We start from the raw sequence: 57,671 nt of genomic DNA on the forward strand, positions 1-57,671 counted from the left end.
TCTCCATCCCAAGTACGCCTTCACGCCGATCGATTTCATATTCTGGTGACTGCTCGAGCCATGCAAATATGGCATCATATACTTGCCACATATGGGCCTCATTACCGTAGACACGGGCACTCACACAAAGCCCACCGCGTACCTCTAAAGCCTCAATACCGTCCGGTACATTCCCAAATTCACGAACCGCCAATCCAACCCAAAGAGTATCGACGCTCTTGTTCCATTGCTCCTGCGGAATGAACACGTACGCTGTCGGCCCCTCCGTAAGTCGCGAATCGTCAAGCGTGACATGCGCTGTAAGCTTGCTCCACGCCACCCGCGTCCCACTCTTGTCAGGAGTCATCCCCGTTCTTACTGCCAACGCTTTGAACGGCACTGTTTCTACCAAATCAATTACTATTGTTTCCGGCAAAATACCCACTCCTCATCACAAGATTCATGATTAAACAAGATGTTTTCAATATTTAATTAAACAAATTCAATTATTTCCATAAAATCCCTTCAAGAAGCAAACCTACGTTTGAACTCTCCTGCCGTTATTTATGCAGTATCCCCCACACCTACCAAGGACGCTTCCCGCCACCAAGCTTCGTCAAAATGCCGTCGTTGGCAGCGTCATACGCTTGAAAGATCTTAGCCGCAATCGGAGAAGCCCCATAACGCCCAAATCCGCCTTCTGGCACGACGACCGCGACCGCAAGTTTCGGATTCTCGACGGGTGCAAATGCGATGAATACCGCATTTTCAACCGAACCTCCTGCTACGTTTTGTGTAGAAGTTCCTGTTTTTCGCGCCACATTAAACGGTAACGCTTCAATCCCCTCGGCGCCGCTTTTCATCCCGTGGATAATCGTGTTCCAGTCCTCTTTGGCAAACTCTTGGGAGAAGTCTTCTAGTATTTCAGGCTCGATTTTTCTAACTAACTGGCCCTGGTAGTCGCGAATTTCATCTACGAACACAGGCTTCATCCGCTTCCCGCGACTAGCCAATGTAGCTGTATACTGAGCAAGCTGCAAGGTGGTCGTTTTCTCATTTTGTCCCCATGAGGCAAAGACCATCGCTGACTGATAACTGTCATTTACAGCATTTTTGATAAAATCATTAGATCCTGCAAGCTCACCTGGCAGGCCGCTTCCTGTCTTAATGCCCATTCCGAATTTCGCCATGTATTCTGCCCATTTGGCAGTCACGGCAGCATTCTCTCTGCCATATTTGGCCCAGAAAGGAATACCGACTTTTTCAGACATAAACGTGTTAGAGGAATGTTCAATGGCCCCCGCAGCATCCATATCCCCGTAAGCGGTTTTCCCGGAATTCGTGATGGTGCTATTACCACCTCTACCAAAGCTAAAGGACCCCGTGTCGTAATAAACCTTGCCAGACCCGCTGAAAAATTTCTCTTTAAGACCAATCAATACAGACATTGGCTTGATCGTGGAGCCCATGAATACAATCGATGATGGATGCTTCGCATTTTCTTTTTCATCTGGATACTTAGCTTTAGCCGTTCGAATACTTCCGTTGGGAATAAATGGTTCAATTTCTTTATACACACTAGGTGACATACCACCCGTCCAAGCGTTAGCATCGTAATCTGGAAAGTTCGCCATGGTAACAACACGGCCTGTATCCACCTCCATAGCAACTGCGAACCCAGAAGCCGCCTTCATCCCAACACTCAAATACATATCATTAACGTGAGATGGGCTGCGCAAGTAGCTAATATGCTCCTCCAGCATTCGCTCTGTCGCTTTCTGAATATCTTTTTGAATGGTCAGATACAAATTGTTTCCTTTAATTGGAGCCACGACTTCGGCTCTTCCAATGATTTTGTTAACGGCGTCCACGGGGTATGTCTTATTGCCGTTTCTGCCTCGCAGTTCATCCTGATACATACGCTCGATGCCATCGAATCCCACATTTTCCGAGCTTAAATATTCCTGAATCATAGGGTTATCTTTATAGATTTCTTTGGCTGTCGGTGAAGTAAAAGAATTCGTATATCCCACTAAATGCGTAGCCATTGTCGTATGTCCGTCATCATCCATTTCGTAGGTACGAATGCTTTCTTCTGTTACGTCTAACCATTTAAATTCATCTCGATGCTCCAAAATATAGGCGATCTCGTCATTGGACAAATCCGCCTTTATTCTTCGGGGAACCCAGTAATAGCTTGGCTTTTTGATTTCATTCTTGTGATAGTCGTAGCCAATATCCATGGCTAAAATAATTTCTTCTGCAGTTGGGCTTTTCGAATTTGGTTTGGCATATTTGTCAAAAACATTAGCTTTAAGCCGATCGGCTATAGCAATTAACTCATCTAACTTTTGAACGCTGGGATCAATTCGAAAAAATAAAGATTGCATGGGAATGGTATAAGCAAGCGGAGATTTCGTGGAGTCATAGATGTTGCCGCGGATGGGAGCAATTTGGATCGTTTGTGTGCCATTTCTATTCTCTGCGGCTTTATGCATTTTCGTTTGAACAAACTGCAGCATAGCCAACCGCACAATGAGTACGGAAAATAATACAAAGGTTATAAAGAAAAATAGATTGATTCGCAGTGAAAAATGCCTCTTTTTAGCAATCTCTTTTTTCTTCGGATCATCCATAATCGGCGATTTCATTGCTTTATAGCCCCCTCTGTTTAAGCATGTATCCTGAAACAGACGAAGGAAAACTTAAATCGGTTCACTAAAATATGGAAAATTTGGAATGAGCATAGGTCTGTCATTTGTTGCATCCACTCCCCATCCGTTTAGTCTTCCTATTACCACCGATGTTGTAACTAGATATTTCAATTGTATGAAAATAAAAACGCCAATATCCAACTCCAAGGCTGGTTAATGGCGTTATTACAATTTAAATAACTTCTTTTCTTTTATATAAATACACGTATAAAATAAATCCGGTTATTGCGCATAATGCTGCACATAATCCAATGAAGCCGTAGCCAGCCTGAAGTCCACGAAGCAGACTTGTAGGCGAATCTTCACCAACCATGTGTTTGACGAGCTCAGTGACTCCACCGATGAGATAATTGCCGATCACACTGCCTAATCCCATTACCGTTACCGTGAACGTGATAGCTGTATCACTGTCATTCGGATACCGCTTCGCGATAAAAGCCATTACAGTCGGATAAATTAGCGCAATACCTATACCTGAAGCAGCAAACAGGAACGAGACACTTTCACCACCTACTATTGCAGTAAATGTACATATTGCCGAAAACCCTGAGAAGATAATGAGAGATAATACAAAGCCTATCCGATCTGTTAGCGGACCAAGTAAGAGCCGCGCCAATGCAAAGCATAAGAAGAAAATGGATAGCATTCCGGAAGCATTAACGCTATTCCAGTTATAAGCTTTCTCCAAAAAATTGACGAGCCAGCCACCAACGGCCAATTCAGATACAACACCAAACGTAAGAACTAGAACAATTAACCATAATACGCGGTCTTTGAGCAAGACCTTTATAGGAATCCGGTCTTCATGTGAAATGTGCTCACCTGGGAATGTACTGCACGAAGCAATCACAATCGGGATAACGGACAATAGCAGCATCACCAGATACATCCCTCGCCAATCAAGCGTGTGACCAGCAATGGTTACCTTCATCAAGCCAGTTGCAATAAGCGGAGCAATTGTTGAGCTTAAGCCATAGAAGCCATGCGTCATGTTCATCATCATTCCCGTGTTTTTCACGAAAATTCGAGCGCTTAGAATGGCAAGCCCAATCTCTAGCATGCCATTGCCGATATACATTAGGAAATAAGAAGCCGAAAACATCATGTAATAATTGGAAAAGTAAATTAAAATACCGGATACAGCCATAGAAGCGAATGCTGTTACAGTTACCCATTTGATTCCCCAGATTTTGGTCAAATACGCTGTAAAGGAACAGGCTATTAAGTAACCCAGCGCATTCAAGGATAACAAAGTACCAAGTTGAGACTCACTGAGCATAAACTCAAATTGAATACGTGGTATTGCCGGTCCTTTAATATTTTCCGAGAACCCAAAGATAATGAATCCAATAAATATGGTTGCCAGTTGCATAACGTATATTTTGTTGACCTTACCTATACTTTTTTCCACTTTTATGTACTCCTCATTTTTTATCTAACGGAAGTCGGTGATTTGTCCTCTTTGGCCGACGGAAAATAGCTCATCTCGACGGGAGAGACGGGCTTTAGTTTCGTTTCTCCCCTTACTTTCTCTGAATCGTCACCCTGGCTTTCATCCGAGCAGTGTCGGCGGTATCTACCTTCTTCCAGCTTCATATCGATAAAATCGACGATCTGTTCAAGCGAAGTGATTTGGCTGACGATATGTTCCCTGTGGTTCCTTAAGAGCTTCACCAGCTCAGGATATTCAGCAGGATCGGCATCGACGGAGACTGTCAAAAACGGCCGCATTTCCTCTAGTGGCATTCCTGTTTTTTTCAGGCAATATATGAGATGGATTGTATCGATGTCTTCCTGCCGGTATATGCGATGACCGTTATCCTTCCGCTCCGCTCGAGGAAGCAACGCGATCTTTTCGTAATAACGTATCGTATCCTCGGAAATTCCAGTTTTATCGGCGGTTTGTTTTATCGTAAAAGTTAGCTCTGTCTTCATCCCGTTCCCTCCCAGAGATTATTTTGTACATTATACCTCTTGGAGCTGACGCTAAGTCAAGTCTTCAATCCTTGAGTCAAACCTCTGTATTGCCGCGTCTTGACTTGGAGCCGACTCCAAGTTTTAGAATGTGAGCTATCAGGGGAAAGATCCCCATATCAGGAGGAGAGGTACAATGAACATGAACAAACGCGAAAAAATCGGACTGGTTACGGGTGCAAGTGCCGGGATCGGGTTGGAATTAACCCGGAAATTGCTATCGGAGGACTGGCAGGTGGTTGCATTGAACCGTTCCGACTTTCCAGCAGATGATACGAGAATCCAAAAAGCTGTTAAGGACGGATCGCTGCGTATTTATAAAACGGCAGATCTCACTGATTATGCTAGCTTGAGAAGGACTTTGGAAGAGATCAAAGGGAAAGAGCAGCGGATCGATATTTTGTTTAACAACGCTGGCGGGTCCTTTCCTGAACTAAACCATTCGAAACAAGGACGCGAAAAGCATTATGAGCTATTGACTGTCGTTCCGTATATCATTCTTATGGAATTGAAGGAACTCATACTACACGGCAGCTTAAAGACGGTGATCAACACCTCATCTTCAGCACTAAATTATGTGAAAGAGTTTACTATCGAAATCCTGGAACATCCTAAAACCTTCCGTAAACTGCTAGGACCTTATGCTACTTCCAAGTTAGCTCTTTCGCTGTGGACTCAGGCTTCTGCACCGCAGCTTGCCAAAGAAGGTATTAAGATTCGCAGCGTTGATCCAGGCGGCAATAATACACTAAGAAAAGGGGAAAAATCTGGGCTGCCCCTAGTGGTAAAATGGCTAATGAAGCTATTTTTCTCTCCGCCTACCCACGGTGCGAACCAGTTGTACGAGGGGGCCCTTGGGAAACACTGCAATGAGACCGGCGTGTTTTTATTGAAAGGTCGGACTGCGGTATTAAAATTTAACGATCAATCCCGAAACGTTTTGGAAAGAATTGATGAAATTTACAAACGTGAATTTCTTGTTGAGCGCTCCTAAGGTATTTGTAAAAGAAAGTATTGACAATTAAAGCTATTGCCTATAAAATTCTTAAAAGAAAACGATATTGATAATCATTATCACTATTTCAAAGCGGGGGAAAAAAATGAAGAAAAGTATGAGTACTATTATCTCTTTCGGATTAATTGTGGGTATAATGACAGGTTGTGGAAGTACACCCACAGCATCAGAAAACAAGGCTGCAGCATCGCCTACAACGGCGACTTCAACAGCACCTTCAACGGCATCAGCTTCCCAAAGCGTGTGGCCGAGAACGGTCACGGATGATTTTGGACATACCGTTACTTTTGCCAAGGCCCCTACAAAAATAATTCCGACTTATTTCGGACACATTGAAACACTTATAGCACTTGATGTGCCGCCGATTGCAGCACCAACTGCCAAATCGTTTGTTATGACTAGAGAAGCGCTCAAACCAATGGCAGATAAATTGAAAATCGTAGAATTGGGTAACTCCAAAGCCTATGAGCAAATGATGGGCCTCTCTCCAGAAGTAATTGTAGTAACAGCTAATGATAAAGATGATTATGCAGCATACAATAAGGTTGCACCCACACTGGTATTTGACTCACCAACTTGGCAAGAGGTTTTAAACGACTATGCTAAGATCCTAGGCAAAGAAAAAGAAGCTACGAAAATCATCACCGATCTAGAAAGCTTGATCGCGAAATCCCGTGAAAAGTTGGCTCCATACAAGGACAAAACTACAGTTGTTATGGGCGACCTGGGTAATAAAACCTTTGGCCTTACTGGCTCCGGTCCTACTAACAGAACCGCATATTTTGATAAGACTGCAGGGTTTGGCTTGACCCCACCGAAAGGTTACCCTGAGAAATATACCCAGATATCACTAGAAGGATTGGCAGAATTGGATCCGGATTACATCTTCTTAGATAATATCGATGGTGCGGAGAAAGACAATTATACGCCAACTTGGCTTAGACCTGGTACAGAGGACACTACGATATGGAAGAATTTGAAGGCTGTAAAAGCGAATAACGTTTTCAAACTTCCTCCTGGCTCTATGTCAGGTGCCCCATTAAGTCAGAAACTTGCTATTGAAAAAGTGGTAGCAAGCATTGTTAAATAGCGAATCAAACCGCATAAGGAATCGGGCGACTCTACCAGTCTCCCGATTTCTTATGTTATTTTCAATAGAATGAGGGCGTTCCGTATGGTTTCTAAATCCGTTGCTACATCTTCCGTCATTCATAATAAAAACGGAATAACAGCTTTACTTATTATGCTTGGCGGGAGTATTGCCCTGTTAATTTTGATGGCTTATTCTATTACACTAGGAGCCAAAAATATCCCCCTTTCAACTGTCTGGGAAGCTATCTTCAACCTTGACCGTAACAATATGTCACATATGATCATTGTAGACCTACGTATCCCCCGTGTGCTTGCTAGCGCTCTGGTCGGTTCTGCTTTTGCAGTATCAGGCGCAGTCATGCAAGGCATAACGCGCAATCCCATGGCTGATTCCGGCCTTTTGGGTCTTAATGCCGGCGCAAGCTTGGCTGTGGCCGTTTGTATCGCTTATTTTCCGCAAATTGGATACAGTAGTATCATTGTTTTTTCCTTTATCGGTGCAACAATCGCCTATTTGATGGTCAATGGAATCGCCATGTTTCGCCGTAGTACTGCAACGCCCATGCGTATCGTGCTGGCAGGCGCAGCTGTCGGTGCTTTGTTTACAGCGCTAAGCCAGGGTATTGCGCTTTATAACAAAGTTGCGCAAAACATCATGTTTTGGATGGCTGGCGGTGTTGCTGGCTCCACGTGGGAACAGATTATTCTCATGTCTCCCTGGGTATGCCTAGCATTGATTGGTGCTTTTGTCCTTGCTCGTTATATAACGATCCTCAATATGGGAGAAGATGTTGCAAAGGGCTTGGGCTTAAATACAAGGCTTATTAACCTGCTATGCTCACTATCCGTGCTGGTTCTAGCCGGAACTTCGGTATCCGTTGTAGGCGCAGTAGGTTTCGTGGGTTTGGTCGTACCACACGTAACAAGATTTCTGGTAGGCGTTGATTACCGCTCGATTATACCTGTATCGGCGGTATTAGGAGCAATCCTGATGGTGGGCGCGGATTTGGGTGCGCGTATGTTAAACCCACCGTTTGAAACACCTCTTGGTGTGTTAACTGCGTTGATTGGCATTCCTTTCTTCCTTTATTTGTCTCGCAAGCAAAGGAGGGCCGTGTAATGAGTGAACTGATCAAGAAGCATGAAGCGTACAAGAAAAAGGTGGCGTTTCGAAATACAACGATCGTTCTCATCTTTGTGTGCGCGCTTATAGCTTCCTTCATTATTAGTATGAATACTGGTTATACCAAGCTCTCCGCGTTTGATACCCTGCGCACTTTATTCGGGGGAGGAACGGAGAAGGAAAATGTCATCTTATTTGATTTCCGGTTACCGCGAATAACCTTATCCATACTTGTAGGTGCTGGTCTCGCTTTATCTGGATGTATAATTCAGGGAGTAACCAAAAACGCGTTGGCAGATCCTGGACTGCTTGGTATTTCGGCAGGCGCAGGACTTATGGTTATTCTATTTACCATGTTTGTTGGCACGGGAACTTTCTTGTCGGTATTTACGCTGCCTTTTTTAGCCTTAATAGGTGCCGGGTTGACGGCTCTTTTAATAAATGTCCTTGCTTACAAGAAAATAGATGGCATTGCGCCTATGCGATTGATACTAACAGGGATTGCCATGCAGGCGGGAATTTCTGCCCTAACCACTGTTCTTGTCATCAAGCTAGACGAGGAACAATACGACTTTGTAGCCGTGTGGCGAGCAGGCAATATATGGGGTGGGGATTGGCGCTTTGTGCTGGCCCTGCTTCCGTGGCTTCTCATCTTGATCCCCTACTTAATTTATAACTCGAGAAAATTAGATGTACTAAGCATGAGTGATGACACCGCAGTCAGCTTAGGTGTTTCTGTTATGAAACAGCACAGAAAAATGTTATTGGTTTCTGTAGCTTTGGCTGCGTCCTGTGTGTCTGTCAGCGGGAGTATAAGCTTCGTGGGGCTGATTGCGCCTCACCTCGCCAGACGGTTAGTAGGTTCCAGACATATTATCCTGATACCCGTGTGTGCGCTGGTTGGGGCTTTGCTAGTGTCTGCTGCGGATACTGTATCCAGGATTATTCTGCAGCCTGCCGGTATCCCCACAGGAATCATTGTTGCCATTGTTGGGGCACCCTATTTTCTATATCTCTTAGCTACTGATAATCAGCGTTCGCGCAGGGGGTGACCCTGGCGCAGGCGCTGGGCGCGCCGTCCTCATAAACGCGAAAGGGCGCAACCGTGCTTACGGCAATAATATTATTAAAGAAAAATACTAACGCACATGCGTTAGTATTTCCTTGTTTTTTCTCAGCAAATTTGTCCCCCAATATTTGATATTCTAACATCGGGGATTATCAATTATTTCATTGTGAATCTCTCGTAAAGTAAGATTTTGCGATACATCCGCTTATCAGAAAGGGCATTAAAAATGTATTTATCTGGCCGCGTATTGACCTCTATGATCCATGGCTTCATCTCTTTATCAATGCCTATATCTACCCCATACGACCTAAAATTCGGGAAAATTCTACTCATATGTTTACTGGTCCTAACGCCTAGTTCCTTAAGTAATTGAACATAGGAAACCTGCTCCTTTTTAGGTATAAAAGGGGAAAGCAGCTTCCCCGCCGGCATTGGTCTACCCCCGCTATGGTAGTTAGTCACGATCTTATTAGGCATGGCTAATCGTCCTACGATACCGGTAACCTCCCATTTACGCGTGCGGTTTCTCTGCACCATAATACGCAAATCGAACGGAAGTCCCTGATATTGGAGTAAGGGGATGCCCTTCTGAACCAAGTAGGTTTTCTTCCTTTTTGCTTTCTGGAAAGCGACGTATGTTCCCTTAAAGGTTGAGAATGAGCGAGACCGCGTGCCGTTCTCCAACCGATATCCAGCACTAGTGCGAGACAACTTAAATATGCCATGCCCTCCGGTGCCATGACTGGGTTTAAGATAGACGACATGATATTTTTCTAACATCCCCTCCACAGTTGCTTCAGTTGCAAGGTTTGTTGGTGGTAGATTAAGTGCTAGTTCCTCATTAGTTAATAACGCCTTGTACTTGCCTAACTTGTTATTCCAATAAACCATATCTTCACCCCAATTTGTAGATACCCATTCTACTAATTCGGTACAACCCGATATACGTTTTTCTTCCCTGCATTTTGCAAAATACGGGTTGGTACTTTTGATATTTTCAACACGTCCGTTGTACCTTTTGCATTTTTCGTTACTTTTAACATTAAGATTGTTCCTCGCAGTCTAGCAGTATGCTGGGGAAGTTCGGTCGATACGAAATTTCCCAGAGAAGATGCCGCTACCCGATTTCTAATGAGTCCGTCGATATCCTTCACCTTAAACATTCTTATCGGATGCAGTACATGGGGATGCGCTCCCAGCACGACATTAACACCTTGTTTGAACAGCAGCTGCATGAGCTTGATTTGGTTGCGGTCGGGATATGTTCGAAATTCTTTCCCGAAATGTAGGCAAGCGATGATAAAATCTGTATGACTCTTCAAACTGCGTACGTCCGCTATTATTTTTTGATGGTTTAGCCGGTTGACTAACCATGGCTCTGGCACTGAGATCCCGTTCGTGCCTTTCGTATAAGCCAATATTCCGATGTTGATTCCCTTTACATTCACAATTAGTTTCTGGTGGGCTTCCTGTGCAGAGCGGTACGTTCCCGTATGTCGCAGTCCATGTCGATCGAGGACGTCTAATGTTCTTCTCAAACCGGATCGTTTCCCGTCCATACAATGGTTATTGGCTGTGCCTACCCATCAAAGCCCAAATTCCGGAGTGTAGCAGCGAATTCGTCAGGGGTACTAAACAATAGTTTTCCAGGTTCTTCGCGAAAATCGTTGCCGGAGAATGTCGTCTCCAGATTGCCTATCGTTAAGTCAGCTTTCCGCAGATAAGGTTTTACTTTGGAAAAAATAGGATCAAATCCGCCTTCTCGTGCGGCTGAGGTGATCATCTTCTTTTTCATCAACAAATCCCCGACTGCAGCGATTGTGATTGTCGTCAATCCACCCACTCCTTCCATGATTACACCTTATGCGTTAGAAAAGCGAAATGCTTGAAAGTTGGGCGCCAATGGTGCGACCAAAAGAAAAAAGCTCAAGTCAGGTTCAACTTGGCTTTCGCATTAAATCATATCATCGTTGTATCTTTGCAAAAATAAATGTATCCCTCCATTCACTTCCATCAGCCGATAAATCCTCGTTTTTGATAGTACCCTCAAGTTCAAAGTGTAATCGCTCAGGTATTAACTTACTTCTAGTATTTTTAGTATCACAACGTATTTCCAACCTCCGGGCCTTCAACTGACTACATGCAAAATCACAAATAGCTTTAACGGCTTCAGTCATATACCCATTACAATTAAAATGTGTATTTATCCAATAGCCAATTTCAAATTTCCGTACATCCCAATCTATGTTATGTAAACTTGTGGTAGCAACGAATTGTCCCGTTTCTTTCAAAAAGACTAGAAATCTTAAACTTTCACGACTTAAAAATTGGACATGTGCCTCTCTAACTGCAAGTTCCATATCATATTCGGTTAATTCATTTTGTACAAACTTTAACCAGGGTTTCAACTCATCCATCGAAGCATTAACGGCTTCAAAAACAACCTTACCATCCCCTGGTTTTGCCATTCTAATTACTAATCGTTCCGTATGAAACTCATCTGGAAAATCAATCATAATTGGTTTCATAAATTCCCCCCCTTTAGCAGCCATTAATAATAAAAAACCGCGATTACGCGGTAATTAATCTGATTCGTATTCTTCTCACCCGACAAATGTGTAATGAACCCCTGTCAGCGTCTCCGAAATCTGCCATAACTTCTCTGATACACCCTTATCAAACATCTTGTGATTGGACGTATCGATTGCCGGATATCCCTTCTTCGCCCCTCGACCATCGGGACCAATGTATTCCCCTCCGATTAACGAAGGTTCTGTGGCGGCGTATAAGGTTGGAAGCGCACCCATCGCTGCTGTTTGGAACAACGCGTTCATTAATGTGGTTAAGAACTTCATGTCGCGCCCCGAACCCCGGGAAGTAATATTGGTTGCTGCAATGCCAGGATGACACGCGATGCTTATTGTAGTCATCTTGGCTGCACGAAGCCGTAGGTTAAGCTCCTTTGCGAACAACAGGTTAGCTAACTTACTCTGCCTATAAAAAGGGAATCCGCGATATCCTTTGGAACCATCCAGATTATCGAAAAATATGTGCCCTTTCAATGCAGCTAAGCTACTAAGCGTCACCACGCGAGAGTTCGGTGTGTTGAGCAACTTGGGCAGCAGCAACCCGGTTAATGCAAAATGACCCAAATGGTTTGTACCGAACTGGAGTTCGAACCCGTCCTTTGTCTTCTCGTAGGGCGGCATCATGACGCCCGCATTATTGATCAAGATGTCCAAACTTGCATATTGCTTTTTAAAATCTACCGCAAAATTGTTAATGTCGTTAAGATCACCCAAATTAAGCTTCATTACCTTTACATTTGCCTTTGAGTGACGCTTATTCACTTGCTTGGCCGCTTCAATTCCTTTCTGTTCATTTCGAACAGCAAGAATCACTTCTGCACCTTTGCTGGCGAGTGCTGTCGCAGTTTCCAATCCAAGTCCACTGCTAGAACCCGTAATGATGATTGTTTTTCCCGATTGATCGGGTATACACGTTCCATCCCATTTATTCACCATAAGATCTCCTGCTCCCTTGATTGTTACCATGTTTCTTAATCATTCAAGTAAATGCATGAAAATCCTTCCAGGTTTTAATAATAAATTACTTGTTATTTTGTTAAAATAGTCTCTAATTCTTTACTAAAGTTCATTAACGAAAACAGGCCGTTTCAAAAGTCTAGATCGACTTTTGAGACAGCCTCCACTTGTATGAACCCTATTGCCCCTTACAACTTCTTCCGCAGTTCACTCACAGCCACCCGGCGTGCACCTGAATTTCGCTGCAGCGGCGCACTCTGAATGACAGGCGTGGCCTCCCCGGCCTCCTGCATCCGGCGAATCAAGCGCTCACGCAGCTCGGCCGCCGCCGTGCCGAACGACTGCACGCCGACTAGATTGTGCAATTCATGCGGATCCGCTTGCAGATCGTAGAGGAATTCCTCTACGTAGACATCCGATCCTGCGTCTCGGTTCGGATTCTGCTCCGGCGCGGAGACGCTGTACTTCCAGCGCTGCGTCCGAATGGCGCGGCCAACTTGCGATTCGCTGATTTGCACGAAGACTTCCTCCGGCCAGCCTTCCCGCTCCCCGCGCAGCAGCGGAAGTAGGGAGCGCCCTTGCATGGAAGCCGGAACCGGAATCCCCGCAGCGTCAAGCAGCGTTGGAGGTAAATCCACTAGCGACACCATCTCCTGCAGTCGCCCGCCTGACTTGAAGCGGCCTCCTGTAAAGGCGGTCGGCACACGAATGGAACTGTCATGGCACGACCGTTTATACTCACTGTTCCTGGTTTTGAAATGGCAGCCATGGTCCGAAGTAAACATCACAATCGTGTCGTCTTCTAACCCGAGGCTGATCAAAGCGTCGAACAAGCGGCCGAGCGCTTCGTCGAGCCTTTTGACCATGCCATAATAGCCGCCGAGATGGGCATGTGCCGTGCCGCCCAGCGACGCCAAGTCGCCAGGCACGAAGGAGCTGCCGCTGTAGCGCCCTTCATAGCCACGTGGTGCTGGGTAATTGTCGCTGTGATTCTGATGGTGCGGCTCCAGATACGAGAGGAACAAGAAGAACGGTTCCTCCTGATGCTTGTCGATATATCGGATTGCCGCATCCGTTTGCGCATCAACCCGATAGCCCGGCAGCTTCACGGGTTCATTATCCCCGTTATACATGACCGTATCGTAGGCATCGGAGGAGAACTCGAGCACATTAGCTCCGAGCCACTCTTGATAACCGCCGCGCTGCGCCTCTGGGACAGGCTCTTGACCAGCCAAATGCCATTTGCCGATATAGCCTGTGTGATAGCCCGCTTCACGGAAGTGATGAGCTAGCGTCAGCTCATCACTCCGCAGTGGAATGCCATTGACATAGCACCCGGTTTCCGTGGCATATTTCCCTGTTTGCAGGGAAGAACGTGCCGGGCCGCACACGGGCTGACAGGTGTACGAGTTATACACATGCGTCCCTTCCATCGCCATGCGGTCAAAGTTCGGCGTAAGCCCGAGGGGATTCCCATGAACTCCCGTCGTGTCAAAACGCTGCTGATCCGTAAAAAAAACAATGACGTTCGGCTGTTTTCTCATCTTTTTCCCCATCACCTTCATCTTTATTTACTTACTAGCTTTCTTCCACTCATCGTTGGCCTGCTGCTCGATCTTCTGTCCGCCTTGCTGGTAGTATTTCTGTACAAACTCATCAAACTTGTCGACGGACCACACACCTGTCACAATCTTCACGAAGTACTCTGTCCACAGCTTCTTCTCCAGATCTGGATAGTCCAGCTCGGCCGGAACTGTCTTCCAAAGCTGATTCTTAACAATGTCCTTTGAAGCGATTTCCAACGCCGCCCGCACTTTATCGTCTGTCCAACGACGGTCTGTTACTTGCACAAAGCGAACAGGGTTAGAGAAACCTTTTTTGTATAGATCGGAATAACTGGATGTTTGGGCAATTAAATTTTTACTCTTGTCAAAAGTGTAATCCACGTTATTTTCGCCATAGGTAAGCAGATCCACCCCGCCGTTCGGGTCATCACTGACCGACCAATCCAGCATTTGAATGAGTCTTTCTGGTTCTTGCGCCTTCGCACTTATCGCACGCAGCGCTCCTCCCGAATAAGGATTAACCTGCGGCCAGCCCAGCTTGCCGTCGGGGCCTTTCACCCGATTAATCATAGCAATATTCGCTGATGGCACCACTTTCAGCAGCGAAGTGTAATAGCCGCCGCCAGTCGCATTGACTGCAAAAGCATCGCCTTCAAAAACGCCGACCTTAGAATTCACGATCCTAGCCTCTGACTGCTTTAATTCCATGACAGGGAACTCCGGGTCAATCAGACCTTCTTTATACCATTGCTGTAGAACGGCTAAAGCTTTCTTCGCCTCAGGCGTCACAAAGCTTTTGACAATCTTTCCATCTTTCTCTGTCCAGAAGACGGGGCCGTTTAGTGCGATGCCAAAAGCGCCAAAAACCGTATTAAACAGCGAGGATTTGTTGCCGCCAAACCCATACGTATCATTTTGACCATTCTTATCCGGATCCTTGAACGTGAACGCCTTGAGAACTTCATGCAGTTCATCTAAAGTAGTCGGTTGCTTCATGCCGAGTGCATCCAGCCAGTCCTGTCTAATCAACAAGCCCGCCGTATTCGGGGAGTTGAATGACTCCTGCCTAACCCCTTGCGGAATCGCGTAAATTTTGCCATCAAATTTGACGCCGTCCCAACGCTCTTTCGGAATGTACTTCATCAAGTGCGGCGCTTTTGCCAGCAAATCATCCAACGGCTTCAATAGCCCTTGATTCACATACTGCGCAAGCTGTGTCGTATCCACACTGAAGTAATCCGGTATCTCACCAGAGGATACCAAGAGATTCAGTTTCGTTTTGTATTCATCGCCGGAAATCATGCTAATTTTGTAATCTATACCCGGTATTCCTGCCTTCTCCATCAATGAAATAATTTTCGGCTTCGCTTCTCCACCGGTGTCCGGATATTCCGGGATCCCGTAATTAAAGAACATATTGAAAGTAACCGGCTTCGTGGAAACTGGGCTGGAAGATGACGCGCTTTTTCCTTGCTCATTGGAGCCGCAACCAGCAGCTACTAATCCTGCAAGACAAGTGACACACAATACGGAACCCATTTTACTCATTTTTTTCATAAGAACACCCCTTTTATGATCTTCAAATTATGATTTCACAGAGCCTAACATGGTGCCCTTCATAAAGTACTTCTGCAAAAACGGATACACAGCAAGAATAGGTACGATTGAAATAATGACGGTAGCCGCTATCGCGGACTCGGCAGCAAACGTCGTAAACTGACCGGTATCGGTCGCCAATTGCTGGCCAGCAATAATTTCTTTTAATAACAACGGTAGGGTAAATAGCCTTTTATCATTCAAATAAATCAACGCTTGCATAAAATTGTTCCACAGGCCGACGCACTCCCAGAGTGCTATCGTCGCAATAACCGGCTTACACAGCGGTATAATAATGGTGAAGAACGTCCGCAGCGGATTCGCTCCGTCCATGGCAGCCGATTCCTCAACCTCTTCCGGAATGGTCCGCATAAAACTTTGCATAACAATGACGTTAAAAGCAGAGATCATACCCGGCAGCATGAGCGCCCATAGGGTATTCGTTAATCCTAAGCTTTTCACAAGTAAATAGGTAGGAATCATCCCACCGCTGAAAATCATCGTAAAAATAACCAGAAGCGTGATGACCTTAGCGCCAGGCAAGCTTCTTTTATTTAACGCATAAGCCGTTGTCGCTGTAAACAGGACATGCAGGAACGTCCCTATGACGGCCACTAGAATACTATTTCGATACGCCAGCCAAATAAAGCTGGAAGCCAGTACACTCTTATAAGCATCCAGCGTAAAGCCTCGCGGAAAGAAGAACAACCCGCCTTGCATGGCGCCAGCCGCCGAGCTTAATGATATGGATATTTCATGCCATAAAGGATAAAACGTCACGATACTCAGCATAGCCAGAAACAGCACATTCCCTACTTCAAAACTGCGTTCACCCCAACTTATACGCATTCCCATCCACCTCCTTACCACAATCCTCGTTCGCCCATACGACGTACAAGCCAGTTCGTAAACAGCAGCAAGCATAAGCCTACAACCGATTGGAAGAGCCCTGCAGCCGTAGCAAACGAGAATCTGCCCATCGTAAGCCCCACACGGTACACATACGTATCCAGCGTGTCCGCTACATTATAGACGAGCGGGTTATATAAAATGTAAATCTGATCGAAGCCGACATTCAGAATTTGTCCCGTCCGCAAAATCAGCAGCACGACAATCGTCGATGCAATGCTCGGCAGGGTCACATGACGGACCAGCTGAAAGCGATTCGCACCATCAATTCTAGCTGCTTCATACAGCTCCGGGTTCACGCCGGCAATGGCGGCTAAATAAATGACTGTTCCCCAGCCAACTTCCTTCCACATTTCCGAACCGACCAAAAAGCCCCGGAATACCTCTGGATTCATGAGCGGCGACGCGGACATGCCCAGCAGCTTCGCTACCCCCGTATCTACCGAAAATACGGAGAACAGAATACTTCCAAGCACAACCCAAGAAACAAAGTGCGGAAAATAGATAATCGTCTGCACGATGCGCTTGAATACGCCGTTGAACAGCTCATTGAGTAGAAGCGCAAGCACAATCGGTGCCGGAAAGTTAAACAGCAGCTTATAAAAGCTGATAATCAACGTATTCCGAAGCGCCACCCAAAAGTCTGGCGAGTCGAACAGAATGCGGAACCATTTTAACCCTACCCAAGGACTACCGAATACACTTCCCGCAATCTTGAAATCTTGGAAAGCGATTGCAATGCCGCCCATCGGAATGTACTTAAAGAGAAGAAAATAAATGACACCAGGCAGTAGTAAAACATAATAGTACTTGTGTTTATGGAACGACTTCCTAAAGGCGGATGATCTTGCACGAGGTCTTGCATTTACAACCGCGCCATGCGATACCTTCATGGGATGACTCATCCCATCCCCTCCTCTCGACCGTGTGTTACACATGCTGTTGTGTACGCTTTCATCGTAGCGGGGAGAGGCTATAAAAAAAATCCTCAGTTTGCAATAAACATGAGGATTTCATGATATAGGTCCAGCCAATGTTAGAAATTTAATATAACTATCCGTTTTTCTAGATGCTTTTACGGTATTCGCCGGGCGTCATGCCTTCATACTTTTTGAAAAACCGAATAAAGCTCTGCACATCATGGTAGCCAACGGCCTGACCAATTTCTTGCAGGGAATCATTTCTCGTGCTCAGGAGCTCTTTACTTTTCTTAATCCGGAATTCCGTTAAGTATTCCAACATGGATTTCCCTATTTCAGCTTTGAATGTACGGCTCAAGTGGCCGCTGCTGACCCCAATGCGCTCTGCGATCTCCGTAATGGACAGCGGGTTTGCATAATGCTCTTCCATATATGTAATCGTTTTGGCTACATAGGAATTGGTGACCTGCTTGTCCTGCAGCGTTTCTAGGAACGCAATGATTTTATGAATATGGGTGATCATAAACTGATGCAGCTCATCATTATTTTGGCATTCGTTCAGCTTAAAAATATCGGCTTCCTCATGTAAACTTCCAATGTCATAGCCTTCCTTGAGCAATTCAGTCAGCACTGAACTCATGAGGACAACAATCATGCCCTGCAGCTTTTCGAGCGGATATTTCGATTTATAGATATACTGTTCAAAAAGTTCACCAATGCACTGATTCGCCTTCTCGCGGTTCATCGTTGTGACGGCGTGAATCAACTGCTTTTGCAGCGACAGCGGGTAAACAAACTTCAATTCACTTTTATGATCCTGTAAAAAGACGATGTCATTGCGGTTGATAACTGCTTTGTAGTTCAACATTCTGCGTATCTGCTCGTAAGCAAGATGCAGACGTTCAGGTGCATCCGCGTCGCTTACAATCAGTTGAAGCGATACGTTCAGTTCTCCCTGCCCCACCGCGTTCATTTCTGCGTAAGATTGATGAATAAGCTCTCGTACACCTGGGTCCATGCCTTTTTGCGGTAAATTAACGATAAAGCCCAGCTTGCTCCGTTCCAATATCGTCCCCTCCACGGGCAAATACGCCTTCAACGTTTCCAAAACCATACTATAGATAAAAAGATTGCGTTGCGGGTCCTCCGCATCCTCCGATTGCATATCATCAAACACAACGACGATGACGGCATAGTTAGCTTCCGTAAACATGAGACCAACTTGTTCCAACCGCGCTGAAATCGTTTGTTTGTCTGAAATTTTATTACGTAAAATATCCGAAATGAGGTGATCCTTCATCACCGGCTCATTTTGTTTGATCGTCGCCATCATGGAGCTGATGGCCCCACTGACGAGCATGTACTCATCGGAAGATGATTTATTACCTCCTACGCCAGAGAGTACTTCCATCATTTTCTTCCATGGATTGTACATCTTAACCGCAAACGCATAAGCAATAACCAAGCCGATCAAGAACACGAACAAGACAATTGTAAGGAGCTTGGACAGCTTTTCAACCAGCTTCGCCTTGTAGCTGGCATAAGGGATCAAGTTGACAAGGGTCCAACCGTTCCCTTTCATCGTGGCGATATGAGCAAAATACGTCGTATGATCCAGAACGATTTTCTGCATCGTGCCTGACGATGGTGCTGCATCGCCATCTGCGATAACCTGGTGAATCGCCTCGTTCTCCACTTGCGGATGCGACGATATGACAAAACCACTTGGATCCACGATGAAAGTGCGCTCTTCATCCCCGATGTTTAAGTTGTACATCGTATTTAGAAACATCTTCTTTTGCATATTAATGACCAGCGTGCCTAGCGGCTTACTCTCAGTGACGGGAATATCTTTATAGAAAGTGACATAGTCTTCCCGAACCTGATACCAAAAATGGGGCCGGCCTTCTTTGCGAATCTGGGTTAAGACTTGCTGATCGTAAAATTCATCTGCATCAAATAGCCCTTCATTTGAAGTCATAAAACGTTCATTCAAAGCACTGTAAATATACACCGAGTAAAACAAATCATTGGAGTTAATCTGACTGCGCAGCTGCTCCTTCAAACTATAGTAGTCATACATCGTAAAGGCGTTAGGATTTTTTAACATGTTGTTCATATCCGGCAAGAAGGAGAGTTGGAGGGCAAAATAATTAATCTGGTCAATTAAATTATCCAAATTTTTGGAAGTTCGCTGGATGCTGGCATTCGAAGTCTGCTCAATTTGGGAAGATAAATCTTCATTAATCGTATACGCATATACGGAAACAATCATCGAAATTGGAATGAGAACGGTAATGAAGTAGGAGAGCAGCTGTTTTCGAAATAAGGAGCGATTGAAAAACAGTTTGTTTGTAAACCCTTTCAATAATTTCCCTCCCAACATGTAGATTACAGCATATCTTAGACAACTGCCTCCCCTTTGTCAATGTTCAAAAACAAGCATGGATTCCGAATTTGTGATATCAAGATCACCGCTATCGGATGAATTTTCACTAAAATGGAAAGCTAGCTTGACATCATTTAGGTTGCACGATATACTACAACCATGGAAAGCTAGCTTTCCGTTAGGAGGATAAACGCAGTGAAGAACCGTTTAGAAGATATCCGCAAGCAACGCGGAATTAAGCAAGAAGAATTGGCTTTGGCTCTTGAAGTGTCCAGGCAAACGATCGGTTCACTGGAAAACGGACGTTATAACCCATCGATCCTCTTAGCGTTCAAAATTGCTCGTTATTTCGGTATGAGTATCGAAGAGATCTTTATTTATGAGGAGGATGAAACTGTATGACAAAAACGACTTCATCTTATATTCTTGCCGTCGTAGGCTTAGCACTACTAGTAGTTGGTCTGTACTTCATCAAAACAATGGAAGATCCACAAGGTATTTTGCGAGCGTTGCCCTATATCTGTTTCGGGCTTGGCAGTAGTATTTTCGGTCACAGTATGGGAGAAATCCTCGTCCTACACGCTATGAGGAATAATTCCGCCGCTGCCAAGCAGCTAGAGATTGAAATGAAAGATGAACGTAATTTGGCCATCGCTCAGCGGGCAAAAGCGAAAGCATATGACATGATGGTCTTTATGTTTGGAGCCTTGCTTACTCCACTTGCCTTGATGGGTATAGATTTAATCGTGTTACTGTTATTTGTTTTTGCCTACATGTTTATCATTGGATATTGTACTTATTACCGTTACAAGTACTATAAAGAGATGTAAATTCAGGTACTAATGGGAATTGCAAAATCATATTTGACCCATAGTAATGATAAGGAATGATGAGGATGACGAAATTATTTTATAGTGGATTAAAATACGGAGAAAACGATGTTGTTATAAAAATATTTGTAGATATACAAAATGATTGGATTGAGATAACGCATACCAAGGAAGTGTCTCAAGTAATGAATAAATCAACAGGTGAATATATCATCGTAAATCGAAGTACCTTGAAATTTGAGGCTGTTTCCTAGTAAGGCTTAGCTTATAAATGCGAAAAAGATACCCAACCATAGCCTTCTGATTCCTAGCTCAAATGTATAGAAATTATTTATATAAGGTTTCCCGTAAAAATAAATAGCCTGCCCAGCAGTCTTTATCAGACATACGGGGCAGACCATGAAGTTAACGATGTTTTAGTTGCATAACAATATATCCGTATAATAATAGCACGGTCCTGGTTGCTCTGTTTTATGTATGGCAACTGGCAATACGTATACCGATAGAGGTGCGTTCTCTCTATGTGCAACAATTTCAAGCTCATGGCTTCCGGCAGGTAAGGTTATTTCTATCCGCTGGCTCTCCGGGGCTCTGTGATATGCAGGCATAAATTCTTCTATCTTACTACAATGAATGACCGTGTTACCGTTAAGCTTTGCAGAAACAAGCCCATTGGAAGCCACGATGAGCTTGACCTTACGCTCTGATGGATTACAAAGCAATGTTTGAGCACGATATACGCCGTTATTCTCCGTATTCAAGATCGTTTCCCATTCGATACGATTTCCTTGGCATATCGCATGGACGCCTTTTTCGTCATTAGGGCCCCATATTGTCCATTCTGTAGCAGAAACTAAGTGTATCGTTTCTTTCCACTGAGACCAAATTGCATTGTCATGTATTCTTGTAACCACTGCTGCCAGTTCGTAAGTAGAAGTGGCCATGCTAGTGGAACATACGTCAAAGGTAAAACTGGAGGAATTACCCCCTGTGATTCTAAACGATTGTTCTTTCGTACCCTCCCAGCCGTTAGGTAGTTCTAGGGCCAAGATTCCTTGCCACGTTTCTGTCGAGCGGTTGGTGATCGTTAGGTTAAGTTGCTTACGCTGATTCCGACCTATGGAAGGCCCGTTCTCGCCATAATCTACTTCTAGGACAAGACTAAGTGCTTCAATTGTATTGTTCGGCAGCAACCTGCGATCGATTAACACATTCCTATTCACTAATTCGTTAAGGGACTCGTTCAAGTTCATTCCTAATGTCTTATCTCCGAAATCAGTATGATGCCCCGGAAGTACAACGATATTCGTATCCCAGACGGCCAGAACCTGCTTCCCTATACGGATTGTTCGGTTCGTCAGCTCATCCAGATTAGTTGGAGCCGGAAATCCTTTGATAGGTGGGCTAACAACGACACGATCACCTACTGGCTTCACCCACTTCTCAGGTAATCCTTCCGGTCCGACGATCATACCGAGTATGGCACCCAGGGTAGCCGCCGTACAATCCGTATCGTATCCACAATTAACTGCTTTTAAGATTGCATCTTCGAAGCTGTTGCCATATAACCAACCCAAGATCGTAAATGCGATGTTCTGAGGGGCATCGGTGAAGTTATCGTGACCATGATGTTTCAAGATCAGTTCGCGCGCCTCCAACCAATCTTTCCCCTCACGATGCCATTTTAGTAGATCAACCAATGCTTTCGCAGTTCGGCAAGACGGAGGGATATAGGCCATACCGATGGCAATCAGTTTGTCTCTGTCTTTCTCCATGAAGATTGCGCTTTCAATCGCAGCGAAAAACATTTCCCCGTAGACCCCTTCTCCTCCCGCATGATCTACAACAGCATCTTGGTAGGCAAAATGAGCAGCAACGTGAGGAGCACCTGGCGAGACCATCGCCCAGATTTCAGATCGAATAGGAGACCCCATGCAATCGATAAATGGGTTGTTGAACACTCCGGCAACAGGTGGCACGAGACCTCGTCTCAAATTCGTTAATGCATACCCATACTCGTCAAAGGGAAAGAAAACGTGCTCTACCCATTCTTGACCTAGTTCCTTACAGGTGAGCTTCGGTCCGTATTGTTCAAGTGCATGTAGCCATACGAGCTGTAAATCCAAATCATCGTTCTCAAGTGGACCATCTGGAAGTACAGGATAGAAATCTAGATGTAATAGCTCTTTTTTTCCTTCTACTGGAGCTCCTAATGTACCTCCAATATTTTTACCCAGCCAACCCCCATACACGGTTCTATAATAATCATTTTCGTTTAAGATATTGATGCTCATAGGTTTGTCTCCTCCAATTTGCTATAATGACGGTAAACTGCTCGATCGGAATTCAACGTAATTATAATATCGTGTGCAAGCCGATACCATGGAGGATATTGATATGTCGCAGAGAAAAAAAGAGGCAGTTGACATGTATTATTCGTTATCAAGGCTCTCCGCACTTGATGTGAAATGGGCTGATTTATTCGATGCGAATTCAGCATCCTTCCAAAGAACGCATGAAAATCCATTTTATCAGCTGATTGTTGCCGTTGAAGGACCGATTAGGATTGAGGCCAATCATCAACGGTACACCTTGCAATCAGGAGAATCGCTTCTTCTACTCCCTTGGGAAAAACATACGGGATGGGACCGAGGAGAGCGACAGGGTTTGTTTTTTTGGACGCAATTCTCATCGGATCCTGAGCTCAGCCCATTTAACAATACTAGCGTACCTGACCTTAATATTGTCCATAGGGAAAAAACGGAGTTGCGGACAACCGCTAACAGTCATGAGGATCTTCTTGTTATTCCTAAGCTCCATCTATCTAAGCGCAGGTTTCATTTGCTTGAGCTCTTTGAAAAACTTGTGAGCGAATCGAATTCGCCAAAAGGCTATTTTCGATTTCACCAAACGCTGTTACTTGGGGAAATCCTACGTTCAATCGGAAATGACTTCCTAGAGCAAAGCCACCACGACACCACCTTTCCAGTGTCCTATATTACTTATCGAAAACTAGTCAACCAATTGAATAATTACTTTGATAAAGATATAAATAGAGGAAATTTAGAATCGAGCTTGGACCGAAAATATGAATATTTATGCCAAGTATTCAAGAAGTATTCCGGAACCACAATCGTCCATTATGTACATCAATTACAAGTGCAAAGAGCCAAGCATTTGCTGCTTAGCTCTGACAAGACAATTGGAGAAATTGGGGAAGAAGTAGGGATTCAAGACAGTTTTTATTTCAGTCGGATATTTAAAAAGTTTGAGGGGTTATCTCCGCAGCATTTCCGAAATCAGTCGCAGCTACCCAACACTTAAAACTTTTTCATTATATTCATCTGCAAGGGTTTAGCGTTCTTGCGTAACCCCCAATTCAAAAACACCACACTGGAAATGACACTCCCCGCTCCTATTCCCATCGCAAAGGTGAGTTCTTCGTTCATGAACAGTGCACCTACAAACATCGCGATGACAGGTGAAACAAACGTGAATGTGGTAGGAAAGACGGTATTCGTGACACGAAGTAACCAATAAAAAATAGAATAGCCTACGACGGAACCAAAAATGGTCAAGTACGCGAGTGCCCCGAAAGCTGCTGGGGAATACTTACTTGGAGTCACATGCTCTACGCAGAGCGAGAGCAACAGTAAAAACAAACCACCCACTACCATCTGCAAACCATTACTGGTCATGGAAGGTATAGAGCGTGTATGTTTTTGAAACCGAGTCAGCGCAAGTGCATAGATAAACTTCACGAACAAAACCAATGCGATCCCTACATAGGCCAGTTTCAGTTCTCCATTTGATGTCTCATGGCTAGTACCTGTTGCGACCAAGTACGTACCCAAAAAGCCAAGTGCAATTCCGATCATAGGATGTACACTTCTTTTTTGTTGACCTGTCGACATGGCCAGCAAGGCAGTAAAAATAGGACTAGTACCCGCAAGTATCGCTACTGTTCCAGAGGACAGATACTGTTCTGCCCAATACACTGCCCCAAACTGAATCCCTGTTAATCCCAACCCTCCCAGGGTGATTTCTTTCACTTGTTGCCTGGTCAGTTGCTTAAGTGATTTCGCTCCCCCAAGTAAGAACAAAATGATTAGCCCTGCGAGGAAAAAACGGGCGCCCGCAAAGAAAAAAGGAGGCATTCCTCCTTCGATTCCAATCTTGATCGACAGAAAAGTCGTCCCGAAAATTAAACACATAGCCATGTACGCGATCATCATCTGTAGTTGCTCCCATCCTGTTGGTCTTAGATTCACCTTTATCAAATCATATACTCGCTAGAACAGTAAACGACATGATATAACAGTTAGCAGGAAGGAGTGAGGGATGGCGATGAATATTTCGTTAGATCGTAAATCACGCGTTCCACTGGCTGAACAAATTCAATTGGCCTTGGCAGAGCGCATCCGTTCAGGCTTATATCAAGCAGGCGATCCTCTTCCATCCGTGCGACAATTGAGCCGTGAAATTGGCGTTAGCTTGATGACTGCCGTCCATGCTTACGAGAAGTTAGCAACCAATGGGTATGCACAACGACATCACGGTAAGGGCACGTTCGTTCGAATTCCAAGTTCGGAAAAAGACGAGATTTTAGAGGAAACTACCCCAAAACCTTCTTATGAATGGCAATTGGCCATTCCCGACTATCTAGGAAGGTCGATGTTCCGGCATGTAGGGGCTGTAAATCGCAAAGATGTGAAATACCCCCTACATCGGATTAAACTGCATACGGAGGAGCTCTTGCCCCTCCAACACTTTCAACGGGCACTTCAACATGCTTCCTCTGATCGAGCGGCGATTGGAGATTATGCACCTGCCGCAGGAGACGAAGCATTGCGTATCCAGCTTGCATCTTTTCTCCAGCATAAGAGTTCTTCGCTCACAGCATCCGAACTGTTGATTACAACGGGAACCCAGCAAGCCATTGATCTCGTCGCTCGAACGTTCCTTGGACCTGGGGATCTTGTCGCAGTTGAATCTCCTACATACCCCGGTGCTTTGGATGCATTTCGCTCACGTGGAGCTACCCTAATTCCCATTCCTACCGACCATACAGGCATGAGGCTCGATATTCTTCAGCAGTTGTGCGACATTCATCCCCCTAAGATGATCTACACACTGCCCACTGGCCAAAACCCCACAGGTAACGTCATGTCTATTCAAAAACGCATGACTTTGTTGGAGATCGCCCAGAGCTACAACACGTTGATTGTGGAAGATGATCCCTGGGAGGAGCTTTACTTCGAGGATGTGCCACCGCGTTCTCTTTTTAGCTTGGATCGCACCGGACACGTGATCTATATGAAGGGATTTAGCAAATCATTTGCACCAGGTCTCCGTCTATCCGTAATCGCGACAAGAGGTTCTGTGTACCAACGCTTACTTCATGCAAAAGCAGTGACCGATTTAGCAACCCCTTTATATAACCAGCGCATTTTGCTTCACTTGCTGGAACAGAACATGCATGACCATTTTTACAAGGTTCGTGGTCAACTAATAAAAAGACGTGACGAGATACATCAACTTTTGAAGCGGCATGCCCCCTCCGTTTGGACTTGGACACCACCGGCTGCCGGCCCCTTTTTTTGGCTGACATCGACAGTGGACGTGAACACGGATGCCTTGTTTGTCGAGGCCGAACGCCAAGGCGTTTTATTTTTCCCCGGCTCCTTTTTTTATCCAGGAAATCCCGAGAGAAATAGTCTACGAATCGGCTTTGCAACTCTGCCAGAAGCGCAAATTCACGAGGCGATTCTGACGCTCTGCCAGCTTTTGCATCATGTAGATCCAACTGGCACGGAAATAGGCTGCCGCAATTAATTTCTGCGGCAGCCTATTTTAGTCACTTAATAACTCAATCATTCTTCACTAGCTCAATCCAAACGTTACTCCATGCCAGGATAGCGTCCACCGTACGCTTTTGGACTAACCGCATCAATTTGGGCTAAATCCTCGGAAGTAAGTTGAATATTGACGGCCCCAATATTTTCTTCTAGGTATTGGCGACGTTTGGTGCCCGGAATTGGCAATGCACCTTTTGCTATAGTCCAAGCTAATGCCAATTGTACAACCGTGCAGTTCTTTTCTTTCGCAATTTCGCCTAACTTGTCCACGATGTCAACATTTCTTTGGAAGTTTTCACCTTGGAAACGCGGCAAATTTCTGCGAATATCGTCAGCCTTTAAATCCTCGAAATTGCGAAGTTCATTGGTAATGAAACCTCTGCTTAATGGGCTGTACGCCACAAATGTAATTCCCAGCTCGTTGACGGTAGGAATAATCTCTTCTTCCACGTCACGGCTCCACAGTGAGTATTCTGTTTGAAGGGCCGTTATGGGATGCACGGCATGCGCACGGCGAATGTTGGATGCATCAGCTTCGGAGAGTCCCAAATAACGCACCTTCCCAGCCTTGACGAGGTCAGCCATTGCTCCGACTGTCTCTTCAATTGGCACATTCGGATCTACACGGTGCTGATAATATAAATCAATATAGTCAAGATTAAGACGACGTAAGCTCTCATCAATTGCGGTCTTTACGTAATCCGGATGCCCTCCAATGAAAGACCAATTCGGTCCAAAAGTGAACTTCGAAGCAACAATAGCTTGTTCTCTGCGGCCTTTGAGCGCTTTACCGAGAAGTTCTTCATTATGACCATTTCCATACGTATCGGCTGTATCCAGCAACGTTACACCAAGATCAAGTGCACGATGAATCGTTTGAATAGACTCGTCATCATTAATTGTGCCATAAATGCCAGGCGACATTCCCATCAAACCCAAACCGATTGTAGAAACGTCAACGCCAGTATGACCAAGCTTTCTTATATGCATAGTAGATAACCTCACTTTTCATTAGATAACCTTCGCTGATTATCATATCACACTAAACTTACAAAATAAACAAAAAGTACGTTTTTTGTCTACTTTGTAATTTGTGTATAATAATTAACACATAAAAGGTATAATGGTTGCGAGGGGGTAATGATTTGAGTACAGATAAAAAACACGAGGTCCGCGCTAAGCTAGTTATGAAGTTGATTCCCTATTTGCGAAAGAATGGCATCCAATCCATTCGCATGGAGGAAATCGCCAAAGTAATGGAGGTTAGCAGAGCGACTTTATACAAGTATTTCTCAACGAAAGAAGAAATAATCGGTTTCATCGTTGCCGGTTTTATAACATATATAAATGAGCTCACTAGCTCCCATTATGATTCGGATCAGAGTTTCGGTTCCCGGTTTCAGCTCATATTCGAACAATCTGTTTCCCTTGTTGAATATTTCACAGAAACCTTTATTAAGGAACTCGAAACTAGCTATCCCGAATGGTATGTTCTATTTACGGAAGCTATGAAGCAGAGAGAACAGTTTTTATTGGCTTTTTATACAGACGGCATTCAAAAAGGGATATTCAATGATGTTAGTGGCAGGTTACTTATCGCACAGGATGAGATTCTTCGTGATATGTTCAACGTGAAATACCTTATGACGAATCAATTAACCGTTGAGCAGATCTTGACGGATTATTATCAATTAAAGAAAATACAGTTGTTTAAGCCTGAACGGCTTTCGGCCATTGACGATGCGGTCATGAAACGGAGGATTGAATATTTAACGCAAAAGATTACCAAAAATCTCTATTAATAATACAAAGCACTGGATATTTGGAAGATATTAAAAAAATAATTTATAAGAGGCTGTTCCCATGAGGAGCAGCCTCTATTATTTTCTTTTCAAGGTAACCTTTCCGTCAGACTCTGTTTTTCGAAAATGAATCCAATGTAATCACAGTCGGCCCGGATACAGGCGAACAGCAAGCCTCACTTGTTGATTCAACTGGGGCACAGCAGAGTGATATGTCACGTGATTCACCAGCACTTTCAAATACCGAGTCTTCTTTCGTATAAAATATTTCCCACGCATTTCCATCTGGGTCATAAACCCAGACTTTATCCTGAACGGCATAGCAGCAGGTCGTGTTCATCTCATCAATTAAAAGGAGCCCAGCATGGCGGAGACGCTCACCTATTGCCAGCACCTCTCCGGTGTCATTCACCTGGAACCCCATATGATTAAGCACGCCATTTTTCTCGAATGGACGAACGTTTATTGAAAAGTGAAGTGCTGGGTCTACAAGCTCGAATTTAGCGTAATTGTCTTTCACCTTGGTTGGCTCTTCTCCAAAAAAGGCTTTATAAAAATCGAGTGATTTTTCGAGGTTGCTACAGTTTACCGCTACGTGCATTCTTTTAATCAAATTATTTACCTTCTTTCACAAACCGCTCCATGCGGTTTTTAATGGAATCTCTGACCTCTCGAAATGTAGCCATGATTTCAATTTCTGTACCGCATGCTTTTGCTGGATCATCAAATCCCCAGTGCCAACGCTCGGCTTTATCATTGTGTACGACCGGACAATTATCGTTGGCATGACCGCAAAGTGTGATGATGTAATCAGCTTTCTGTAAGATCTCTGGATCGATTACATCAGAAGTATGATGGGAAATGTTTATACCAGCCTCTTTCATTACAGTCACAGCGCGGGAGTTAAGTCCGTGTGCTTCCAAGCCAGCACTTTTGACATCATATTTATCACCACCTAATGCTTTTAAAAATCCATCTGCCATTTGGCTTCTGCAAGAATTTCCTGTACAAAGAAAGTACACAAGCTTCTTATCCATTTTCTGTATCTCCTTTTTCATGTAAAAGTTTGTATGTTATTGCCATGAGTCCAACTGTACCGCCTATTGCAATCCCGGCAAAGCTTTTAACGGCTTTACCGTGTACAGCAGATCCTAAAATGACCATCATTAAGATAAACGTTAAAATAAACTCAAGAACAAATGATTGACTCTCGGTTGAAAGCGGAATCGTGGCTCCTAAATTTGCAACATTCCCAAATAGCAAAAGCAGGGTGTAACTGGCTGCAGCCGCTGCAGCAAACTGTATGACGATATAGTATAGGCCGTCTCTTGGAGTCATATCGCCCCTCACGCAAAAACCGATGGTAACCGCGGGATTAAAATGAGCACCGGACATATGCCCGAACGAATAGATAAGAGCCATAACGACAAGTCCGAAGGTGAGGGCGACGCCCACATGCGTAATACTCTTGGTGATGTCGTCAATTACCATCGCTCCTGGGCCAGCAAAGACCAAAAAATAAGTGCCAATAAATTCAGCAATCAACCTCTTCTTCATTGTTTCTCCCTGAGCATTAATCAAATAAAATTGATTTATAAATCAAAAAAATTTAGCAACAATCACTGCCGTCATTCCGAGCAGGTTTAAAAATACAGCACAATTGCTCAGAAAGGATTCGACTTACTTCAGTTTGATTTATTTCGTAGTAACTCCAAGTACCGCGTGTCTCCTTTGTAATCATCCCCGCATCCAACAAAATTTTCAAATGATAAGATAGTTTAGATTGAGGCATATCTACAATTTCAGTAAGATCACACACACAGGTGTTACCACGCTGAGTAAGTTCATACATGATTTGTAATCGCTTCTCATCGGCAAGTGCTTTGAATTTTGATTCATACTCTTTTAAAGATAGAATTGGCTCATTCACTGATGCAATCGGTATTTCTTTAATCATTGTCTACACCTTCTTTAGCATTAATAGTACAATTAATCAATTTTTTTTGATTTAATTTATAGTATCAATTTACCATCTTTTTCATAAGAGGTCAATTACTTAATCAAAAAATATTGATTTACCCTGGGCCCACGTGTGGTTCTGTTCAACCTGTGCACAAATGCCCATTCCATCGCATATGGTGAAAACAATGTATGATCCGATCACTCGGAGGAGTATCGTCCGAACTTTAATTTCAAAGGAGATAATCATATGTGGAATAGCTTCCCCTCATATCCCGATAACAGACGAGGGATTTCAAACATTTTTCAATGTATGAATAAATGGGTGACCATTCAGTTAGATGATGGGACCAATTTGCAAGTAAACGTGACCTCTGCCGATTTCTCCTATGCAACAGGATTTTTAACCCGCCAATCCTATCATTCATTCGTTTGCAACGGGACTGCCATTCAAAATTCACTACAAGCAGAGGCTTGCAAGGGTCAATGGGGCCAGCTTATTCTTCCCAATCATATTTCGCTCTCCTTTTATTTGACTCATTATGATGATCAAATGATTGGGGGTAGCTTACAATCGACTCAGCTTCTCGGACTATCCAACCGTGTCATTTCAGTTCAATGTTGAATAAACGTATAATCCCACTCGCCAAGTGTTAAATGTCCTTCTTTAAATAATAATGAGTATGTCCACCAACATTTTCTAAAGTTCCAAACTCATTTGATATATAGATTTCCATAAGATTCACTCCTGTTCATGAGATTAAGATATCATACATTCATTTAACAGGCTGCCCGGTTGTAATCCAGGCAGCCTATTTATCTACTCAATCAGCAAACCGAATTGATATTCCCCGAACGAAGCTTCTTCCATGTCGGCTTCTTTCGCATATCTAACACGGGATAGCAACACATTTTCCTTCAAAACATGCTCAAAACGCAGTAACGCTGCATTCAGCTTCTCCTCCACATCGAGAACGAGATGAACATGTTTTTCGATAGGGAGCCCTAGCTTTTTACGATAGTCTTGAACGGCACGTATGACTTCCCTTACGATACCTTCCTGTTCCAGTTCTTCGGTCAATGTCGTATTTAACGCGACTGTCATTTGGTAACCGGTTGCTGATGCAAAGCCATCATTCGCTAGTTTTTCCACAAGCAAATCTTCAAGCTGGATATGCAGCTTTTCACCATCAATCGTAACATCCAGGTGGCCATTGTCGATGGCCTCTTTGGTTTGTTCAGCGGAAAGCCGCTTCAAATAATTCTGCACAGGACCAACGAATTTGCCGTACTTTTTACCTGCAGACTTCAAGTTTAATTTGAAATTGTAGTGCACGAAGCCCGCATCACTCTGTACAACTCGGATTTCTTTGACGTTGATCTCATCTTTAATGATGTCTTCGAATTGACTCAAATTACCGTCACCATCCAATGAAATGAGCAACTCGGACAGTGGCATCCGGGTCTTGATTCCTGTTTCATTCCGGATATTGCGAGCCAATTCTACGATTCGTCGCACAGCTTCCATATCATTTTCAAGTAATACATCACGTACAGTCTCGTTCATTGTTGGATAATCGGTGAGATGAACACTTTCCATCCCTCCCAAATTAGCATACAAATCATCTGCGATGAGCGGTGCATACGGTGCTATCATTCGTGCAAGCGTCACTAGAACGTCACGTAACGTTTGGTACGCTGCTAATTTATCAGCGGTTAATCCGCTCCCCCAAAAACGATCCCGCGAACGCCTTATATACCAGTTGCTTAGTTCATCTACAAAGGATTCAATTTGCTTCGCTGGATTTAAGAAATCATAGACCTCCAACCCTTTTACAACATGCTGCAAGGTGCTATTCAATCTCGATAGTATCCAACGGTCCAATACATGTGTAGAAACCTGCCGCGGATGCTCATCGGGTTTATATCCATCAATCGTCGCATACAACGCATAGAAAGCATGTGTATTATTGATCGTATCGATGACTTTGGATTTTGCTTCAGCCACGATTTGTTTGGAGAAACGTTTGCTATTCCATGGTGCGCTATCGGATAACAACGCCCACCGGAAGGCGTCCGCTCCATATTCGTTAATGATCTCCCAAGGATCAATACCATTGCCCTTGCTTTTGGACATTTTTTGACCATTTTCATCGAGTACATGACCTGTTGATAAAACAGCCTTATAGGGAGCTTTCCCATTATAGAGGGTGGAGACGGCCAGTAAGCTGAAAAACCAACCCCTCGTTTGATCGATCCCCTCGCAAATCATATCAGCAGGATACTGTTCCTGGAATTGCTCTGTGTGTTCAAAAGGCTGATGATACTGGGCAAATGGCATGGACCCGCTATCAAACCAGACGTCAATCACCTCTGAAGTTCTTTCCATAACACCACCACATGAGCACCGAAGCTTTACTTTATCCACATAAGGTCTATGCAATTCAAGACTTTCCTCGATTGGATCGATTGACCGCTCACGAAGATCCTTATGGCTGTCTGGTGCATATTCCATTGAACAGTCTTGGCATACCCATACATTGAGAGGAGTCCCCCAATAGCGATTCCGACTGATATTCCAATCCACGAGATCTTCCAGAAATTTTCCAAATCGACCTTCACGAAGATGCGCAGGATACCAGGTGACTTTACTATTGTTCTCGATCAACTGTTCTTTGATGGCGGTCGTTTTGATGAACCAACTCTCCGTCGCATAATAGAGAAGTGGTGATTTACAGCGCCAGCAGAATGGATAGCTATGCTCATAACGTTCTTTCGAAAACAATAAATGACGCTCAGACAAGTTTTTAACTATATCGATATCGCAATCTTTCACAAACCGTCCTGCAAAATCAGTGATCTCATCGGTATAACGACCAGCCGCGTTTACAACATTCACGAAATCCAATTCGTGCTGGCGAACCGTGCGATAGTCATCTTCTCCGTGAGCTGGAGCAATATGCACGATGCCAGTACCGCTGGTGTCGCTGACATAGTCTGCGTCTACAACGATATGTCCTTTGCTCACTTGCAAATAGCCAAATGGTGCTAAATAGGAAGTGCCTACAAATTCAGAACCCTTATGCGTGGAAAGGATCTCATAGTTCTCTTTCATGACCTTTTCAACGAGTTGGCTTGCGACGATATACACTTCACCATTTTGCTTCACTTTGGCATAATCCAAATCTTTGTTCACAGCTAAAGCAACGTTAGCAGGCAGCGTCCACGGCGTTGTCGTCCATGCTAGAAAATGTTCCTGACCATTGCTACTTGTGAATTTTACGGTGGCACTCAGATCTTTAACATCTTCATACCCTTGCGCAACTTCGTGAGAACTAAGCGTTGTCTGGCAATCAGGACAATACGGGCTGACGCGATGCCCTTTATACAGCAGCCCTTTTCGATGAATGGTGGATAAAATATGCCATACACTCTCGATATAATCATTCGTCAGTGTAACATACGGGTTCTCCATATCCGTCCAGTAGCCGATCGCTTCGGTCATTTCACGCCACTGTTTCTCATATTCAAAAACACTACTTTTGCACTTCTCCACGAATTCGGCGATACCGTAAGTCTCGATTTCCTGTTTCCCGGAGATACCTAATCTTTTTTCCACACCTAGCTCCACTGGAAGACCGTGTGTATCCCAACCCGCTTTACGAACGACGCGGTAACCAGACATCGTTTTGTAACGGCCGATAAAGTCTTTAATGACACGACCAAGTACATGCCCAATATGAGGCTCCCCATTCGCTGTTGGTGGACCTTCGTAGAAGACAAAATTCGGTTTATTTTCCCGGTTTTCAATCGATTTGCGGAATGTATCGTTTCGTTTCCACTGCTCAAGAACACGGAGCTCACGGTTCCTTGCCATCTCTTTTACATCCACTTTTCTCATACTTCTCATCCTTCCTCTAGATACAACTTGATGTTCTTTTCATTGACGGCACCGTGGAAAAACGCAGAAAAATCCCGCCCCATAAGGGACGAGATTTCATCTCGCGATACCACCCTAGTTCCGTAATGATCATGCAACCCATGATCTTACGACACCTCTCACTACGTACCATCATACGCGTCCATTGTAACGGCTGGATCCCGGGTCAGCTTACTGAACTACTTCAGCTTTCCTTCTCGGAGAGGATTTTCGGCTAAGTCTTGAACGTTGGCTTTCAGCATGTGCCAACTCTCTGTGGAACAAGGGGATTAGCTTACTCTTTCTCGTCAATGAATTTTATTCGAACATTCAGTTAATTCATTTTTGCATCAAAATCACTAAATGTCAACATCAGTTGCTTGTGCTAAAATACGAATCCACCAACAAATGCTCCGAGTCATGCTTGGTACTAATTGGCGTATAGTACAGGTAAACCTGTGTTACAGGCCCTTTATTAAAATGAACTGTCCCTTGCCAAGCCGTCCTAAATCGACTTTCTGTATCACGAGGTTGGTTCGTTTCATATGGGTAGGATTGACTCGTATTCTCGATGGGGTACACATTCCCGTTTTGATCTTTTACGATATAGTTATGATACCCAGCACTTTCTGAAGGCCAGTACCGAACTATGAACGATTTGAAATCTTGGTTAACCACATTAAATACTAACTTCTGATTTTCTTGCAACCCTTTTCCTGGGTTATCTGACCTAAGCCAAAACATTTTATCATAATAGTTGTAAACTACCAGAGGGTTCTCTGCTTTGACTAGAAAGTTAAGAATGGAATTAGGAACACTCGATGTTGGCAGCTTCGAGAATTCCGTGTCACTACTGGAAGGTTCATTCGATTTCGGTGGAACAGCTGGTGTAGGTTGCGCGTTGGGATTGGTGCCAGGTTGGTATGAGGAAGAATCTTTATAGGGTATACCGGCGGTGGAAGACGTACGCTTCGTATCAATGACAATCGTATTCGTTTCGGATTCCCAGTCAATACTCATGCCAGTTGCATTTGCCAGCGCGTGGCGAAGGTTAGCGTGACACCACCAATAATCGCCATAGAAACTATCATTTTTTCACTTTGTTACCCCCTATTTACTTACATATTATTCCAACTAGCAATATTCGACATGATTCGCGATAATCCTTGTGGTTCACGCGACGTTTGTACTATACGCAAATGATGCTTGACATAATGACAATGATCCTTTACATTTTGTAATATATAAGTTGCATTTTCGAACTCCATTTCCATGATATACAGAGAGGCGGCTGTCTCGTGAAGAACCGCGTAAAAGAATTGCGTGCCCGCTTCGATTGGACACAGGAGGATTTAGCCAAACGAACCGGCATCACCCGCCAGACGGTCGGAATGATCGAGAAGAGCGATTACTCGCCTTCCACCTTGCTGGCTTTGAAAATAGCTCGAGTGTTCAAGGTGTCGGTTGAAGATGTGTTCTACCTGGAAGCACATGAGGAGCCTGAAGGAGGGATCATGGAATGAAGCTGGAACGATTGCTCCGTTCTCCGCTATTAGGCGCGTTTATTTTTCTTCTCGTCGGTGTCGCTATGCTGGTCCTTCATTACCGGGAATTCTCACCAGAGTGGCTGCGTTATACGATGACCACCTGTACGGTCAGTTTGGTTGTAATTTGGACGGCTCTGGTTCTCTTTCATAACAAACGTTATCCAAAGCGCCGCATTCGACTCGCGACTTTCATCCCGCCAGAGTTTCGTGAAGAAGATGAAGGCCAGCAATGGATCAATTACAAAGTTACCCGCCGGGTATATATGCTGTACTACTCAGCAATTCCACTGCTAATCGGGTTGGTCGTGTTGATACCAGACGGCAAGGCTGCCGCGATTGGGGGATTAACTCTTTTAGGAGCTCTTCAGCAAATTTTGTATTGGAAAGGGCTGCGAGATTGGGATCGTAGTTGACTCATTGTCACCATCTAGATAGGAGGAGGAAGTAAATGAATATTGAGGAGTATTTACAAGAATGGTCTTACTTGGCCGTGTTCGTCTTGTCAGCCTTGCCTTGGGTCGAATCGTCCGCGATTGTGGTGATAGCCATTGCGTTTGGGTTGAACTCCGTACTCTCCACGATTCTGGCGTTTGCTGGTAACTGGATGACTGTACTGCTCGTCGTGTTCTTGTTTGACCGCTGGCAGCAATGGAAAGAACGGAAGCGTGCCGCCAGAGGACAAGATAATGATCTATCTCAGGATAGCAAAAAAAGCAAACGCGCCCATAGTCTTTTCGTCAAATACGGGCTACCCGGTCTCTCCATTATTGGCCCCCTCCTCATCGGGACGGAGATCGCCGCCGCCTTCGGCATGCTTTTTAAAGCCCCGCGCCGCAAAGTTCTGATCTGGATGACCGTCAGCCTAGCTTTCTGGACGGTGTTATTCGCGGTCGGCGCGCATTTTGGACTTACTTTTATGACCTAGGCAATAAAATATATTTGAAAAAAAGGCAGCCAATCATTATGATGGCTGCCTTTTTTTTGTATTTATAGTCTTAATGTTCTATGAATGAAAGATGAAAAATCATTCGGCTTACGACCTAATATCCACGTTAAAACATTGGAATTACCGATAGATCCATGTTCATTGTAATGTTGAAACATCTTTAATGTTGTATTTATTTGATAGTCACCTGATCCACGCTTTTTTAATTGTGCTGCGAACATTTCGTCTTGAGGCGTTTCAACTTTGATTTCATGGCCAAAATGCTGTTCCATTGCTGCTATCATATCAGACAATGATAAATTTTGAGGTCCAGAAAGTTCATATGAAGCCCATGTATGTCCCGGACGAGTAAGAATGATTGCAGCTGCCTCGGCTAAGTCTTCTAAGTCAATCATGCATATGCGAGTTTCTTGAGTCGTAAAATACTTTTGTTGAAAGATACCTTTTTCACTAAGCATCTTCCAAGACTCGAGTATGTTCTGCATAAATATACCTGGCTGAATAATCGTATAGGGGATATCTGAATTCACCAGGAGCTCCTCAACCATGAGTTTTTTCTGATGATGCGGCATTTCTTGAATGACGGGATGTATGACGGAATGGAATACAAAATGTTCAACTTCAGCCAAGCGAGCTGCTTGTATGATTATTTGTCCGATTTGAACTTCATCGGGATTCATAGCTGAACAAATGTGGTATACAGCCCTAATTCCGACCAATGCCTCATCTACAGCCTTTTGATCCAGCATATCTCCTGTAACGACTTCCATCTCACCTAATGATTTAATGTCCTCGATTTGTTCCGTTCTACGAACCAAAGCTCTTATCCGCTCTCCTTTAGAAAGCAAAGCTTTCATTACTGCACGACCAGTTTTCCCGTTTGCTCCAGTTATAAGGATCATTTTCATTTCTCCTTTTTTTATAAAATACCGTATGACCAAGCTCGCCTTATAGTCATAGCTTTAACATGATCGAGCTCGTTTAATCTGAACTGGTTCCCCAGACTGGATACCGTCAATAGGCTTCCGGTGCGCTTACCGGAATTTAATAATGCCATCATACTGGATTTCATTTATTTATTCCAACGCATTTCATGCTATATCCTTATTGATTAGAAGGAATGAGTGAGATTCGAATTGAATGAAAATAGGGAGCAACTGTCGCGGCAGTTTGCTCCCTGTTATTGTGCTATCGTTGGCCGTTAGGTTAATCAACTATGCGTAATACCCGCCCTTAGAAAGATACTCTTGATGTTCAAGATAATGCTTATAAATCTTTCCGAATACCCTGTTTGCCATGGATTGTACTTGTTTGTCGTTCTTTAGTTTAACTACTTCATCCATCGGAGTGTCCATAGAAGTTTCGCCACTAATCAACTTATGGAGATCAACTTCAAATACTCCATCTAACTCCTTTAAGCAATTACCAAATCTATACGCTGCAACCGTACCTCTGATTTCCACTAATTCAAATTCCAAACAAATTGCCATTTTATTAGCCCCACTTCTCTTTTTTAACAACACCATCTACACGTGTGATTGAAGTAACGTTTCCAGTTAGCGTAATAGGGGATTTTCTTTGTTTGCATCTGGATAAGACTCAGCAATTCACTAAAACTTCTACAGTTATTTTTTCACTCGCGCGAGCATCAACACTTAGTACAAATTGCCATCCGCCTTCTCAAGAATCTCCTTTCGATACTCCGGCTGGCTAAGATGAGTTAAAATAATTATTATGCTGTCATTTCTAATAAATAGAAGCTCCCTTGTATCAGTTATGTGTGACCTCATGCCATTTACTAATCACCGACTATTTAAAAACTAGCATGTACAAGACAATAAAGTGGAACAGCTGTCAGTCACGACGGTCCGTTCCACTCTTTTTTATCAATAAATTCAATTAGGCGGTTGATTCGTGATTTCTATTCGATACTTTTCATTTGTACTTAGTTCCGCTTCTCGTTGCATTTTAACAGTAGCTGTTAATATCGCTCCTGGTGCTACGGTTACTTCATAACCTTGGCGTGCCGTATGATAATATAGTTGTGCGTAATTACCTGTTCGACCAGTATTAGATCCAATTCCAACAAATAATTGCAAACGCGAATGTGTATCACCAATCTCATTTAAATAAATATATACTTTTTTATCTTCATTGCTATTGTTTATCCATTTATAGTAATCAGTATCAATTGAGTCTCTAATTGATCCTATGAAACTATCATTATCACTTACAAAAACATTAGGCTTTTTATAGTCATCATCATATTCTTGCGCGATTTTAGTATCTTTCATCTTAAAATTTAGTATGTTTTCTATTACAACTGAGACCTGTGCACGAGTAGCTGTACCTCTTGGTCTAAATGTATTGTCCTCAAATCCTGAAATGAATTTTAACTCCGCGGCAGCATCTACCCATTTTTGCTGTTCTTTCGGGACCTCTTTAAGATCTTTAAACTGATCTAATGTTGATTTTGCCTCAAGATGCAGTGCTTTTGCTGCTAAAATAGCCATATCCAGCCTTGATATGTATTCATCCGGCTTAAAGTAGCCATTATTTAAATCTACAATACCAAGTTCATATGCTTTCTGAATGTATGGGTTTGACCAACGCGTTTTTGAAACATCCTTAAAAATTCCTTGTGTTGCACTTGTACTCTCATACAAAGCTTTAATGAGCATTGTTACATATTGTTCACGTGTTACTAACGAATTCGGTTGAAGAGAACCGTCTTCATACCCAGTAAGTATTTTCTCATTTATCAGGCGCCTCATAGAATTATCAGCCCAATGACCGAGAGAATCAAAATAACGTAAATGTAATTTTATTAACTCTGTTTTTTTCAAATCTCCATTGTTATCCCGAACGTAAAGGTAGATCTCCCCATAATGAAATGAGATAATACTAATTCGTACTTGTTGAGGATCTATATGACAAGTTGTCTCTAAGTATTTTGCTAATGAATTACTATAAATACTCGGATTATCAAAATTCAGTATTCCCTGTGATTGGAGCGAATCATCAAAAACCACACTTTCATTACCTAGCTTATACAAGAAGGAGTCTTCATTCTTAGAAAGATTGTCACCAAATTGACTTTCTAAATATGAGCCAGGATTATTAATGCTTTTGTTTTTACCTATGTAAAAATATCCTTTCCAGTTTAACGAACTTGTATATGGCATCTTTATTACGGATTCCTCACCATTACTGCTATTAATACGATAAAATGGCTCATTCTCAGAACCACTATAGATATCTATTCCATCCGTAAAAAAGTATGGGGAAAATGAATTCCAATCTAAAGCCCTTTTCCAAACTAGCCCACCATTCGAATTGAAAAGAGCGTTAAATTTCTGTGAGTTATTGGTGTTATTAGTTCTCCACGCAAGAAACACGTTTTGATTATTTAATATTTGAATAGAATCTACGAGGCCTGTTACCGGTGATAATACACGGAAAATTTCTTTACCTTCATCATCATATGCAACTAGCGTTGAAGTTCTATCCTCACTTAACTCATGACTTACCAATAACCCATTACGATATGTGTAATCAGATGAGCGAATAGACTTCTGATGACCACGCTCTCTTATTATTTCACCTGTTTCTGAACTTAGCGTTACAATATCAGAATCCGAATAAAGCAAGAGATCGGAATTACCGTTTATCCAAAATCCTGTTGAGCCGGGAAGCAACAAAGATTTGCTCCACCGTATCTGACCATTTGTGTCTAAGGAGTTTACAAGATACACATCATCTTCATTGGTTTGAGTCAAAAAAAACAAATTACCTTCCAAGTCCATTTTTATGTGTCTTCCCATCCAAATTCCATTTGTTGGTGGACAGTAGTACCAATTTCTATCACCCTTTTGATTTAAAGCAATTATGCAGTTTGTAGCATTATCCGTAAACGCATGACCGACGATATAGGTCTGCCCCGTCTTGGTTGTGAGAGGTATACTAAATTGGCCAAGATTTTCTTGATAGAAACCTTGATACTGATAATCAAGCTTTACACCTAGCTCTGAAGCTGTTAATCTCCAATCGAGTTCAAAATCATCGCTCTGAAATAATACAGGTTGAGCTTTGTTTTCTTCTGCAGTAATTACTTGGCATCCAATGGAAAGATAAACGCTGATGCTAATCATAGCTAAGAGAAAATAATGCTTAATTCTTAAATGTTTCATTTGATACTCCTCTTCTTAATTATATTGGATTTTCATGTTTAGTAGCTGCGTAGGTGATAAAACTAACTGAGCTCGTTGTTGCAACCCCCCAAGTAAAACACCAAATCTTCTATTGAAATCAATCAATACAATTAAACGCCTCCCGGAGATTATTCTTCGTTTTACCTATACGACAAAAACAATGGATTTACCTTCCATAAATCGACATTAAATATACCGCTGACTTGTTCTGATGTCGGCTCATTACCCAGAGGGTAAGCCAAATAAGGATAAATCCAAAGAGCTGGCCGATGGTTAGTTTTTGCCCGAATACAAGCCAGTTCATGCAGACACCTACCGCCGGGAAGGCCAACTCCGCCAGTATTGTAAACAACGCTTTGGTCGAAGATACCCCCTTATAATAGAGCAGCATGGAGAGTAGCCCCGCGAAAATTTGGCATTACCAAGCTCTACTGCCCAATAGCTTAATGGACAAGAAGTAGCTGCCGGCCGCTTCAACTACTCCCTGGTTCAACAACCGTTTTTTCGTTAGCGTAACGACTTACTTTATCGCGGCCTTTAAAAGACAAAATGGTGCCGATAGCCATAGCCCCAAGGCCGCAACGAAATAACGAGCCTAATCCGACAGTGCTCGCATGATGTTGGATTTCGCCTCTGCCGCAATCGCCTCATTCCCGTCATCGACCGCTTGTATTAAATTGCGTATTTGGCCCCAACAATGTACCGAGTAACGTGGTTACTGCCATTACAAACAGAGCTGAAGGCCAGTTCTCTCTCAGACTCCTCCTTGCCATTTCTTTAAAAACTAATGAATCCTTGTCGTAATAATTATCATGGTTCACATTCATGTTGACGCACGTCCTCGCTTAATCAGGTATATTTTACATACTATCCATAATAAGGAATGAAAAACACTCCGTAAAGTACCAAATGTATTAGTCATTCAGAAAGCTGCCAATTCACATTGGCAGCCGAGATCTCAAAATAACTAAGGATCAAAATGACTATTTCATTTACCGTCATTTATACTATACTTACAACTGAGCAGTATAAATTTTAATAATATTAAGTGTAATTACACGGGCAATCTTAGACCTACTGGAGGAAACATGTCAATAAAAGTGAAGCTTACGTTCTGGATTTCTATATTAGTTGCTTTAATTCTCCTTCTTAATATGTCTATTTATTACATCAGCTCGAAGGAGGGCTTGAAGAAAGCCGCTGAACAGCAAATGATTACAATGGCGGAACAGATTAGCACAACGGTTGAAGTGTCACAGCAGGCACGTCAACATATCGAGGATACGATTGGTGAAAGGCTCCGTTCTGTTGCTATTGCCGCTCAACAAGAGTTGGATCCCGACATTGAAAACGTAACGAATGAGCAACTCGCCAAGCTTAGCGCCAAACTTGGCGTTGATCATATCACTCTTTGGAAAAGATTAGATAATGACATTATAGCCTTGCGTTCAAGCGATCCGAAAGAAATTAATCTTAGTTCCAAAACATGGGACTACTGGTATGTGGCATTTAATCAGCTTTTTGATTACCACCAGGTCACTATCCCACAAGGCCAAAAACTCAATAATTACTGGTCTGGCCCTATTAATTATGCGACATCCGATCCTTCTATCGTTAATAAGTGGGGCAATTACTACGATGGTACAACGAACTATATGATAAATCCTTATGTCAATGCAGAAAACATCCTCGAATTCCAGAAAACTACGGGGACAGATGCCGTCATTACTAAGATGCTATTGAAAAACAACAATATCCTAGAAGTTACTGGGATTGATCCTCAGTTTTTTGGGAAGAAGCCGATTATAAAAATAAAAAAAGGGCAGCCAATATTTAATTTGGATGTACGGGATATTATTTTTGGAACCTATAATTATGCAGACGAATTGAACGAAGTCCCCCATATTCAAGATGTGCTTGAAACTAGAAAGACGATAACGACTGACATTCGGATCATGAATGAGTCTGCCATACAGAGTCTTATACCCGTTATGAACACGGCTAAGCCTTATGTCATTCGCATAATTTTCAAAGCTACAACGCTCGAAGACATGCTACGAAAACAGCTTATTGAACTCGTTATCATCTCACTGAGTCTCTTAATATTCACAATGTTTAGCAGTTATCTTTTGTCTAGTTTGCTGATCCGGCCCATTCAACAAATCCTTTCTGTCGTTAACCAAGTTGCACAAGGCAAGTTTGAAGGAATCATAAATTACAAAGGCAAAGATGAGCTCGGTCACCTTGCCTTCCAAGTGAATTTGATGACAAGCAACTTAAACAACTACACAAGGCAGCTTCATGATGTTGCCGATGAACTTCGTCATACCAAAGGCTATCTGGAGTCTTTTGTCAATCACACCTCTGATGCTATTCATGTAACAGATCTGGCAGGTAATGTTACGCAGTTAAATCAGGCGTACGAGCGTATCTTTGGTTGGGCGCCTGAGGAACTGCTTGGTAAAAAGCTATCTAACATTCCACCAGAATGCCTTAGTGAATACGAAGAATTGATTGCGCGTATACTTCGAAACGAACCGGTAGCGGATTATGAAACCATTCGCTATACGAAAGATGGCCGTATTATCGATGTCAGTATTACGATTTCCACCATTTGGGACGAAAATGGGCAGATTGTCGCGATTGCTTCAATCACGAGAAACATTACGGCACGCAAAGAAGCAGAGGATGTACTTCGAAGATCGGAGAAGTTATCTGTCATCGGACAGCTGGCTGCGGGTGTCGCTCATGAAATACGAAACCCACTGACTACAATAAAAGGCTTTGTTCAACTACAAAAGTCAAAAGTTGCAATTAAGGAAAGCCAACTAGACCTTATGCTCTCTGAATTAGATCGGATTAATTTTATTGTCAGCGAATTTTTAGTGCTAGCCAAGCCGCAGGCCGTGCAATATCAACAGGCAGACATTCGTGATATTTTGATTCATGTAGGCAAACTCCTTGAGTCACAAGCGAGTATGGATAATGTAGAAATTGTAATGCATCTTGATTCAGTTCAGGATCCCTACATCCGATGTGATCTTAATCAGTTGAAGCAAGTATTTATTAATGTAATTAAAAATGCGATGGAAGCCATGCCTGGCGGCGGAAAAATTAAAGTAGAACTAGACAGCTCGAGTCCGAGCTTCGTCCTCATTCATGTCATTGACGAAGGTTGTGGTCTATCGGAAGAGGAGCTGAGTCACGTGGGTGAGCCTTTCTATACGAACAAAGAAAACGGAAACGGTTTAGGCTTGATGGTCACACGCAGGATCATCAATAATCATAAAGGGACATTATCGATTCAAAGTAAACTCGGCGAAGGAACTTGTATAGATATAATGTTGCCTAAATAAGAAGCAGTAATAGGTAAAGGTTGGGCAGATATAACTCCTCTGCTCAACCTTTATTATTTTATATTAGGTAAATAGTCATCACCAACATGTTGAAAAATGATGTTGCCAAAGGCTAATTATGGTAATCTGGTTAATGAATATATGTCGAAAGGCGCGTGAATTTATGATAAGGCGGTTTGTTTCTTTATTCCTTTTATTCTGTATGGTGGTCGGTATGCTACCGGGTTATGCTTCTGCAGCTAACCCATCGGTTCCATTTTTCAAAGACAATTGGGGGAAAGGATCTGTTCTTTTTACTGGTATTGGATATACAGGAGGATCCTCAACTCTTTCGGACGTGGCTTATGGCAACGGGTTGTATGTGGCGGTGGGTTCGGGTCTTATTGCGACATCAACTGACGCTCAGCGTTGGTATCCACAAGATTTTCCAAAAGCAAATGGGATTAGTGTTACTACTTATAATGGTATTGCATACGGCAACGGCAAGTTTGTGATGGTAGGTTGGGGCGGATATATCTCCACCTCTAGCGACGGAGCCAACTGGACGATTAGCCGGGATAAGACTGGGCTAGATCTGTATAACATTGCTTATGGCAATGGCATGTTTGTTGCGGTGGGACAGAACGGATCGATCGTCACCTCAAATGATGGGGACAACTGGACAAGTCAAACGTCAGATGATCCTTCAACTCTACATGGCATCGCATATGGCGGCGGTATGTTTGTGGCAGTAGGGGTAAATGGGATGACTCTAACCTCGCTTGATGGTGTAAAGTGGACGAAACAAGTATCGGGGACGACGAAGGATCTCTATTGTGTAACGTATGGTAACGGCATATTTATCATAGGCGGCCGACTCGAATTGATCCGCTCTTCCATGGAGGGAGACAGCTGGGTCAGTCGTTCCGTATCATCTCGACTTACTCCACTGGATGTGACCTATAACAACAATATGTTTTATGCGGTTGGGTATAGCGGATCGCTCTCAACCTCCGCAGATGGGATAGTCTGGGATGACCGAAACATCGCTGGAGTTACCGGTGAAGTTAGGGGAATTGTTTTCAATAATGACACCGCTGTGTTTGTGGAAGCTACTTCCCGTATTTTGTGGAAAAAGATACCGAGCATCTACAGATTTGCCTACGACGGAAATGGCAACACGTCAGGATTAGTGCCCGCGCCACCTGAGTGGTACGCGCAAAATGACCTTTTATGGATCAGTGGAAATAATAGCAACTTGAGAAGAGATGGCTATACATTTGATGGCTGGAACACTGCAGCCGATGGAAGCGGAAAGTCCTACTCAGGTTATTGGAAGTTTAACGATGACTTCGTTATTGGCACTGAGAATGTAACATTGTACGCAAAGTGGAAAGCAAATTCGCCCTTGTACAGAGTGATCTATGACGGCAATGGCAGTACGGAAGGGACCGTGCCTGCTGTTAGCAAATATGTTCAAAGTGAATCGGTTACCGTCATGGGTAATAAGGGGAACTTGATGCAAAAAGGCAGTACGTTCGCGGGTTGGAACACGGCGGCAGACGGAAGCGGTACGAGTTATGCTCCGAATGCTACGTTCGCTATGAGTAATACGCATGTAACTCTTTATGCTCAGTGGGAAGTGGGCAGTAATGCTGATCTGAGCGGGCTTGATTTATCGAGCGGCACCTTAAGTCCATCATTTGATGCTGGCCAAACAAGTTACACCGTCCAAGTAGACAACAACTTGAGCAGTCTAACGATTACACCTAAGGCAGCTGACAACAGTGCAATCGTGAAGGTGAACGACTCCGAGGTAACGAGCGGTTCTGCATCCAATGCGATCAATGTGAGCGAGGACGGCCAAACGATCAGTGTGTCGGTGACAGCTCGGAATGGTACCATGAAGATGTACACCTTGACGGTGAAACGAGCGGATGAGGCTCAGCAAGAGGAGAAACCACAAGATAATTCCATTAAGCTGTACGTGAACGGGACTCAACTCGAATCTCCGACTATTATTGACGGCAGTGCTATGGTGCCCGCACGTATGGTTGCCGAACAGCAAGGTGCAACGGTCGAATGGGATCCTAACACGCAAATCGTCCAAATCGTACTTGGCGGCAAATACATATCTATGACGATAGGTAGTCATGTTGCTATTGTGAACGGTGAGGAAATACAGTTGCCAATTAGCCCGATGATTAATGAGAGCGGTGTTACGCTGGTGCCATTCCGTTTCATATTTGAGGCATTAGGCGCGTCAGTAGAGTATAACGAAGAAACGAGAACAATTAACGTCATTAAATAACACAGATTGCGAGAAACCCACTTCATTCATTTTATGAAAATGGGTTTTTCTTTTTTTTATTTAATTCCACCATTATTTATTATCCAATGTTTGAAGTCGTAGTTCAAAAAAATACTGTACAATTGGATGCTTTAACTGCATCTTCTCGGACATGTTCAAAATCCGCTTTTTTCCAACGCGTCTGTCAACCAAAGCAAGAATATTCAACAAGATATCGTTACTCTCTAGGCTTTCCTCTATAGAAATAGATAAAAACTTGTTAGCTATGACGACAAAGTTTGATTTACTCAATGATGACTGTGCTGACAAAAGTTCTTTGGCATATTCCGATATTTTTCTGCTTCTTGCTATTACTTGTAAACGATCCTCGGGAACATTCCCTTTGGTATCTTTTCTGACGGCTTCAATCTCTTCATTGTTGATAGGAATATGAATCGTTGAATCATTCTTAATTTCTAACTCCGTCTGATACCATCTGACTAAGGAGTCACTCATATTCAGTACCTTCTTTTTATCTACCGCAATATAACAAAGCCCCGTTTTATCCGGTAAATAACGGTAGCTGGCTGAAAGATATTCGACCCTTCCATCTAGCGCAGGACTAAGAAAACTCTCCAGTTGTTGTTTCAATTTGCTCCAGGCCATTTCTTCCTCCTATGTTCATATGATAAAACACCTATTGAGGCGCTAGTTCTATTATCCATCTTACAATAACCAACACATCGATCAAAAACAACCTTAATGGATTCATGAGATTTAATTATAGATTTTAACAATCCCCCGCACTTGAATCAACAAAAAAGAGGAGCTGCAACGATGCAGTCTCCTCCCTATTTACCGATCATTACCATGAAATGTGAATCGTTCCCGTTATGCCGTCAAGTCGCAGCCGGTTTCCAGTCTGCATGCCATGCCAATCCACAATGCTGCCATTACCTTGTTTAATTTCTATAGCTCCCAACGCTAACATCTCCAATGGCGGATAAATAGTCACATCTGCGTTTAGCAAATTACTGATGCTCAAAGTTCGAACCATTCGCTTCACCTTAGACGGAGTTGGCGAAATCTCGCGGCACGATACCCGGCTCCGCTCTTGCTGGTTCACGAAAACACGGCACTCGTCCCGGAACGTTCGATCGAGCGAATACAGCTCCGCTTCGCCCTCGCCAAGAACAATCGATTGGCCTGGGAATAGCGGTACGCCATCTGGGAATCGCAGCTTCAACTGCACCGATGAATCCTGCTTGCAGCCTGTCATGATGAAACCATTCCTGTGTCGGGAAACGAAGGTAAGGACAGATTGTGAATCTGGATCTTGCTTTACTTGCTTCATCAAAATGCCGAAATCTTGAAGCATATACCTCAACAAAATCGACGTATCCATCCATTCGTTCTCCTGCCGAACCGGCAGATGGGTGACACCTTTCTTGGCGAAAGGCAGCGAGCCGCGCACCCAACCGATTCGACCGCCGTTCCATTCTGCCAGTGTACGTGAAAGTGCGAATATTCGTTCTTCACCGTCCTGTATAGCGACGGCACCGACCCGCGTCCCTGCATCTGCCTTATTCCGCAGAACAACACCCAGCGAACCATCGCCGATGTCCGCGCGATGCCGTAACTTACGCTCACCCTTATCTCCGTAAATTTCGTCCTCGTCGAACGATAGCGCGAGGTCAAAATCCCCCTCCAGCCCCACACCGTCGGTTGGTTGTAAATTCAGCAGCTCTAGCAGCGCCGGCTGTCTGACATCGCCGTACACTAGGACCTTGCCACCATCGCGGATCATGTCTGCTAACTCAGTAATACTGGCGTCGTCTAGCCACATCGCATTTACAAAAAGTATCGTGCTCTCGAGCTTTCGCCGGGCTTCAGATGACATCGTACGGAACGTGTCCGTGCCGAGTACGGTGTTGAGCGGAAAACCATGATTAATGGCGCAACGCACGAACCAATCATGGAAAAACACGCGGCCAGAAGCCTCGTTATCCCCTTGGACTGCCTCATGCAGCTCACGGAACGGATAAAGCCAAGTGAGGAGACCTGGTTCATCTGGCGCTTCACGGAACGCTTTTTGTATATAGGGAATCACTTCCGCAGGTCCGTCTGCCCATAACTCGCCCTTCTCTGTATCAATGGTCAAGATTTCCACGATGCCAGGCATTTCAAGGGCTCCAGCCGCATTCATGCGTGCGACCGACAACGGCCCGTAAATGTCGTGAGGTTCGTGGTCATAGTAGTCCCACCAAGGATTTTGCCAAAACCACGGATCATTGACATAAAAACGGTACGGATACGTTTCTCCTGGCAGCTCTGCGATTCTGGACATGTACCCCGTCAGCTCCAGCCCAAAATCGTAGTTAAGCGCTCCCCATGGAGAGTTAGGCGGCGGGAAATCGAGATACTTCTTTTCATATAGCTCGAGCAGCGGAATGTAATCCTTCGCTAAATCCATGCCGGTTCCGTAATTCGTTCCACGCACCTCTGTCCTCACACCAGGACATTCCTGTTTAAACAAGTCCCAGAACGACATAATTTTGGATGAGAGTTCCTTGTAATCAGCTAGCGGGAAGTCAGTCCCGTTATAGTTAGCGCCTAAGTACGTCCATGGGAAATATGACAATGCGAAGCCGTTGGAGAACCAGATATAATCGAAGCCTAACGCAGGCAAGTAACTCGCGCATTGGCGCCCTAGGAACTCCCCGAACGGCGTGCCTTCTGGGATACCGTCAGGATAAGCTGCATAGGCATCGGTATCCGCCTTCAGCTTGGACCAGGAACAGACGACCGTATAATCGGCCTTCAGCGACACGAAACTTCCACCAAGCTCCGCACGATTGATTTCGGGGTGATCTTTATATTTGAAATCAGAGTAAGCAAACTCCGGACCCGCGTCAAAAGGAACACCAACCTCCAGCTGAACATTGAACTGATCCAGCGCTATTCGTTTGAAGGAATCGACGACTTTGCGCAGATCGCCGTACGTGAAACGAACTGGGTTATCCATATACAGACGAGCTACATGAGGATCGTTTTTGTCCTTGACATGGCTGAACATCTCTTCATTTGCAAAACCGATATAGCGAGCCCACTCGAATTCATCTTCAACCTGTCCGTTCCAGGTCAGTATTTCACTGCCATCCGAAACCCACAGCAGCACCGAAGCTGAATCTGCCATGCCGATGAGCGGTTGCCATTGTCGCAGTGCTTCCGTACAAACTTCATCTATCGCAGCTTGTTCCAGACTTTTGAACGGTTTAAGACTCATTTCCAATGTAGCGCGCTTCAACTGCTTAGCACCGCTGTTTGCTTCATGTGTCACCTTATTCAAGCCAGTTCACTCTCCCTTATACGATTTCCAGTTCAATGCCCAGCACTTTGGCAACATTGCGGATTTTCGGAGCGACATGCCCAACGCCAAGCGCGAAATGGTGAGTTGGACCAGCAGAGCACCATTTCTCAACGAATTCGGCAACGGAGCAGCCGAAACTACAGCGTGTGTTCGTGTTGCCTGTCTGTGGAATTTCTCCTTTGATCGACTCACCTTCCGTGGCGATCATCTTGAACTTGCCGTCTACCGTCTGTGAAATCCCCAGCAAAGTGACTGGGCCTGACTTGATGCTGAACTCAACGCCGATGCCGGAACCACGCTTGCCGTGGAACAGGTCCAGCCCGCGAATAATCGGACTGCCATCGCTGATTTTAATGTTATGCGGTCCGTCATGGCCCACTAACACGATGTCATCTACAAAATCGCAAGGGTGCAGCTCTGCGAATGAGCCTCCTGCTTCTAGCCTGTCCATGATCAACATCGCTGCGCAAGTTTTGAGATCCGCTTCGCCTGCAAGTGGGATGCCTTTACCTGTCAGCAGGGAATTCCCCAGCACCATATTGGAACCAATTCGTTCGTATTCATTGCCATCCAATCCTCGGTAATAATACGCGAGTCCCGTTAAACCATTCTCCGCTACAAGCTTATCGAGCCCAACAGCAACCTTGGCTGACCAATCCAAATCTTCCGGCTTAATTGGTCTTGTCACAGGATCGATGAACGGATCAGAGATCGTAAATATGCTCTTAATCTCATCGAGCTTATTTGCTGTTTCAGCGGCGGTTACCCCGTTAACCAGCTTAGCCAAATCGCACATTTCCAGCATCTGCACATGGGACCCAAAGGCAGCTGTAAATGCTGTTGGGTCCGAATTCATATCATACATACCCTCGTAGGTATGACCTAAGTAACCAATTCGTGCATGCTTGAAAGCACGACGCGCATTCGCAACTTGGCACCACGACTTCAACTCGTTCGCTGCCCGTGGATCATCATGGAGCGTGCCTACGATCATACCTGCAGCAGGCTTCCCTGCGCGTATCAGTACTCCCCCGATCTCTGGAAGTGAACAGATATTATCATTCGCAAGCTGCATGTACGTTGTTGTGTTTCTATAATCAAGCCGTTTTCTCGGCTGAAGCGCTACCAGAACCGTTGGCACGCCGACATTCAGAATGGCAGTTGCTGCCGAGGATGAGGTTACATACGTGCTCAAAAAGACAAACAGGAAATCGATATCTTGACGCTTTAAATGCGAAGCAGCTGCGAATGATTTATCAACATTATCTACAAAGCCAGCCGAAACGACTTCAACCTCATGAACGCCTAGCATCGCTTCGAACTCTTTACCGTAACCGATCAATTCTTCCCGAAGCCCAGGAAATTGCTCCCAATAGGGCTCATGCCCTACGTTCATGACGCCTACGCGCGCTGATGCACGTTTGAATGATACACTCATTGTCAGTTCCCCTTTGATTGGTAATAACTACACTTATAGAGTATTAAATCAACACTTTTTTAACAATGAACAGAACAATTATAATTAGAGTAATTCTACGAATTATCAAGCATAAAAAAAAACAATCAGCCCTTGCTTCTGCTGATTGTTTATCGCTTATTCTTCGGAGAATACCAGCACCGTTGCTAGGACTACCTTTCTCCCCCTACTCCTTCACACTGCCCAGAACAATCCCTTTCGTAAAATACCTTTGCAGAAAAGGATATACAATCAAGATTGGCAACGCCCCGAGAAAGATTTGTGCCGCACGTGCGGTTCTGTCAGAAACAAGCGCGATAACCTCTAGATCGATATTACTCTTAACCAGCGAATCGAGGCCGACCACGACCGTGTACAAGTAACTTTGAAGCGGATAATGCGATGGCGAATTCATGAAGAGGATGCCGTCAAACCAAGAATTCCAATGTGAAACTATGGCAAATAGCGTCAATGTCGCTAAGGATGGCGTAGACAACGGCACATAAATGCGCCACAGAATGCGCCAATGTCCGGCGCCGTCCATCAGAGCTGCTTCCTCCAATTCCTTGGGTAAACTGCGGAAGAAATTAAGCAGGATCACGACGTTGAATACCGGAACTGCATGATGCAGCACAAGTGCCCAGATCGAATCAAGCAGCCCTAGCGAGCGAATCGTCATATAGAGCGGAATAATGCCACCGCTAAACAACATGGTAAAAACGAATAGCCAGACGTAAACCGTTCGCCCTTTCAGCGCAGCACTTTCCTTTGAGAGCGGGTAGGCAACCATGATCGTCAGTACCATATTCAGCGTCACACCGAGTGCTACCCTCTTGAGGGTAACGAATAAGGATGTCAGAAATGCCGGTTTACTTAAAATAAAATCGTACGATTTCCACGTAAAATCGACCGGCCAAAATCTCACATCGCCTGCTGCCACCGCGTTATTCGAGCTGAGCGACAGCGACAGCAGATGGATAAGCGGCAAGATACACAAGATGGATAAGCCTAAAAGAACCGTGTAGTTCGAGATAACGAACACTTTTCGCGACCATGATGGTGATTCGAGCATCACGAGTCCTCCTTTTTAAAAGATGCGGTAGTTGGCAAATCTGTAGGCTAAAAAGTACGAAGCTGAAATGAGGATTAACGACACCAGTGATTTGAATAGCCCCACTGCTGTTGCTACCCCGTATTGCGCATCAACCATCCCGATTCGATATACAAACGTGTCGATGATATCCCCACTTTCGTAAACGATAGGGCTATATAGATTAAATACCTGCTCAAAACCGGCATTAAGTACGTTTCCAATACTAAGCGTAGCTAACAACACGATAATCGGCGCCATGCCGGGCAGTGTAATGTGGAGCGTTTGCTTCCATCGGCCTGCCCCGTCTACTTTTGCAGCTTCGTACAGTGCAGGATTGATACCGAGGATGGCAGCTAAATAGACGATCGTGCTGAATCCAAATTCCTTCCACTCATTCGAGATGACCAATGTAAACGGGAACCAACGGTTGTCGCCCAGGAAAAAAATAGGTTCCATTCCGAGGCCCTGAAGCCCTGCGTTCACGATCCCTGTTTTTGGTGAAAGCACATCGAGTAGAATGCCGCTCAGAATGACCCATGATAAGAAATGCGGCAAATAAATCAGTGTTTGCATGAACCTTTTCATCGCTTCTTTGCGAACTTCATTCAGTAGGAGTGCTACGACAATCGGTACGATAAGACCGGCAATAATCTTCATGATGGCGATATAAACCGTATTCCAAAGGACCTGATAAAAATCGGGAAGCTCCATGACATAGCGGAAATTGTCCAAGCCAATCCATTGGGAATGAAATAAACCTTTCGTCGGAATAAACTTTTGAAAGGCAATAGCCGCTCCTGCCATTGGATAATAACTAAATATGAAGATTGCGGCCAAGCCTGGAATCAACATAGTATGCAGTGGGAGCTGGATTCTCCAGTTTCTGCTTTTCATTCTGTCTTCCCTCCACTCCGTATTTCGTAATAGAGACTAAAAGGGCAGAGCCTGAGCTCCGCCCCCTGTTGTTTCTTATTTATTTTTGCTGTACCAATCATTGACTTCTTTCTCGATGGCATCGCCGCCAAGCTTCTTAAATTCGTCAGCGAATTTGTCAAAGTCGTCGATGGATGCGTCACCCATAATAATTTTCGTATACGTCTCGTATATTTTCTTTTTGAGGGTTGGCAGTTTCTCCGACATTGCAGGTGTTGCAGAACCCAGGAACAGGTTATACTGACCAAGTTTAGCCTGGTCGTACTTGTCAATAACACTGAAAGTACCATCAGCTCCAAATACCATATTCGAAAACCACATTGTATCGTCACCTGCTTTAAATTTCGACAAGCGTTCGAAGTGAATGGTTGCTGGGAACTCGAGCTTGCTGCCGTCACCTTTCTTAAGCGCTTCTTGTACTTTGCGGAACGCTTCAAGATTGGTATTCAGCGGATCGATAACGACAGGCGCATATTTACCTGGAAAAATCCCTGTCTTGCTGTCCGTAATAAATGGATTCGGATTAGGGGCATAAGAAGTTTCGTAATAGCGATTCATATAAATATTAGCCAACTGAATGACAGCTTCTGGGTGTTTCGAGCCTTTCTTCACGACATAGAATGTGTTGGCTGTATCATTCAGTTGCGGAATAGCGGGCTGTGCATCAGCGGAAATGAGCGGATACCCCTTCCATTGCGCTTTCGGATCCTTCGTATGGTTCTCTTTTTGAATATAGCCGCCATCTGCTACAGTTCCATAAGCCAAGCCAACACGTCCGGCTGCCACATCCTCTTGAATTTTTGTTGCCGGTTTTACGCCGAATTCCTTATCAATCACGCCATCCTTATACAACTGCTGCAGCTTTTTAAGAGGCTCCTTTAGCTCTTTCTGAACAGAGCTGTATACAAGCTTGCCTCCAGCATCCTTGACGAACAGATCGACATAGGCATGATAACCGTTAAAAAATCCGTTTAGCGATCCATGTCCCCCGTCCATAAAGTCCTTGTTGAGCGCAAGACCGATCGTGTCTGCCTTACCATTGCCATCTGGATCCTGTTTAGCAAATGCTGTTGCCGTTTTAAACACGTCGTCCATCGTTTTGGGCTCTGGCAGATTAAGCTTTTGCAACCAATCTGTTCGAACATACAGCATCGGCGCTGTGCTAGTACCGCCGTTGGAATATGTTCTCGGGATTCCGAGCAGTTTGCCGCCTACTGTTGCAGCTTTGAACCCTACACTGCCGTCCTGATTGAGGACGTTTTTCAAGTAAGGGGTCGCATATTGTGCCCACACTTTCGTGAGATCTTCCAACATGTCTGCATCAATAAGCCGTTTCATCTCTTCTTTATTGACTTCCAGAAAGTCAGGAAGATCGCCCGATGCTACCGAGACGTTGAGCTTCTGATGATACTGCGAAGCATCGACAGACCATACATTTTTGACTTTAATACCATAGTCATTCTCGAAAATCTTTGTCCAAATGTTACTATCGATGGAGTCCCCCTCGGCGTATTTCATCGTTGCATCAACAGAGCGAACCGTAGAAACTTCGATTGGTGGATTGTATTTGCCCAGGGGCCCTACGCTTGCCGCAGCCGAAGGTGACGGACTTCCCGACGGATTTCCCGATGCACTACTTGATGGAGCAGGGAGATTTTCTGACTTACTACAAGCGCTTGCAATGAGCGATAAGGCTAGGAGCATCCCCACGGAAGCAGCTCCAAACTTTTTATTTCCAATGTACATTTCCGTTTCCCCCTATTTGTCAAATAGTTCCTTTGCGGTACATCTTTATTATAGATTCAGATAAGCACCCTTCGAAACGGGACATTCTTGCGGCAGTTGACTTTTATTAACTAGTTTAAAAGCGATCACAGCTAAATTAAAAAGGCGACCAATAATAGGATCGCCTAACGATTATTTCACAGCAGATTCACGGTACTCCAGCGGAGTTACCCCTGTCTCCTTCTTAAAAAGCCTTGTAAAATAAGCCGCTGAATCTAGTCCAACAAGACCGGCTATATCTTGGATTTTATGCTCCGTTGTCCTGAGTAATTGTTTACTTCTATTCATTCTAACTTCTGTTACATACTCAAGTAACCCTTGCCCCGTAGTCTGTTTGTACATACGCGATAAGTAGGGAGGGCTTAAGTGGACTAGCTCAGAAAGCTTCGTCAAAGACAGCTCCTCGTTCAGGAATTCGCTTACATATTGCCTGATTCGCCCGATCATATCCGTCGTCTGCTCCGCTTGCTTCCGTCCGTTATACTCCGCTAGTGAATCGGCCATAGCAGCCAAATGCCGTACCGTCGCTGTCAGATCGGTCTGTACTGGCAGTTGAATCAATGCTTCTAGGCTAAAAGCGGAACCAATGAGTGAAGCTAAACGCCGCTTATTTACATAAGTGATCAAAAAAGCAGATAAATTGACGACCAGCTCTAGTTTAAGTAATTCCCCTTCTTGACCTACCGGCAGGACGGACGACTTCACCGCGAGTTCGGCAAACAAGTTGCGACAAGCTTCTCTTTCGCCTTTATCGAGATAAGTTTCCAGCAAATCGAGGTTCCTCAGGTAAGCGCGCAGGTCATTCTCTGCAAAAAAATCTTTACTAGACCTTCGTTCCTCACCGATGGCATCGGGAAGTTCTCTCATCAAAACCTCTTGTCCGTTAAAGGCTCCGCCAGCCAGCTGAATTTTGAGGCTATCCGCGCGAATAGCCAAGTCTTCCCACAAGCATGGAGTAGAAGCTAGTATGAGTGAGATGGGAACTTTCAATAAGCTTTTTGTAGCAGCTTGAATAAGTTCGGCATGACCTGCAAGCAACTTGTATGTATGCTCTTCTGCAGACGTCCGCTCTTCGCTAGCTCTGCTCTGTACAAGCCACACGTACCTACCACGGTCATAAGGGAACGCAGCAAAGTTCAGCGTTTCCTTCAGATATTCTTCTGCAATATTTTGAATGGAATAGTACAGCAGCGCTCTATCCCCCGGTAGGACAAAGGAACCCCACTCGTCGATCCGTCCCAAAGCGATGTGCACCGGACGCCTAGCATCTAGTCCAATCTCAAGCTCCGCGAACCGTCGTATCCTTGCGTCCAGCGAATCAACTTCTCCCTGTGCGAGCTGCAACAAATAATCACGCTGGAGTGACGGTACGGCAACATGCAGTTGTTCGCGAGATCTTTTTAAGATTTCTTCACTGTCAAGCTCCCGTGCGATATCGTCAAGTGCCTTTTGAATCGCATTTATAATCGCTTCGTCCCCCTCCGTCTTGAGGACATAGTCGATACCGCCCTTGCGGATCGCCGTCTGGGCGTAACTGAAATCGTTATACCCGGTCAAGAAGATGACACGACAGCGAGGCCATTTTTCACGTGTAAGATCTGCCAGTTCCATCCCACTCATGCCAGGCATACGAATATCAGTAAGGAGTAAGTCTATCTTCCCATCCCCAAACTTATTTAGCGCTTCCATGCCAGAATATGCCTTTATAATCTCAGCATCCAGCCAGTCCAACTCCATCAGTGCATCCGCCAAATAGTTAACCGCAAGTGGTTCATCATCGACAAGCATTAGCCTGATCATTCGTTACTCCCCCATTTCACTCTCAGCCGATTCAGGCAGCGGTAACACGATCTCCACGCGCAGCCCTCCACCCGGTCTCGATTCGATACGAACGCCTGCTAGTTCACCATATTTGAGCCGGAGCCGTCGATGAACATTCAGCACGCCTGTTATTTCAGTCGATTGGTCTTTTCCATTCAGCCAACCGTGCCAACGTTCGAGCTCATCATTCGTCATTCCCTTACCGTTATCTTCGACGCCGATGAGCAACAGTTTGCTCCCATTATCGTGAGTGACAGTCGTGAAATGAATGCTCATATGCCGATTCTCGTGTCCTTGCTCGAAACCGTGTTGGTACGCATTCTCCACAAGCGGCTGCAGAATGAGCCGTGGGACTTTGACCTTGTTATACGACTGCTGCAACTCATCAATCGAGAATGTAATATGTCCTGCGAACCGGATCGTTTGAATTTCACAAAGCGCACGGACATGTTGCAGCTCGAGTTCTAGCGGTACCTCATCCTCTCCGTTTCGAGTTACATATTGGAAGTAATCACCCAAATATTTCGTAAACCGGGTCGAATTATCGAAATCATGCGCCTTCGTCATCCGGTAGAGTAAGTAGAAACTGTTATACAAAAAGTGTGGATTGATTTGAGATTGAAGCT

51 protein-coding genes and 1 other annotated feature (2 of these 52 only partly in view) are annotated in these 57,671 nt (G+C 44.3%); of the genes, 16 read left to right on the top strand and 35 right to left on the bottom strand.

Going from position 1 to position 57,671, the window contains the following annotated elements; genetic code table 11:
* The 4 genes from AC58QT_RS21060 to AC58QT_RS21075 all read right to left on the bottom strand — a co-directional run.
* A protein-coding gene (locus AC58QT_RS21060) for a hypothetical protein (RefSeq protein ID WP_497410753.1) crosses the window boundary here: on the bottom strand, positions 1-415 show its 5' portion. 101 nt of this gene lie to the left of the window's left edge; 415 of the gene's 516 nt are visible here — the first part of the coding sequence; it begins with the start codon at positions 413-415; its stop codon lies beyond the left edge, outside the window.
* 148 nt (positions 416-563) lie between these two features.
* The gene (locus tag AC58QT_RS21065) at positions 564-2,630 is read right to left on the bottom strand and encodes a peptidoglycan D,D-transpeptidase FtsI family protein (protein ID WP_497410754.1); all 2,067 of its coding nucleotides are present in this window, start codon (positions 2,628-2,630) and stop codon (positions 564-566) included.
* 235 nt (positions 2,631-2,865) lie between these two features.
* The gene (locus tag AC58QT_RS21070; RefSeq protein ID WP_497410755.1) at positions 2,866-4,104 is read right to left on the bottom strand and encodes an MFS transporter; all 1,239 of its coding nucleotides are present in this window, start codon (positions 4,102-4,104) and stop codon (positions 2,866-2,868) included.
* A 20-nt stretch (positions 4,105-4,124) separates the two neighbouring features.
* Positions 4,125-4,628: a MerR family transcriptional regulator gene (locus tag AC58QT_RS21075; protein WP_497410756.1), complete on the bottom strand. Its 504-nt coding sequence runs from the start codon at positions 4,626-4,628 to the stop codon at positions 4,125-4,127.
* 175 nt (positions 4,629-4,803) lie between these two features.
* Between AC58QT_RS21075 and AC58QT_RS21080 the strand changes: the two genes are divergently transcribed.
* The 4 genes from AC58QT_RS21080 to AC58QT_RS21095 all read left to right on the top strand — a co-directional run bounded on the left by AC58QT_RS21080 (position 4,804) and on the right by AC58QT_RS21095 (position 8,949).
* On the top strand, positions 4,804-5,661 hold the full coding sequence (locus AC58QT_RS21080; protein ID WP_497410757.1) for an SDR family NAD(P)-dependent oxidoreductase: 858 nt from the start codon (positions 4,804-4,806) through the stop codon (positions 5,659-5,661).
* 106 nt (positions 5,662-5,767) lie between these two features.
* On the top strand, positions 5,768-6,772 hold the full coding sequence (locus AC58QT_RS21085) for an ABC transporter substrate-binding protein (RefSeq protein ID WP_497410758.1): 1,005 nt from the start codon (positions 5,768-5,770) through the stop codon (positions 6,770-6,772).
* A gap of 84 nt (positions 6,773-6,856) precedes the next feature.
* The gene (locus tag AC58QT_RS21090) at positions 6,857-7,894 is read left to right on the top strand and encodes a FecCD family ABC transporter permease (RefSeq protein ID WP_497410759.1); all 1,038 of its coding nucleotides are present in this window, start codon (positions 6,857-6,859) and stop codon (positions 7,892-7,894) included.
* Complete coding sequence (locus AC58QT_RS21095) at positions 7,894-8,949, top strand: FecCD family ABC transporter permease (protein WP_497410760.1); 1,056 nt, start codon at positions 7,894-7,896, stop codon at positions 8,947-8,949. The genes AC58QT_RS21090 and AC58QT_RS21095 overlap by 1 nt, the downstream gene beginning before the upstream one ends.
* 173 nt (positions 8,950-9,122) lie before the next feature.
* Here AC58QT_RS21095 and AC58QT_RS21100 read toward each other — a convergent pair whose 3' ends face one another.
* The 10 genes from AC58QT_RS21100 to AC58QT_RS21145 form a co-directional block, all read right to left on the bottom strand.
* The gene (locus AC58QT_RS21100) at positions 9,123-9,857 is read right to left on the bottom strand and encodes a YheC/YheD family protein (protein ID WP_497410761.1); all 735 of its coding nucleotides are present in this window, start codon (positions 9,855-9,857) and stop codon (positions 9,123-9,125) included.
* Positions 9,858-9,889: 32 nt separating this feature from the next.
* A complete protein-coding gene (locus AC58QT_RS21105; protein WP_497410762.1) occupies positions 9,890-10,504 on the bottom strand; it encodes a CapA family protein in 615 nt (204 codons plus the stop codon).
* A 41-nt stretch (positions 10,505-10,545) separates the two neighbouring features.
* A complete protein-coding gene (locus AC58QT_RS21110; protein WP_497410763.1) occupies positions 10,546-10,800 on the bottom strand; it encodes a CapA family protein in 255 nt (84 codons plus the stop codon).
* A gap of 130 nt (positions 10,801-10,930) precedes the next feature.
* Positions 10,931-11,494: a GNAT family N-acetyltransferase gene (locus AC58QT_RS21115; protein WP_497410764.1), complete on the bottom strand. Its 564-nt coding sequence runs from the start codon at positions 11,492-11,494 to the stop codon at positions 10,931-10,933.
* Between the two features lie 75 nt (positions 11,495-11,569).
* Positions 11,570-12,490 (bottom strand): oxidoreductase, encoded by a 921-nt coding sequence (locus AC58QT_RS21120; RefSeq protein WP_497410765.1) that lies wholly within the window; start codon positions 12,488-12,490, stop codon positions 11,570-11,572.
* A gap of 209 nt (positions 12,491-12,699) precedes the next feature.
* Entirely contained in the window at positions 12,700-14,055 is a 1,356-nt protein-coding gene (locus AC58QT_RS21125; protein ID WP_497410766.1) for a sulfatase family protein, read from the bottom strand.
* A 27-nt stretch (positions 14,056-14,082) separates the two neighbouring features.
* The gene (locus AC58QT_RS21130) at positions 14,083-15,633 is read right to left on the bottom strand and encodes an extracellular solute-binding protein (RefSeq protein WP_497410767.1); all 1,551 of its coding nucleotides are present in this window, start codon (positions 15,631-15,633) and stop codon (positions 14,083-14,085) included.
* 27 nt (positions 15,634-15,660) lie between these two features.
* Entirely contained in the window at positions 15,661-16,521 is an 861-nt protein-coding gene (locus tag AC58QT_RS21135) for a carbohydrate ABC transporter permease (RefSeq protein ID WP_497410768.1), read from the bottom strand.
* A gap of 14 nt (positions 16,522-16,535) precedes the next feature.
* Positions 16,536-17,486 carry an ABC transporter permease gene (locus tag AC58QT_RS21140; RefSeq protein WP_497410769.1) on the bottom strand — a complete coding sequence of 317 codons (951 nt, stop codon included), beginning with the start codon at positions 17,484-17,486 and terminating at the stop codon, positions 16,536-16,538.
* Between the two features lie 160 nt (positions 17,487-17,646).
* On the bottom strand, positions 17,647-19,869 hold the full coding sequence (locus AC58QT_RS21145; protein WP_497410770.1) for a helix-turn-helix domain-containing protein: 2,223 nt from the start codon (positions 19,867-19,869) through the stop codon (positions 17,647-17,649).
* Between the two features lie 216 nt (positions 19,870-20,085).
* On the opposite strand from AC58QT_RS21145, the gene AC58QT_RS21150 reads away from it, so the two are divergent.
* The 3 genes from AC58QT_RS21150 (at position 20,086) to AC58QT_RS21160 (ending at position 20,974) form a co-directional block, all read left to right on the top strand.
* Complete coding sequence (locus AC58QT_RS21150) at positions 20,086-20,292, top strand: helix-turn-helix transcriptional regulator (RefSeq protein WP_497410771.1); 207 nt, start codon at positions 20,086-20,088, stop codon at positions 20,290-20,292.
* The gene (locus AC58QT_RS21155; RefSeq protein ID WP_497410772.1) at positions 20,289-20,720 is read left to right on the top strand and encodes a hypothetical protein; all 432 of its coding nucleotides are present in this window, start codon (positions 20,289-20,291) and stop codon (positions 20,718-20,720) included. The genes AC58QT_RS21150 and AC58QT_RS21155 overlap by 4 nt, the downstream gene beginning before the upstream one ends.
* A 65-nt stretch (positions 20,721-20,785) precedes the next feature.
* Positions 20,786-20,974: a hypothetical protein gene (locus AC58QT_RS21160; RefSeq protein ID WP_497410773.1), complete on the top strand. Its 189-nt coding sequence runs from the start codon at positions 20,786-20,788 to the stop codon at positions 20,972-20,974.
* 162 nt (positions 20,975-21,136) lie between these two features.
* Here AC58QT_RS21160 and AC58QT_RS21165 read toward each other — a convergent pair whose 3' ends face one another.
* Entirely contained in the window at positions 21,137-23,014 is a 1,878-nt protein-coding gene (locus AC58QT_RS21165; RefSeq protein WP_497410774.1) for an ADP-ribosylglycohydrolase family protein, read from the bottom strand.
* A 103-nt stretch (positions 23,015-23,117) separates the two neighbouring features.
* Between AC58QT_RS21165 and AC58QT_RS21170 the strand changes: the two genes are divergently transcribed.
* Positions 23,118-24,044, top strand: coding sequence for a helix-turn-helix domain-containing protein (locus AC58QT_RS21170; RefSeq protein WP_497410775.1), 927 nt, complete (start codon positions 23,118-23,120; stop codon positions 24,042-24,044).
* Here the strand turns inward: AC58QT_RS21170 and AC58QT_RS21175 are convergent.
* A complete protein-coding gene (locus AC58QT_RS21175) occupies positions 24,041-24,955 on the bottom strand; it encodes a DMT family transporter (protein ID WP_497410776.1) in 915 nt (304 codons plus the stop codon). The genes AC58QT_RS21170 and AC58QT_RS21175 overlap by 4 nt on opposite strands.
* Before the next feature lie 106 nt (positions 24,956-25,061).
* Here AC58QT_RS21175 and AC58QT_RS21180 point away from each other — a divergent pair, with 106 nt between their 5' ends.
* Complete coding sequence (locus AC58QT_RS21180) at positions 25,062-26,555, top strand: aminotransferase-like domain-containing protein (RefSeq protein ID WP_497410777.1); 1,494 nt, start codon at positions 25,062-25,064, stop codon at positions 26,553-26,555.
* Positions 26,556-26,620: 65 nt separating this feature from the next.
* Here AC58QT_RS21180 and AC58QT_RS21185 read toward each other — a convergent pair whose 3' ends face one another.
* A complete protein-coding gene (locus tag AC58QT_RS21185) occupies positions 26,621-27,568 on the bottom strand; it encodes an aldo/keto reductase (RefSeq protein ID WP_497410778.1) in 948 nt (315 codons plus the stop codon).
* A gap of 155 nt (positions 27,569-27,723) precedes the next feature.
* Between AC58QT_RS21185 and AC58QT_RS21190 the strand changes: the two genes are divergently transcribed.
* Positions 27,724-28,380 carry a TetR/AcrR family transcriptional regulator gene (locus AC58QT_RS21190; protein WP_497410779.1) on the top strand — a complete coding sequence of 219 codons (657 nt, stop codon included), beginning with the start codon at positions 27,724-27,726 and terminating at the stop codon, positions 28,378-28,380.
* 106 nt (positions 28,381-28,486) lie between these two features.
* On the opposite strand, the gene AC58QT_RS21195 is transcribed toward AC58QT_RS21190, so the two are convergent.
* The 4 genes from AC58QT_RS21195 to AC58QT_RS21210 are packed head-to-tail and all read right to left on the bottom strand — an operon-like array spanning position 28,487 to position 30,337.
* Positions 28,487-28,990 (bottom strand): ArsI/CadI family heavy metal resistance metalloenzyme, encoded by a 504-nt coding sequence (locus AC58QT_RS21195; RefSeq protein WP_497410818.1) that lies wholly within the window; start codon positions 28,988-28,990, stop codon positions 28,487-28,489.
* Between the two features lie 4 nt (positions 28,991-28,994).
* Positions 28,995-29,417 carry an arsenate reductase (thioredoxin) gene (gene arsC / locus AC58QT_RS21200; RefSeq protein ID WP_497410780.1) on the bottom strand — a complete coding sequence of 141 codons (423 nt, stop codon included), beginning with the start codon at positions 29,415-29,417 and terminating at the stop codon, positions 28,995-28,997.
* Complete coding sequence (locus AC58QT_RS21205) at positions 29,410-29,937, bottom strand: MIP/aquaporin family protein (protein ID WP_497410781.1); 528 nt, start codon at positions 29,935-29,937, stop codon at positions 29,410-29,412. The genes arsC and AC58QT_RS21205 overlap by 8 nt, the downstream gene beginning before the upstream one ends.
* 52 nt (positions 29,938-29,989) lie before the next feature.
* Complete coding sequence (locus AC58QT_RS21210) at positions 29,990-30,337, bottom strand: ArsR/SmtB family transcription factor (protein WP_497410782.1); 348 nt, start codon at positions 30,335-30,337, stop codon at positions 29,990-29,992.
* A 252-nt stretch (positions 30,338-30,589) separates the two neighbouring features.
* On the opposite strand from AC58QT_RS21210, the gene AC58QT_RS21215 reads away from it, so the two are divergent.
* Positions 30,590-30,964 carry a hypothetical protein gene (locus AC58QT_RS21215; RefSeq protein ID WP_497410783.1) on the top strand — a complete coding sequence of 125 codons (375 nt, stop codon included), beginning with the start codon at positions 30,590-30,592 and terminating at the stop codon, positions 30,962-30,964.
* 195 nt (positions 30,965-31,159) lie between these two features.
* On the opposite strand, the gene ileS is transcribed toward AC58QT_RS21215, so the two are convergent.
* Together ileS and AC58QT_RS21225 are read right to left on the bottom strand one after the other, a co-directional pair.
* Positions 31,160-34,240: an isoleucine--tRNA ligase gene (ileS, locus tag AC58QT_RS21220; RefSeq protein ID WP_497410784.1), complete on the bottom strand. Its 3,081-nt coding sequence runs from the start codon at positions 34,238-34,240 to the stop codon at positions 31,160-31,162.
* Positions 34,241-34,321: 81 nt separating this feature from the next.
* Positions 34,322-34,579 (bottom strand) — a binding site (T-box leader).
* 51 nt (positions 34,580-34,630) lie between these two features.
* Complete coding sequence (locus AC58QT_RS21225; protein ID WP_497410785.1) at positions 34,631-35,278, bottom strand: hypothetical protein; 648 nt, start codon at positions 35,276-35,278, stop codon at positions 34,631-34,633.
* Between the two features lie 278 nt (positions 35,279-35,556).
* Between AC58QT_RS21225 and AC58QT_RS21230 the strand changes: the two genes are divergently transcribed.
* Genes AC58QT_RS21230 through AC58QT_RS21240 form a run of 3 tightly spaced genes read left to right on the top strand, consistent with a single transcriptional unit; the run spans position 35,557 to position 36,730 of the window.
* On the top strand, positions 35,557-35,781 hold the full coding sequence (locus AC58QT_RS21230) for a helix-turn-helix transcriptional regulator (RefSeq protein ID WP_310499385.1): 225 nt from the start codon (positions 35,557-35,559) through the stop codon (positions 35,779-35,781).
* The gene (locus AC58QT_RS21235; protein ID WP_497410786.1) at positions 35,778-36,218 is read left to right on the top strand and encodes a hypothetical protein; all 441 of its coding nucleotides are present in this window, start codon (positions 35,778-35,780) and stop codon (positions 36,216-36,218) included. The genes AC58QT_RS21230 and AC58QT_RS21235 overlap by 4 nt, the downstream gene beginning before the upstream one ends.
* A 35-nt stretch (positions 36,219-36,253) precedes the next feature.
* Positions 36,254-36,730 carry a small multi-drug export protein gene (locus AC58QT_RS21240; protein WP_497410787.1) on the top strand — a complete coding sequence of 159 codons (477 nt, stop codon included), beginning with the start codon at positions 36,254-36,256 and terminating at the stop codon, positions 36,728-36,730.
* Positions 36,731-36,792: 62 nt separating this feature from the next.
* Here the strand turns inward: AC58QT_RS21240 and AC58QT_RS21245 are convergent, their stop codons facing one another.
* From AC58QT_RS21245 to AC58QT_RS21260, 4 genes are all read right to left on the bottom strand, one after another.
* A complete protein-coding gene (locus tag AC58QT_RS21245; protein WP_497410788.1) occupies positions 36,793-37,653 on the bottom strand; it encodes an SDR family oxidoreductase in 861 nt (286 codons plus the stop codon).
* Between the two features lie 312 nt (positions 37,654-37,965).
* On the bottom strand, positions 37,966-38,241 hold the full coding sequence (locus AC58QT_RS21250; RefSeq protein WP_497410789.1) for a hypothetical protein: 276 nt from the start codon (positions 38,239-38,241) through the stop codon (positions 37,966-37,968).
* A 405-nt stretch (positions 38,242-38,646) separates the two neighbouring features.
* Complete coding sequence (locus tag AC58QT_RS21255) at positions 38,647-40,941, bottom strand: S-layer homology domain-containing protein (protein WP_497410790.1); 2,295 nt, start codon at positions 40,939-40,941, stop codon at positions 38,647-38,649.
* 187 nt (positions 40,942-41,128) lie between these two features.
* Positions 41,129-41,374: an EamA family transporter gene (locus tag AC58QT_RS21260; protein WP_497410819.1), complete on the bottom strand. Its 246-nt coding sequence runs from the start codon at positions 41,372-41,374 to the stop codon at positions 41,129-41,131.
* A gap of 676 nt (positions 41,375-42,050) precedes the next feature.
* Here AC58QT_RS21260 and AC58QT_RS21265 point away from each other — a divergent pair.
* Entirely contained in the window at positions 42,051-44,318 is a 2,268-nt protein-coding gene (locus tag AC58QT_RS21265; RefSeq protein ID WP_497410791.1) for a PAS domain S-box protein, read from the top strand.
* Between the two features lie 214 nt (positions 44,319-44,532).
* Positions 44,533-46,608, top strand: coding sequence for a stalk domain-containing protein (locus AC58QT_RS21270; RefSeq protein WP_497410792.1), 2,076 nt, complete (start codon positions 44,533-44,535; stop codon positions 46,606-46,608).
* A gap of 72 nt (positions 46,609-46,680) precedes the next feature.
* Here the strand turns inward: AC58QT_RS21270 and AC58QT_RS21275 are convergent, their stop codons facing one another.
* The 8 genes from AC58QT_RS21275 to AC58QT_RS21310 form a co-directional block, all read right to left on the bottom strand.
* Positions 46,681-47,253, bottom strand: coding sequence for an SF0329 family protein (locus AC58QT_RS21275; protein ID WP_497410793.1), 573 nt, complete (start codon positions 47,251-47,253; stop codon positions 46,681-46,683).
* Positions 47,254-47,452: 199 nt separating this feature from the next.
* Positions 47,453-49,936: a hypothetical protein gene (locus AC58QT_RS21280; protein ID WP_497410794.1), complete on the bottom strand. Its 2,484-nt coding sequence runs from the start codon at positions 49,934-49,936 to the stop codon at positions 47,453-47,455.
* Between the two features lie 16 nt (positions 49,937-49,952).
* Entirely contained in the window at positions 49,953-51,395 is a 1,443-nt protein-coding gene (locus tag AC58QT_RS21285) for an L-arabinose isomerase family protein (protein WP_497410795.1), read from the bottom strand.
* A gap of 205 nt (positions 51,396-51,600) precedes the next feature.
* Positions 51,601-52,485, bottom strand: coding sequence for a carbohydrate ABC transporter permease (locus tag AC58QT_RS21290; protein WP_497410796.1), 885 nt, complete (start codon positions 52,483-52,485; stop codon positions 51,601-51,603).
* 15 nt (positions 52,486-52,500) lie between these two features.
* Positions 52,501-53,400 (bottom strand): ABC transporter permease, encoded by a 900-nt coding sequence (locus tag AC58QT_RS21295; protein ID WP_497410797.1) that lies wholly within the window; start codon positions 53,398-53,400, stop codon positions 52,501-52,503.
* 75 nt (positions 53,401-53,475) lie between these two features.
* Positions 53,476-55,185, bottom strand: coding sequence for a type 2 periplasmic-binding domain-containing protein (locus tag AC58QT_RS21300; RefSeq protein WP_497410798.1), 1,710 nt, complete (start codon positions 55,183-55,185; stop codon positions 53,476-53,478).
* A gap of 171 nt (positions 55,186-55,356) precedes the next feature.
* A complete protein-coding gene (locus AC58QT_RS21305) occupies positions 55,357-57,024 on the bottom strand; it encodes a response regulator transcription factor (protein WP_497410799.1) in 1,668 nt (555 codons plus the stop codon).
* A gap of 3 nt (positions 57,025-57,027) precedes the next feature.
* Positions 57,028-57,671, bottom strand: partial view of a sensor histidine kinase gene (locus AC58QT_RS21310; protein WP_497410800.1) — the final stretch only. It continues 1,162 nt past the right edge of the window; 644 of the gene's 1,806 nt are visible here — the last part of the coding sequence; its start codon lies beyond the right edge, outside the window; it ends in the stop codon at positions 57,028-57,030.

The organism is Paenibacillus sp. J31R109 (assembly GCF_059692055.1).

Excerpts from the sequence above, each read along its gene's own strand:
- AC58QT_RS21065 (WP_497410754.1), bottom strand. The coding sequence starts at position 2,630 with ATGAAATCGCCGATTATGGATGATCCGAAGAAAAAAGAGATTGCTAAA.
- AC58QT_RS21075 (WP_497410756.1), bottom strand. The coding sequence starts at position 4,628 with ATGAAGACAGAGCTAACTTTTACGATAAAACAAACCGCCGATAAAACT.
- AC58QT_RS21080 (WP_497410757.1), top strand. The coding sequence starts at position 4,804 with ATGAACATGAACAAACGCGAAAAAATCGGACTGGTTACGGGTGCAAGT.
- AC58QT_RS21085 (WP_497410758.1), top strand. The coding sequence starts at position 5,768 with ATGAAGAAAAGTATGAGTACTATTATCTCTTTCGGATTAATTGTGGGT.
- AC58QT_RS21090 (WP_497410759.1), top strand. The coding sequence starts at position 6,857 with ATGGTTTCTAAATCCGTTGCTACATCTTCCGTCATTCATAATAAAAAC.
- AC58QT_RS21095 (WP_497410760.1), top strand. The coding sequence starts at position 7,894 with ATGAGTGAACTGATCAAGAAGCATGAAGCGTACAAGAAAAAGGTGGCG.
- AC58QT_RS21100 (WP_497410761.1), bottom strand. The coding sequence starts at position 9,857 with ATGGTTTATTGGAATAACAAGTTAGGCAAGTACAAGGCGTTATTAACT.
- AC58QT_RS21115 (WP_497410764.1), bottom strand. The coding sequence starts at position 11,494 with ATGAAACCAATTATGATTGATTTTCCAGATGAGTTTCATACGGAACGA.
- AC58QT_RS21120 (WP_497410765.1), bottom strand. The coding sequence starts at position 12,490 with ATGGTGAATAAATGGGATGGAACGTGTATACCCGATCAATCGGGAAAA.
- AC58QT_RS21125 (WP_497410766.1), bottom strand. The coding sequence starts at position 14,055 with ATGAGAAAACAGCCGAACGTCATTGTTTTTTTTACGGATCAGCAGCGT.
- AC58QT_RS21130 (WP_497410767.1), bottom strand. The coding sequence starts at position 15,633 with ATGAAAAAAATGAGTAAAATGGGTTCCGTATTGTGTGTCACTTGTCTT.
- AC58QT_RS21135 (WP_497410768.1), bottom strand. The coding sequence starts at position 16,521 with ATGCGTATAAGTTGGGGTGAACGCAGTTTTGAAGTAGGGAATGTGCTG.
- AC58QT_RS21140 (WP_497410769.1), bottom strand. The coding sequence starts at position 17,486 with ATGAGTCATCCCATGAAGGTATCGCATGGCGCGGTTGTAAATGCAAGA.
- AC58QT_RS21155 (WP_497410772.1), top strand. The coding sequence starts at position 20,289 with ATGACAAAAACGACTTCATCTTATATTCTTGCCGTCGTAGGCTTAGCA.
- AC58QT_RS21160 (WP_497410773.1), top strand. The coding sequence starts at position 20,786 with ATGACGAAATTATTTTATAGTGGATTAAAATACGGAGAAAACGATGTT.
- AC58QT_RS21165 (WP_497410774.1), bottom strand. The coding sequence starts at position 23,014 with ATGAGCATCAATATCTTAAACGAAAATGATTATTATAGAACCGTGTAT.
- AC58QT_RS21170 (WP_497410775.1), top strand. The coding sequence starts at position 23,118 with ATGTCGCAGAGAAAAAAAGAGGCAGTTGACATGTATTATTCGTTATCA.
- AC58QT_RS21175 (WP_497410776.1), bottom strand. The coding sequence starts at position 24,955 with ATGATGATCGCGTACATGGCTATGTGTTTAATTTTCGGGACGACTTTT.
- AC58QT_RS21180 (WP_497410777.1), top strand. The coding sequence starts at position 25,062 with ATGGCGATGAATATTTCGTTAGATCGTAAATCACGCGTTCCACTGGCT.
- AC58QT_RS21185 (WP_497410778.1), bottom strand. The coding sequence starts at position 27,568 with ATGCATATAAGAAAGCTTGGTCATACTGGCGTTGACGTTTCTACAATC.
- arsC (WP_497410780.1), bottom strand. The coding sequence starts at position 29,417 with ATGGATAAGAAGCTTGTGTACTTTCTTTGTACAGGAAATTCTTGCAGA.
- AC58QT_RS21205 (WP_497410781.1), bottom strand. The coding sequence starts at position 29,937 with ATGAAGAAGAGGTTGATTGCTGAATTTATTGGCACTTATTTTTTGGTC.
- AC58QT_RS21210 (WP_497410782.1), bottom strand. The coding sequence starts at position 30,337 with ATGATTAAAGAAATACCGATTGCATCAGTGAATGAGCCAATTCTATCT.
- AC58QT_RS21215 (WP_497410783.1), top strand. The coding sequence starts at position 30,590 with ATGTGGAATAGCTTCCCCTCATATCCCGATAACAGACGAGGGATTTCA.
- ileS (WP_497410784.1), bottom strand. The coding sequence starts at position 34,240 with ATGAGAAAAGTGGATGTAAAAGAGATGGCAAGGAACCGTGAGCTCCGT.
- AC58QT_RS21225 (WP_497410785.1), bottom strand. The coding sequence starts at position 35,278 with ATGAGTATTGACTGGGAATCCGAAACGAATACGATTGTCATTGATACG.
- AC58QT_RS21235 (WP_497410786.1), top strand. The coding sequence starts at position 35,778 with ATGAAGCTGGAACGATTGCTCCGTTCTCCGCTATTAGGCGCGTTTATT.
- AC58QT_RS21240 (WP_497410787.1), top strand. The coding sequence starts at position 36,254 with ATGAATATTGAGGAGTATTTACAAGAATGGTCTTACTTGGCCGTGTTC.
- AC58QT_RS21245 (WP_497410788.1), bottom strand. The coding sequence starts at position 37,653 with ATGATCCTTATAACTGGAGCAAACGGGAAAACTGGTCGTGCAGTAATG.
- AC58QT_RS21250 (WP_497410789.1), bottom strand. The coding sequence starts at position 38,241 with ATGGCAATTTGTTTGGAATTTGAATTAGTGGAAATCAGAGGTACGGTT.
- AC58QT_RS21255 (WP_497410790.1), bottom strand. The coding sequence starts at position 40,941 with ATGAAACATTTAAGAATTAAGCATTATTTTCTCTTAGCTATGATTAGC.
- AC58QT_RS21265 (WP_497410791.1), top strand. The coding sequence starts at position 42,051 with ATGTCAATAAAAGTGAAGCTTACGTTCTGGATTTCTATATTAGTTGCT.
- AC58QT_RS21270 (WP_497410792.1), top strand. The coding sequence starts at position 44,533 with ATGCTACCGGGTTATGCTTCTGCAGCTAACCCATCGGTTCCATTTTTC.
- AC58QT_RS21275 (WP_497410793.1), bottom strand. The coding sequence starts at position 47,253 with ATGGCCTGGAGCAAATTGAAACAACAACTGGAGAGTTTTCTTAGTCCT.
- AC58QT_RS21285 (WP_497410795.1), bottom strand. The coding sequence starts at position 51,395 with ATGAGTGTATCATTCAAACGTGCATCAGCGCGCGTAGGCGTCATGAAC.
- AC58QT_RS21290 (WP_497410796.1), bottom strand. The coding sequence starts at position 52,485 with ATGCTCGAATCACCATCATGGTCGCGAAAAGTGTTCGTTATCTCGAAC.
- AC58QT_RS21295 (WP_497410797.1), bottom strand. The coding sequence starts at position 53,400 with ATGAAAAGCAGAAACTGGAGAATCCAGCTCCCACTGCATACTATGTTG.
- AC58QT_RS21300 (WP_497410798.1), bottom strand. The coding sequence starts at position 55,185 with ATGTACATTGGAAATAAAAAGTTTGGAGCTGCTTCCGTGGGGATGCTC.
- AC58QT_RS21305 (WP_497410799.1), bottom strand. The coding sequence starts at position 57,024 with ATGATCAGGCTAATGCTTGTCGATGATGAACCACTTGCGGTTAACTAT.